Origin of the sequence: Paenibacillus sp. BR1-192, from assembly GCF_029542445.1 — a bacterium.
GTDB lineage: Bacteria > Bacillota > Bacilli > Paenibacillales > Paenibacillaceae > Paenibacillus_AQ > Paenibacillus_AQ lautus_A.
Map to the genome: position 1 here is coordinate 1230687 of NZ_CP120718.1, position 57671 is coordinate 1288357.

Below are 57671 nucleotides of genomic sequence, written 5' to 3' on the forward strand. Positions count from 1 at the left end.
CGGAGTGGATGCCATCTGTCTGATTGGACGGAGAAATGAGCAGCTGGAGCTGGGGAGAGCGATCGGCGCTTCCCATTTCGTCAATAGCCGCATCATGGACGTGCACGCCGCTATTCAAGTATGGACAGAAGGACAAGGCGCTGACCTCATTGTCGAGACATCTGGCAGTGAAGAGGCGGTCAGGCTCAGTATGGAGCTGGCGCGCAGCGGAGGCCATATTGTGCTGACTGGCATCGCTGGAACAGGCAAGAAGCTGGTCGTGGAGAGCGATTATATGATGCTGAGAGATTTGACTGTGCATGGCATATTCTCTTATACGACCAAGTCCTGGCATCAAGCGCTGAGACTGCTGGAAGCCCGCAAGCTGGAGCTGGAGGCGCTTATTACGCATCGCTTCTCTATCGACCAATACGAGGAGGCCTTTGAAGCGCTGCGGAACAAGACGAAGCCAACAGTCAAAATCGTCATGCTTCATGATGGAGAGGAGCTGTCACCATGATTCTGGGTACTGCAGACGAGGTGAGAGCTTACCTCTTGCATGCAGAGTGGCTGGCCGATGGCGAGCCGTGTGCCATTACCGAGCTGAGCGGAGGCGTAAGCTGCCAGGTATGGAAGATTGTAACGAGCAAAGGACGCTGGGTGTTAAAGCAAGCGCTTCCGCAGCTGAAGGTGAAGTCGGAATGGTTCTCCGATGTAGCTAGAATCGAGCGGGAGCAGGTGGCGATGCTTGCCCTATACCCGCTGCTGGATGCCGGACAAGTCCCAGCTATCGTCTATCAGGATGAGAATGCGTATTTATATATGATGGCCTGCGCGCCTGAAGGAGCGGTAACCTGGAAGTCACAGCTGCAGGAGGGACAATTCCACACCGCGACAGCGGAGGCTGTCGGAGGGATGCTGCGGAGACTGCATGTAGCCAGCCGAGCCCTTCCGGGCGAGAGTGTGGATTCACTCCGCGACCTGAAGTACTTCCAGGAGCTGCGCGTCGATCCGTTCCATAATGAATTGGCCAGGAAGTATCCTGAGCTGATTCTCCCTATTGAGGACTTGAAGCGAGAGGTGACGGAGGTCGGCCATTGCTTCGTGCACGGCGACTTCTCACCCAAAAACATTCTAGTTGCGGGCCATCATGAGGTCATTTTGCTGGATTATGAGGTCGGGCATTGGGGCAATTCGGTGTTCGATCTGGCCTTCTGCATCGGCCATCTCGTGCTGAAGGGAATAGCCTATGGACGCGAGGAGGCCGCGCAGCGCTGTATTGAAGCGTTCCTTAGAGGTTACGGCGCTGTCCCTCCAGGACTCATGAAGCATCTGGGCCTTATGCTGCTGGCTAGGATAGATGGCAAATCGCCAGTGGAATACATTACGGATGCCGCAATGAAGGAGCGTGTACGTCGGTTGGGCAAGCAATGGTTGTTAGGCGCGTGCAAGGAGCAGGCAAGAGAGGCAATTGCGGAAGGATTGGGAGTGAGGGGCGGCCATGGCCAAAATTAAACACGTAATTGGGAGAGAAATACTGGATTCACGGGGATACCCTACCGTAGAGGTGGATGTTGTCCTGGAGAGCGGACATCGCGGGCGTATGATGGTCCCGTCGGGCGCATCGACAGGCAAATTCGAAGCATGGGAGCTGCGGGACGGCGAGCCTACACGCTTCCAGGGCAAGGGTGTGCGGAAGGCCGTTGACCATATCAATCATGAGCTGTCTAAGGCTGTTGCAGGTGTCGAGGCGGGAGAACATCATACCCTGGATCAGCTTCTGATTGAGTTTGACGGCACGCCTAACAAGTCGAGAGTGGGGGCCAATGCGATTCTTGGCGTATCCTTTGCGGCGGCTGATGCCCAAGCGGCGGCGGAAGGCTTGCCCTTGTATCGCTATTTCGCCAATCGGTTTCTCGCTGAGGGAGATACGCCCGTTCTGCCGCTGCCTATGGTCAATATAATTAGCGGTGGTCTGCATGCCGGAGGCCATATAGATATTCAGGATTTCCTCATTATGCCGGTAGGCGCTGCCTCCTATCCGGAGGCGCTGGAGATGATTTCGTTGGTGTACTTCCGGACGCAGCGCTTATTGGCCGCCAAGGGCTATCAATCCCGTCTGCTCGCGGATGAGGGGGGCTTCGGTCCTGCTCTGGGCAGCCATGAAGAGGCGCTGGATATTTTGTGCGAGGCGATTGAGGCATGCGGCTACAAGCTTCGGGATGATATGGCGATCGCATTAGATGTCGCAGCCTCCCATTTCTACGATGAGGATAAGGGCATATATCGACTGGGCGCGGATCATCGGATGCTGCAGTCCGACGAAATGGCAGCCCTGCTGGAGACATGGGTAGACAGATACCCCATCGTCTCGATTGAGGATGGATTAGCCGAAGAGGACTGGAGCGGCTGGGTGAAGCTTACGGAACGTCTGGGTCATAAGGTCCAACTGGTGGGCGATGATCTGTTCACCACCAACCGGGAGCGCATTCAGAGAGGGCTTCTGGAGAAGGCGGGCAACGCTGTGCTTATCAAAATGAACCAAATCGGAACGTTAACGGAGACGGTAGAGGCGATCAGGCTGGCCAAGTCAGCGGGCATGTTGACCGTTATATCCGCCCGATCCGGCGAGACCGAGGATTATACGCTCGCGGATCTTGCAGTAGGCCTGAACGGCGGCCAGATTAAGATCGGCTCAGTAGCCGGCTCCTCTAGGCTCGCCAAATATAATCAACTGCTTCGTATACATGAGGATATCGGCAGTCATTATGCGGGAAGGGCCGCATTCCAAGGGAGGTTCGCACGATGAAGATAACGGATATAGAGCTGTTCCAGATTGAGCCCAGATGGCTGTTTGTGAAGATCAGCACGGATACAGGCTTTGAGGGCTGGGGGGAGCCTATTCTGGAGGGAAGGGCCTCCACCACCAAAGCGGCGGTGGAGGAGCTGAAGGATTATCTGATAGGGAAGGATCCGCTGAAGATCGAGGATCACTTCCAGGTGATGTACCGCGGCGGCTTCTACCGAGGCGGTCCCATCCTTATGAGCGCGATCTCCGGTATCGAGCAGGCTCTGTGGGATATCAAGGGCAAATACTACAACGCGCCGATCTACGATCTTCTTGGCGGCTCGGTACGCGACAAGATTAAGGTATACGCCTGGATTGGCGGAGACCGGCCAAGCGATGTGAGCAATCATGCCCTGATGCAGGTTGCTCTGGGCTTCAAGGCGCTGAAGATGAACGCCACGGAAGAGCTTCATTATATAGACGATTACCGGAAGATTGATCAGGCTGTAGAACGGATGCAAGCTGTGCGGTCTGCGGTCGGTCCGGATGTTGGCATTGCGGTTGACTTCCACGGCAGAGTGCATAAGACGATGGCCAAGATTCTTGTGAAAGAGCTGGAGCCGTTCAGACCGATGTTCATTGAGGAGCCTGTGCTGCCGGAGCATAACGAAGCGCTGAGAGACATTGCCAGAATGACGAATACGCCGATTGCGACGGGCGAGCGCATGTATACGCGCTGGGGCTTCAAGCAGCTGCTGCAGGAGGGTTATGTGGATATTATCCAGCCGGATCTCTCTCATGCCGGCGGTATTCTGGAGACAAAGAAGATCGCGGCTATGGCGGAAGCATACGATGTCAGTCTTGCGCCCCATTGCCCGCTTGGACCGATTGCTCTGGCCTCCTGCTTCCAGGTCGACAATTGCACGCCGAACTTCATTATTCAGGAGCAAGGGTTAGGCATTCATTATAATCAAGGCAGCGATGTGCTCGGCTACCTGAAGGATCCCGATGTATTCCAATATGAAGCGGGTTATGTGCGTATGTCCGGCAAGCCGGGTCTCGGCATTGAAATCAATGAAGCAGCTGTCAGAGAAGCGGCCAAGAAGGGGCATAATTGGCATTCCCCTATCTGGCGCAATGAAGATGGCTCCTACGCGGAATGGTAGACAACAAGGACTGGAGGGGGAAACTATGGGGGGAACAATGCGTGCATTAGTGTACGAAGGTCCTCGTCAGCTGGAGCTTCGTACCATGGAGATTCCCCGGCCCGGGGAACAGGAGGTGCTTGTGCGTGTTCACTGGGCGGGCATATGCGGCTCAGAGCTAAGCGGCTATCTGGGACATAACTCGCTCCGCAAGCCTCCGCTTGTGATGGGGCATGAGTTTGCGGGAGTGATCCACCAGGTTGGCAGCCGAGTGGAGGGGCTTCAGTCCGGTGATCGGGTGACAGCCAATCCTCTGATCTCCTGCGGGAGCTGTATGGAGTGCCGCAGCGGGCGGGCGAACCTATGTCCGCAGCGCAGCCTTGTAGGAGCAGGCAGGCCTGGGGCGTTCGCGGAATATGCCGTTGTACCTGCCGGGAATATCCACCTGCTACCTGAAGCCGTGTCATTAGACGCTGCCGCGCTTGCGGAGCCGCTTGCCTGTGCGGTTCGTATTGCCCGCCTGGCCGCGCTTGAGCCATCGGACAGTCTGTTCATTGCCGGCGCTGGTCCTATTGGCCTGCTTGTGCTCCGGGCTGCGCAGAGGTATGGGGTGAAGCATACCGTGGTTATGGATGTGAATGCGGAGAGGCTTGGCATAGTCAGGGCAATGGGAGGACTTGCTGTCTCCTGTGAGGAGGAGCTGGCCCGAGTGACACCGGCGCGAGGCTTCGACAAGTGTGTGGATGCTGTCGGCATCGATGCCACCAGGCAGCAATGTATGGGTATTGCCAGACCGGGCGGCAGAGTGGTGTTCTCCGGCCTTCATGCGGCAGACAGCGCTCTGCCCGTCAATACCGCTATTCGCAACGAGCTCACGATGCTGGGCTCCTTCGGCTACAATCCAATCGACTTTCAAATTGCGCTCAAGTGGATTGAAGAGAGCGGCACAGGGCTGGAGACATGGACCGTGCATGAGCCGCTGGAGAACGGGAAAGCATGCTTCGACAAGCTGCTGAGCGGTCCAGGCGCCGTAGCCAAAATATTGTTAGAGCTAGGCTAACGGAAGGTGGGTCAATAGATGAAACCTAATTTTGTTGTATTTGTTGTGGATCAGATGCAAGCTCGCACGATGTCTCTGCATGGCCATCAGGACGTGCGGACGCCGAATTTAGATCAGCTGGGTCTAGAAGGGGTGTCCTTCACCAGAGCCTACTGCAACAATCCCGTATGTATGCCTTCGCGCGCGACCCTGTTGACGGGACTTACTCCCCGCCAGCATGGCTGCTTGACTAATGGCAACGCTGTCCCTGAAGGGCTGCCTACACTGCCGAGGGTGCTCGCCGAGGCCGGATATCGGACACATGCCGTAGGCAAGCTTCATCATCAGCCAATCGGCTCTGTCAGCATGGGCGAGGAGATGGCTTTCTCATGGGAGAGCAGAGCGCGTTGGGAGGCTGGAGAGATTACAGCACTGCCAAGCGATTATTACGGCTACCAGACGACGGAGCATGTTGGCGGGCATGTCGATTGCTTTGGCGATTATTTGACATGGCTGGAGCAGGAGCTGCCGGGAGGAAGGGAGCGATTGCTGCGGGCGGGAGCCTATGAGAAAAATAGCCTGTACGAGCAGCATTGGAAGATCGATCTGCCTGAAGAGCTGCATTACAACCGGTGGATCGCTCGCCGCTCAGCGGCTTTCCTGGAAGGGCTTGGGCAAGAGGAACCCTTCTATCTCTGGTGCTCCTTCCCAGATCCGCATCATCCCTTCGCAGCCTGCCGTCCTTATAGCGAGATGTATGATCCGCAGTCGCTGACGCTGCCGGAGGGGTGGAATGATGAAGCGGATTCTATAGATTGGCTGAAGGGTCTAAGAGCCGTTCATCCCGGGCACTCGCAGTTTGATGAAGCCACTCTGCGTGACATATTAGCGCAAACCTATGGCATGATCACACATGTGGACAGCTGTATAGGGGACGTGGTGGACAAGCTGAAGGAATGTGGACTCTATGAGAACACCATTCTTGTCTTCATGGCGGATCATGGAGAATATTTGGGCTCCCATCGGCTGCTGACCAAGGCAGAGTGGCCTTGGGAGGAGCTCCTGAATGTTCCCTATATCTGGAGAGCTCCCCGCGCTGCCGCGCAGGGCGTCTATCGTGAGCGCGTCGTCAGCCTGCTGGACTTCGTGCCGACGATTCTGGACTTTGCCGGTATAGATCAGGCTGTCATGGATACGCGCGGCATCTACAGCGCGCCGCCGCTAGGCTTGCCGGGCCGCAGTCTGCGCGCTGCCGTTGAAGAGGGCAAGGAGCTGCCTCCCCGTCCGGCGCTTGTGGAATACGATGAGGATTGGTATGCGCCCGAGACGACTCGAATGCGCACGCTTGTCGCGGAGCAATATAAGTTAACGGTGTTTATCAATTCCGATGAGGGGCTGCTGTTTGATCTGGCCGCAGATCCTCGCGAGCATAACAATTTATGGAATGATCATGCATATGCTCAGGTTCGTTACAAGCTGACAGAGCAGCTTCTGCGGGAGCTGATTCGAACCGATCGCTTCGATACGCTTCGGATAACGGGAGCGTAAGGAGCTGTCTTGGGCTGTCTGGAAGAGTGGTGCCCCCACTTTTCTGGACAGCCTCTTTTTTGTTCCACTTTAAAAAAGGTATTGACGGGAATTGCTGGCAAACCTATAATAAAAACGAAACGAGTTTCGATTAACACTTATTAATTATTAATAATGAATGATTGTTTCAAAAACTCTATTTTCTTTATCGGTGTTGTAAACGTTTGCAAGAGAAGGGTGGGTATGGACTTATCGCAGGATAAATACAGAAAAAGGAGTGCTTGTTGTGGAAAATGTGAATGAAGTCCGGCAGCTGGACGTACCCGACATCAAGCGCGGGACGCCATTGAAGCAAAGGGCCTCAAGGCTGCTGAAGAGCTACCAGCTATATTTGTTTGTGCTTCCCGCTGTTTTGTATTACGTGCTCTTTCATTACGTGCCGTTATACGGCATTCAAATCGCCTTCAAGAACTTCCTGGCCTTCAAGGGCATTGCGGGCAGTCCATGGGTGGGTCTGGAGCATTTTGAACGTTTTTTCCGGTCCTTCGAATTTACCAAAATTATTCTGAACACGATCAAGCTTAGCGTCCTGCAGCTCGTTGTAGGCTTTCCGGCTCCGATCATACTCGCGCTGATGCTGAATCAGCTCATGCACAAGAGGTTCAAGAAGTTTGTGCAAACCGTCATTTATGCGCCTCACTTTATTTCAACGGTCGTAATTGCGGGCATGCTGTTTTTATTCCTGTCGCCGGATACGGGCATGGTCAATAAGCTCATCGGATTGTTTGGCGGCGAGCCGGTATTTTTTATGGGGGATCCCGACTGGTTCAGACCCGTATATGTGCTGTCGGAGATTTGGCAGAACACAGGTTGGGGCACCATCATATATTTGGCAGCGCTTACGACGATTAGTCCCGAGCTGCATGAATCGGCGGTTGTGGATGGCGCAAACAAATTTCAGCGGATTCTGCATATCGATATCCCCGGCATTATGCCAACGGCCGTTATTCTGCTTATTCTGAGCACGGGCAATATTATGAGTCTCGGCTTCGAGAAGGTCTACCTGCTGCAAACGCCGCTTAACCTGCCCTCATCGGAGATTATTTCCACCTATGTGTACAAGACGGGCTTGGTTGGCGCACAATACAGCTTCTCAACCGCTGTAGGATTGTTTAACTCTATTATCAATTTCATCATTCTCATCACAGTTAACCAAATTGCCAAAAAAGCTTCCAATACATCGTTATGGTAAGAAGCGGGGAGGTTCGATATGTTTAAACGCAGTCTAGCAGACATCTGGTTCGATCGCGTAAATATGCTGTTGATAGTGACCGGACTGGCCATCATTGTCTATCCCCTCTACTTCGTGGTGCTGGCCTCTGTGACAGACCCTGGGGCTGTTCAGACGACCCTGTTCTGGCCGGAGAAGTTCAGTCTGGAGGGTTACAAGAAGATACTGGACAGCGACAACCTGTGGGTGGGCTACAAAAACTCTTTTGTATACGCAATCTTAGGAACCATTATCAATTTATGTCTAACTCTTCCCGCAGCCTACGCCCTGTCGCGGAAGGATATGAAGGGCCGCAGTACGATTATGCTCTTTATTACGTTCACGATGTTCTTCAGCGGTGGACTTATACCTACTTACTTGACGGTCAAGGAGCTTGGCCTGCTTGACTCGGTCTGGGCGATGGTCATACCCAACGCGGTTGGCGCATGGAATCTCATCATTGCTCGAACGTTCTTCCAGTCCACGATTCCGGATGAGCTACTGGAGGCGGCGAAGATAGACGGCTGCTCTGATGCCAAGTTTTTTTGGAAAATGGTGCTTCCCCTGTCTCAGGCGCTTATTGCGATTATGGTATTGTTCTACGGCGTTGCGCATTGGAATTCCTATTTCAACGCTTTGATCTACCTGCGGGATCAGGAGCTGTTCCCCCTGCAGCTCGTGCTTCGATCCATTCTGATCGAGAATCAGATTAGCAACGACATGATGACGGACCTGTCCTCCATGGGGGACCAGCTCCGAGCGGCGGAGCTGATCAAATACGGCATGATTATTATTGCGGCGCTCCCGCTGCTCATTCTGTATCCTTTCTTGCAGAACTATTTTGTCAAAGGCGTCATGATCGGAAGCATCAAGGGGTAATGGATGCGGCCGTCATTACGGATGGGAGGTGCATGCCGGGTATCTTTGTTGGTTTGCTGCATCTCATGTAAGCGCATACGAATACAACAATAGGAGGTCATCGATTTGAACATTCGAAGAAAAAAAATGCTGGTATCCTTTCTTTCAGTCATGATGAGCGTTTCTGTTCTAAGTGCTTGTGCAGGAAACAACAATGATGGTGTGGAGCCCTCCAAGGAGCCGAATCAAACGGAAGCGTCGCAGACGCCCGAAGCAACGGGTGAAGGAGGGGAGCAAGGTGTATTCCCGATAGCGGAGAAGGTGACGCTCGAGATGGTAACCTGTAAGCACCCTAACAATGGGCCGTTCGAGGAAATGGATTTCTTCAAGCAATATGAAGAGAAAACCAATGTGCAGATTGAATGGACAGATATTGAATTTGCGCAATGCGAGGAGCAGCGCAACCTGATTCTGGCCAGCGGCGAGCTGCCGGATGCCTTCTATGGCACACTTGCGCTGACAGGCAATGACGTCATTAACTATGGCGGCCAAGGCATGCTGGTTCCCCTGGAGCAATACATCACGAAGGAAACGATGCCCAATCTGACGGCGTTGATTGAACAGAATCCGAAGTACAAGGCGATGCTGACAGCACCGGATGGCCATATCTATTCGCTGCCGAGCATCCGCGAGCTGATGCTGTGGCTCTCTCCCGACATGATGTACCTGAACAAGGAATGGCTGGACAAGCTGGAGCTTGCCGTGCCGACAACAACAGATGAGCTGCGCACCGTTCTGGAAGCTTTTAAGACGAAGGATCCTAACGGCAATGGCAAAAATGACGAAATTCCGTTCTCCTTCCTGTGGGACTTCGCGAACTATAACGTAATGGGCATCGGCTCATTGTTCGGCACCTTCGGAAGAGCGGATTCCGCCAACCATATTTTCGTTGAGGACGGCAAGGTGGTATTCTCCGCCAAGGAGCCGGAGTATAAGGAAGCGATTCAATATTACCACTCCTACTTCAAGGATGGGCTGTTCGATAAGGAAAGTCTGGCGCAGGACCGCAATCAGCTGGTAGGCAAGGGCAGCGGTACAGAGCAGCGTCTGGGCGGCTTCTTCTCCTGGAACGCCTTCTCGGTTGTTGGCGTAGACAATGATCCGAAGTATGTGGTGGTTCCAGCTCTGAAAGGACCAAACGGCGATCAAGTGTGGAGAAAGTCTTTGAATAATAATCAAGGCGTGAATCCTTTTGCATTCTCGATGACAGCCGCTAACAAGCATCCAGAGCTTACGATGCAGTGGATTGACTTGTCCTACGCAACGGATACGTCGATCGAAGCAGGCTGGGGACCAATTGGAACAACATTGGAAGACAAAGGCGGAACCTTGACGCTCAAGGAAGCGCCGGCTGGCATGACAACGGACGAATATGTATTCAAGACGGCGCCAGTTGAAGCTCCTTATGCTATTTTAGAAAATACGTATGGAACTCGTCTTGCGATGGCTGACAAGGATAAAGTGAAGACAGATGGCATTAAAGAGAATTATTTGCCTTATATGACATCGGAGACCTTTCCTGGCGTATTGTTCACGGCTGAGGAGTCTCAAAAAATTAAAGTGCTGGATACCGACATTAACAGCTACGTGAACCAAACAAGCGCCAAGTGGCTGCTTCAAGGTGGAGTAGACGGCGAATGGGACAAATATCTGGCCGATCTGGAAAAAATGAAGATTGACGAGTTGATCAACATTTATCAAACGGCGTACGACCGCTTTAAGAGTGCCCAACAATAATCGCAAACAACTGAGAGCTTTCCCTGGTATCCTTGGTCCCGGGGGAAGCTCTCCACTTTCACCACACGAATAGAAGGGATGGTGCATCAATTTTGAAAACGTATTCAAAAATTAAACAATGGTTGACCGTCTTTTTGAGTGCGGCCGTACTGACCGTATCTTGTCTCACAGGTGCAGGGGGGTTAGTTATGCAGATGAGGCAAGCGACGAGCTTCCTGTAAATATTCGAACGGACAAGGCAGATTTCGATACGATACCAGCCGTTGCCGAGCATTACAAAAATAAGTTCGGCAATAATGCGGTAGCGTATTTCAACAGCATTAACGGCGAGAGCCGCGTTCAGCGCATTAACTTTCTGCAATATCCTGATGGACAGTATTTGCAGGTTAATGGTGAAGTAACGCTTGATATTCCTGCTATGAACGCAAAAATATGGCGTCTGTTCGGCGATGTGCGTTTCGAGGGCTCCGTTGCGCAGACGATGAAGCTTTATGTCATTGATCCTGAAGGCGTCGAAACGGAATGGACCGTATTCCAGAACGGTGGCTGGAATGACCGTATAACCGGGCTGTATACGAACTATACGAAGATGGGCTTCCAGGAATCCAATCCTACGGAGGGGATCACCCATCCTTGGCTGATTAAGGATACGAACGGCGATATTATCTACGAAGGCTACAAGATGAAAATCGTCGGTAATGGCACGCTTCGCAGTGTTTATCACTGGGAAGAAGAAGGCGTTCCATTGGAGTTTGATACTTCCGCATGGAGCGTTCTTGGAGGAGACAAGGCTATACTGGACGTCTCCGTCGATATAGATGCGCTGACCAATCTAAGCATGGACGGCGTGAACAAGCTGCCCGAGGAAGTGTTCAAGCGTTATCATGTGAACAGCGGTCCCATCGGCTTAGAGCAAGCCGGGGGCGAATTTACGGTGCTGGACGAGGCGTATCACAGAACGACTCATGATTACGGCTTTACTCCCGGTCGCGGCGCTTTTCATTACACACTGATGACCAGTTGGGCGGGTCTCAAGGAGGATTCGACGCGCCCTGGATATGCCGACTTTACCGCGACGAACCAGGTTTATGCCAAGAGTCAGCCTGCCATAGATAAGTTCGAAGGTCTGTATCCCTCTATTGGCAAGGATTATATGCTGACGCTGGATGGCTGGCCGAGGTGGATGTGGGAGGACCCTGATTCCGGGCAATCGGAGCACTTTGGCACACCGTCCCGCGCCAACTTCGATGCGGCGGCTGATGCGTCAGCCAAGCTGATCAAGAGCATCGATACCAGATTTGACGGGCTGGGTCCCAAATATGTGGAGGTTAAAAACGAGTCAACGATTCCGCAGGAATGGTGGTTCTTCCAATCGGAGCCGGAGCAAGCGTGGAATTACTTGTCGGAGTTCCACAACAAGGTGGCTGAAGAGGTAAAGGCTTTGAATCCGGATGTGCTGGTCGGCGGACCGTCAAGCGCGTTCATGTATCTGGAGAAAAATGATTTCAATGAAGCGCGAGCGCAGCTGAAATTTATGGATGACACAAAGGATTCACTGGATTGGTATTCGCATCACTTCTATGAAAATGCCAATCTGTTCATTCATGACAGAGAAAACAATTCGGATGGCTTCCTGAGTGGACGAATGGAAGCCGTGCTTGACCTGCTCAATGCACATATGGTGAATACAGATAATGTGAAGCCGATCTATATTACAGAAGAAGGCACTTATAATACGGCGGGAAGCGACGCGGACTACTTCCAGAAGCTGGTCGCATATAACGGCTATATGCTCCGTTTTATGAATTACGCCGATACGATTGGTATGCTGGTACCTTATTTGTACCCTATTATTAACTGGCGTCCCAACTCCAATGATACGTTCTACAAATATAATGAGGCACAGAATGGATTATTGGAAGAAATGACGCCAATGGAAGCTTATCTGGATATGTGGAAGGATTACCGCGGCGCGTTCCTTCCGGCTGAAGCGGATCAAGAGCGTGTCTTCACAAATGCGGTTCGCTACAATGACAAGGTATATGTCGCTGTTCACAATCTGAACTCGCAGCGTGTTAACCTGGATCTGAATGTGTTCGCGGGCGACGCCGATATTGCAGGCGTAACGCGCAAACATTTTTTCCTGGAGAAGGGCAAGCTGACCTATGAGGAAGAGAATGTCACGGATCTGGACAATGTGTACATGCGCGTTCAGGAAATGAGCGTATTCGAGATTACGCTGGATTCCAATCCGGCGTTCACCAAAACGTGGGAGAGAGAATTTGCATATGCGCCTCAGGAGCTTGTGCCGACGAGCGTAAACGCGCCGGCCTCATTTACGGTTCAAGCAAGGCCTGCGAATCTCGCGAAAGCGACTCTCCGTATTGGCTTCGGCAAGACGGGAAGCGGGTTTGCAGAGGATATGCAAGTGGTTGTCAATTCGGGTGATACGGCCAATATGCAGAGCTTCAGCAAGGATCTGGCCTACACGAACAAGCCTGGCAATCTGCTGACCTTTGCGGAATTTGAGCTGGATGCCAGCAAGCTTCTGGCGAGCAATACCATTGAAATATTGCTCCCGGATGAAGATGGATATATCACAAGCGTACAAATCATCGAGTACCACGAGCAGTCGGCTCCGACAGGCGTCGCTACAAGTGCGCTTGCTGGTCCTATTGCGGACGCTAAGTCGAAGCTTGCGTCGACTATCATTTCGTCCACAGGCAATGAGGTTGAGCCAGGCAAGAGCTGGGTGAAAAAGCAGTACCTAGACACGCTCAATATTGAAGTAACCAAAGCGGAGATTGTTGCACAGGATGCCTTGGCGACAAATGCTGAAGTGACAGAAGCTTTGGCAGACCTAGCCAAGGCGGCTGGTATATTTGATCAATATACAAAAACAAAATCGTCGCCTACCGGCAGTCGAGGGGCCCAATTCTCCTTCGAGGACGGAGAAGCGGCAGCCTATACCCACAATGTAGACGCTGTGACGGTATCGACAGGCGCGCAAGGCGCAACGGACGGCAGCAAGGCGCTTCAAGCGGAGTTTACGACCTTCACTTCTTACGCGTGGGATACGACGGGAACCTACTCAGGCAGCCTTGATTTTACGGCGCCGGAGGAGGGCTGGAGCCTGGGAGCTGCTCCATTCACCTTCGATGTCACGAATCTAAGGGGCTACACGACACAGCTGCGAGTAGAAATTACGGATACCTCTGATGTGAGAGGCACCTATTATTTTACGCTTGGGGCAGATGCTTCCCGCAGCATCAGCATTGCCGATTTTGGCGTTGCCGGAGGCACCTGGCTCGGCGACGGCAATTTCCCGAGAAGCGCAGCAATTGACACGGAGAATATTAAAAATATTCGATTGTATGTCTTTTCTCCAACGGCTGCATCGGTTACGAATGCAGCGCTGGCCTTTGACAAGATAGTCATTGGCAGTGCACCGGATCCCGGGCCAGACCCTGTTAATCCGAATGGTCTATTCGTATCCTTCGAGGACCAGGAAGAGATTCCTTATTCGTACAATAATCAGGCCATTACCGCTTCCAGATCGGAGCAGGGAGCGACACATGGCAGCAAGGCGCTCCAAGCGGAGTTTACTACCTTCACAGCATTCGATTGGGATACGAGCGGCAAATATTCCGGCAGCATAGACTTCACTGCGCCGGAGGAGGGCTGGAGCCTGGGCAGCAAGCCGCTTCAATTGGATGTTGCGAATCTCGTGAGCACAGGAGCCCAGCTTCGCGTGGAGGTTGCCGATGTTCAGGGGAATAGAGGCATTTATTATTTTGCCATAGCGCCCAATCAAGCACGAACGCTTACGATATCCCAATTTGGCGTCTCTGCGGCCAGCTGGCTGGCAGACGGCTATTTCGCAAGAACGGCGGCAATTGACACCACTAAGCTGAAATCTATTCGCTTGTATGTATTTGAGCCTACAGCTGTAACCGTGGGACATGCGAAGCTTGCTATCGATAATATGATGATAGGCAGCGGGCCGGTCCAGCCAACAGATGAGCAGCTGGCAGCTGATGCGGCCGATACGTTGTCGGCAGCCTCGTTAACATTCGCGGAGGGAGACACAGCGCAAGCCGTAACAGGAGCTATTGTATTGCCGTCTGCTGGCCTGCATGGAGCAACCGTGGCATGGGCTTCCAGCCATCCTGCGACAGTGGCGGCTAACGGGACGGTGGTTCGACCTCAGCATGGAAGCGGGAATCAGGTTGTGACGCTGACTGCTACTGTTACTATTGGAGCGGCAAGCGCAACCAAGGCCATTACAGTAACTGTGCTGGAGCAGGCTGCGACTCCGTCTCCGCCTCCGCCAATCATTCATGTGCCAGGTCCAACAGCTCCGCCTGCAGCGAGCACTGAGGTTCTCGTGAATGGCAAGAAGCTGGACAAAATAGCAAGCGAGGTTACCGCGACCGAGGCGGGGCGCAAGGTGACAACGATTACGGTCGACCAGCAGCTGCTTAAGAATAGTCTGAGCACTATAACGAATAACGCTGTTCTTACCATTCCTGACGAGAGCGGCTCCCCTGTTGTGAATGGCAAGCTTAATGGGGCAATCGTTAAGGATCTGCAGCAGAAAAATGTGGTGCTTGAGCTTCGAACAGCCGCTAACTCCTATAAGCTTCCTCTTGAGGAGCTTCAAATGGATCATATGATCAAGGAGCTTGGCTCTGATGTGTCGCTGGAGGACCTGATTATCAATGTAAGAATCAGTCAAGCCGATGAAGAAACCCGGAAGGCGCTGGAGCAGTCGGCTGAGCAAGATGGATTTACGGTAGTGGCCGCTCCTGTAGAGTTCCATATTACCTACACTTACAAGGATCAGACAAAAGAAATTAGCACATTCAACTCCTTCGTGGAAAGAACGATTCTTATTCCGGAAGGCGTGGATCCCAATGAGATCACCACGGGGGTAGTAGTGGAAGAGGATGGAAGCGTTAGAGGGATACCAACTAAAGTGGTGGGACAGAATGGCAGCTATTATGCTGTGTTGAATAGCTTGACGAACAGCACCTACGCGGTGATCTGGAATCCTGTGGCTTTCCAGGATGTATCCGGTCATTGGGCGGAGCAGGCTGTAAATGACTTAGGCTCCAGATTAATCATAGCTGGGGTTGACGGCAACCGCTTTGAGCCGGATCGCTCCATCACCCGCGCCGAGTTTACCGCGATTCTGGTAAGAGCTCTGGGACTTCAGGCAGAGGCAGGAGAGTCTGCGTATTCCGATGTTGCCCAAGGCAGCTGGTATGAAGCCTATCTCAATACGGCGACAGATTATGGCTTGATTAACGGCTATGACAATGGTGAATTCAGGCCTCATGCTCTCATCACGCGTGAACAGGTTATGAGCATCATGGAACGAGCTATGGCGCTCACGGGACTTGATTCTGCAGCCGAGATGATAGAAGCGGATGAGCTGTTGTCCAGCTTCATGGATGGCTCAGAGGCGGCAGCCTACGCCAAGAGCGGTATCGCAGCCAGCATCAAGGCAGGTCTCGTGCTGGGCAGAAGCGAGCAAGTGCTTGCTCCGAAAGCAGCTATCACAAGAGCGGAAGTCGCGGAGGTTGTTAGTAGACTTCTGGAGCAATCTAACTTAATCTAATCAATAGAGGTTGTTTAAAAAGTCCAATTTTGATCACGAAGTATACAGGGAAGTCTATTCGACATCGAATATGGAACGCAAGCGAAACTTCCGGTGCTCACGTAGCTCCACTACGTTCCGCTCCTCAGTTTCTACTTTCGTTCCATCTTCTCGGTGCTGAAAACCGAACTTTTTGAACTTAGATTACTATTTGAACTTAGATTATTAGTGAGTTATTTTTTGGAGAGACCTCTTTATGGAGGTCTCTTGCATGTTAGGAAGAGATTAGGAAGAGAGGGAGAGGAAGTATGAATCCATTTGAGGTTATTTGTAAAGTCCAGGATGGGTATTCGCTTGTCGAGCTGCGGGATACAGAGCGTGGAGATTGTGCGCAGCTTGTGCCGGAGATTGGCGGGAATCTGATTCGGTTTCATTCATCTGGGCGAGAGCTGTTAGCTGCGCCGGGCTCTATTCATGATTTGAGAGGGAATGAATTCATGTACGGCACCCCCTGTTATTCCCGCCAAATCGCGTGCAAGGCGGAAGCTTTACCTTCAAGGGAAGACCTTACCAGCTGCCTATCAATGAGCAGCCGGACCGCCATCTGCATGGCGAGCTGGCGCGAAGAAGCTGGGAGGCCGTGGAATGGGGAGGAACGGAAGAACAAGGGGCTTATGTTGTGCTTCGGTTTCGGTATTCCGATCATGAGGATATGCTGGCGTACTTCCCGCATCCTCTCATATTCAACGTGACGATCTCCTTGCTAGGTGGACGTCTTCGACTGGACGGCGTCATCGTCAATGAGGGAGAGGACGAGGCCCCGTTCGCCTTCGGCCTTCATCCTTACTTCAATCTGCCGGGCGGACAAGCTCTGTTGCAAGCTCCGGCAGTCAAGGAATGGCCAATCTCAACCTTTACCTTCATTGAAGGTGTCCCAGCTAATACCGAACGCGCGGGTGAGCTGCGCGAGGGGCTTTCGCTGGATCGTATAGCTCCTCTTGGCTCAGCTATGGTGCAACTTCAGGAGTGTGAGGAGCGTGTCTGTCGGCTGCGGATGATAGAAGAAGGCTATACGATCGCCTATTCCATTGGGAACACCTTCCCCTATCTGCTTATCTTCCGTCCCAATTGGTCAGAGTCGATCTGCCTGGAGCCATACTCCTGTCTGACTGACGCCTTCAATCTGTCTTATCCCCCGGAGATGACGGGAGCAAGAGGCATTGCTCCTGGCGAGCGTGTGACGTTCGAGACTTGTATGTGGGTGGAGGAGTCATCTTAAACTCTTGGCTTGAAGCTCTCGCGTTCCACTAGCCAATGCTGCAGGATAATGTCTTCATCAATGATCAAATCAGGATGGACAATTAACTCGTGAATATATTCAACCGATTTCCTGCCAAGCTCGTCCATAGGCTGCTGCATGGAGGTTATGGACGGACGAACAATCTCAGCAACCGCACTGCCGTCGAAGCCGATAATGGAGATGTCATCAGGAACGCGTAGACCGTGATCTAGAGCGCCATTAAGCACCCCAACCGCCATATCATCCGTAGCGGCAAAGATAACAGTCGGCTATACTAGCGGGTACAAGCCAGGCTTGTTCGGCATTCCGAATATTCGTGAAATCAAGAATGATATAAATCCTAAAGTAACCAGCTTTTTCACGACTAATACCAAAGGACGATTCGGCATTTCGGCAATGGATTTTATTACGAGCGACCATGCTTCTAAATTATAGCAACCAATTTTTAGCGCTTGATGCTTAGATTTATGAGTGGCCTCTACATGGAGGCCTCTTTCACATTTATTTCTGATGACAAAAAACTCCGTTGTCCAATAGTAGTAGTTATCCTGCTATTACTAGTCGAAAATGTTAATTATGGATCCCTGTTGATTCCTTTACAATGAATGACATGAACTAAGAAATGGGGTGATACCATTCGAGTAAGCGCTTTCTAATAATGAGATGAATGGAGTGATGACAATGGCAAAGGTTTTAAAGGGCAAGATCGTCTTCTTGCTTTTTATTATGGTAATAATCACTGCTCCTGTCAGCTACGGCGTTCAATCCTCTCAGGCGGCGGTATCGTGGCCGGCTTCCGATCCCAGCAATACGGGAGGCTGGAGTGTAAACGAGACGTTTAGCGATGAATTTAACGGTTCGTCACTAAATACTTCGAAATGGTTAAATAAGCATACGTATTGGAGTGGACGCAATCCTTCTCAGTTCGATCCTTCGAACGTCTGGGTAAGTAATGGTACAGCAAAGCTTCGAACGAAAAATGAAAACCTAATAAAAAATGGAAGCTTTGAAAAAGGCAATCTGTCCAATTGGTCTGCTTGGGGTTCAGGTGCGAAATCAGCATCTGTCTCAGCCAAATACCGCGACCTATATGGGGTGGTCATTAATGGTCAAGGTGCTGTTCAGCAGATTATTACTGGACTGCAAGCCTAATACGACCTACAAGCTTTCGGCGTGGTTAAAAAAAGGATCGGGCAGCAAAGTGAATGTAGGCGTTAAAAATTATGGAAGCACAGAAAAGCTGAAGGAAGTAACCAGTTCAAGCTGGACGTTGGGTACTGTGGAGTTCACGACGGGCTCAACAAATACCAGTGCTGAGGTGTACGTATATAACGCCGGAGGCAGCGGTATTGTATATGGAGATGAAGTAGCAGTTGTCCGAAAGGTAAATGCAGCATCTGGGGAGACGATGCTCAACGATAATTATATTACATCGGCGGTTATCCAGTCCAAGACAAAAGCGCCTTACGGTTATTATGAGGTAAGGATGAAAGCGGCAGACGCTTCGCATACAAGCTCCTTCTGGCTGCAGGGTAATTATTCGGAGATTGATGTAGTTGAAGCGGTAGGGAATTCAACGAGGAACACTCATAAGGATACAATCATGCCCACTAACACTCATGATTTCCGCAATGGTTGGGCTAATGATATTGCAGATCCATTCGACTATCAAACGAACGTTAGGCTTGCAGCTAATTATCATATCTATGGTGTGGAGTGGAGCCAAACACAGATTAAATGGTATTTCGATGGTCAATTGATTCGTACAAAGCCTCATTCATTTATGCACGAGAATCAATATATTTTTTTGGATACTGAAATATTTGAATGGGACGGACTTCCGGGAGACAGCTTGAATTCCCTATTCGAGGTGGATTACATTCGTGCCTGGCACAAATAACTGTGGGAAGGAAAAATTTATATGAATAAAAGGGGCAATGCATCGGTTCATTCCCTTATCCTTGTTGTAGTCACTCTAAGCTTATTGGGAATGCCTGCTTCTCAGGCTGAAGCGGAGGAGACGAGCAGGGTGAATGCGTTTGAGAATGGGAGCTTTGAATCGGGCCAGCTGCCTGTCCGATATTCCAAATGGGGAAGTGGTTCGGCAACTGTTATGACGGAGTATGCCTATACCGGAACCTACGCGCTTGTGTATTCTGGTCAAGGCGCGATTGAATTTCCGGTGTCTGGTCTACAATCCAATACTGAATACAAGGTAGCTGTGTATGCCAAGCTGGGGACTAGCGCTGGAGCCACTCTTGGGGTTAAGGAGCACAACGGTGCTGAGGAGAGCTATATCCCTATTCAAGGGACAACATACGGCTTATACGAAGTGAGCTTCCAGACAGGCGCTGTAGAAACTTCCGCAAAGGTCTATCTGTATAACGAAAGCGGTTCCGGTACAGTCTACGCCGATGACTTTGAGCTGCTGGTTGAAGTACTGCCGCCTCCGGTCATTAACGAGAATATAGTTGATAATTCCATCTATCCGTTATCCGATTCGGACAATGTCCGAAGCTGGAAGTACAGCCTGGATTATTCCGATGAATTCGGGGGCGCAGCTCTAGACACGAATAAATGGAACGATCATCATACGTACTGGTTAGGCAGGCAGCCCTCGATCTTCTCGCCGCGCAACATCAGGCAAGAGAACGGTCAATTAATATTGACAGCCAAATATGAAACGATACCTGAGATGGCGGAAGCCAATGCGAAGCTTGGCCCCAATAGCCCGCAGTATGAGAAATACACGACTGCTGCTGTCCAGTCCAAAACAAAAACGGGCTATGGATACTATGAAATTAAAGCAAAAGCCGCACCTGTCTCGATTACGAGCTCCTTCTGGTTGCAGGGCAACGAGACGGAAATAGATGTGTATGAAACGGTAGGACGATCAACCGTCAATCCAGACAGCGGATATGAAATGCCTATGAATACACATTATTACGCTGGAGGGGACTGGACCAAGGATATCTCTAACCCTGGCGTCTACCATTCAAAGGATGATCTGACGGCAGATTTCCATGTGTACGGGCTAGATTGGAATGCCAAGTGGATCCGTTTCTATTATGATGGCGTATTGGTTCGTGAAATTCGGAATGATGTTTTCCACGAGAATCAATATATATTTATGGATATGGAAACGTTTACGTGGGCGGGACTCCCGTCGGAAGCGTCCATGGCGAGTCCAAACGGAGAATATGTCATCGAATATGTGAGGGTCTGGCGGTCTAACGAGCCCGTGTCGGATGAGCCGGAGATGGAGCTGCCGCCGGTTAAGGAAGCGGAAGCGCTTCGCGGCACACCTGCGCTGAACGCTTCAAGTCCAGATCCGTTGTGGAGCCAAGCGAAGGAAATCGGTTCTTTGCGTGTGAAAGGCGGGAGCACCTCGATCACAGCAATCGCGAAGACACTGTGGGATGATCGCTTTCTGTATATACGAACGGAAGTGAAGGACGCCGATCTTACGGGAACCGAACCCAACGAGACGTACAAGAACGATTCCGTTGAAGTGTATGTGGATGGCGGCAATGAGAAAGCCAAGCCCTATGACGGGAACGATATCAAGTGGAATGTGGATTACATGGGCCGCAGCTCCGGCATCAACGTACCTGAAGGCGCTCAACAATCTGTTCATCGGACCAATGATGGTTACGTTGTAGAGATGGCTGTCCCGTGGATGTCCATCGTTAGGCCAGCGGGCTCAACGATCGGTTTTGATATACAAGTGAATGATGCGAGACAGCCCTCCGGGGTGAGACAAGGATATTTGGGCTGGAACGATCCGCTTGATCAAGTATGGCAGAACATGGGGATGACGGGTGATTTGAAGCTAAGCTCAGTCGCGGCAAATGTGCCGCCGGTATATACCTATGTGCCGTCTCCCGTTCCAGATCTAGTCAAGTTGACCATGAACGGACAGTTGATCTCAGGTGGAACGGTTGTGAAATCCCTGATTGAAGGTCAATCGGCAGCAACAGTCTATCCCGACCGAAAGGGATTATTGAAGGTCTTGAATTCACTTGATGAAAAGGCGGTTGTATCAATCGAGGTCAACGAAAGCGCAGATATTGTGATTGGGCAATTTGATGGTTCATTGTTAACCGCTTTGGCCGACAAGCAAGCGATCCTTGCTTTCGAAACAAATATGGCAAGCTATAGGCTGCCTGTTCGGCAAGTCATCGCATCAGAGAGCTGGAAATCCATCCTTGAGCAGTCGGACTCGGGAGATATAGACCTGGCTGAGGTTCAGGTGCAGCTGCGGATTGGGAAGCCGACAGAGGAAGAGAAACGAAGGGTCGTAATTGCAACGGATGCTCAGTCTTTAAAGTCGATCGGTGAGCCCATCTCATTTGTCATTCAAGTGATGTATGGCACCCAAGTCATTGAGCTTACATCCTTCGACGCCTATGTAGAGCGAATCATGCCATTGCCGAGTGGGCTTGATCCGGCGCAAGTAGCTACTGCCGTCGTTGTGGAGCCGGATGGCAGCGTCCGTCATGTGCCCACGTGCATGGTATCCCTGGAAGGGAAGTGGCATGCTAGCATCAGAAGCTTGACCAACAGTATGTATACACTTGTCGGGCATGAAGTACGACTGCTCGATATCAAGCAATCCGGGGCTGAAGAAATCATTCGCAGGCTTGCCGCTCGAACGATTGTAAGAGGGCTGCCGGATGGAACGTTCCGACCGGAAGGGCAGATTACCCGCGCTGAATTTACCGCTATGCTGGTGCGGGCGCTTGGACTGAGACTGGAGTCGAACCAACAGCCGTTCAAGGATGTCAGTGCATCCAGCTGGTATGGCGCTTACGTCAGTACGGCTCATGAGCATCAATTGATTCGAGGCTATGGGGATCATACGTTCAGACCGATGCAAGTCTTGACCATAGAAGAAGGACTTGAAATGCTGGACAATGCCATCAAGCTGACGGGCGTGGCTGCCCCTAAGACCCAGCCGCCTCTCCAAGATGACGCTCCCGTCTACTTAACCCGAGAAGAGAGCGCGCTCTGGATCCATTGGCTTCTGTCTAAGTATGTGTTAGAAGTCGATATTTGAACATTGCAAGTCGAGATTGCATCTTCTCTCTACAGCGTTGAAGGACTATGCTGATTACAGAAGTAATGTCATAGTCCTTCAACCCATGCGAGCTTTAAAAAATCGTCTCGCAAAAGAGGACAGCATGAGGGGGAACACAGATGCTGATCGGAATTCCCGGATTATTACCGCCGGAATTGTTGAAATGGATGAGAGAGATGGGACATGGTGATGAGCTGGTGCTGGGGGATGCCAACTTTCCAGCTGCAAGCCATGCGCAACGACTTGTCCGATGCGATGGAATTGGCATTGTTGAATTGCTGGAAGCGATCGTCAAGGTGCTTCCACTGGACGATTATGTGGAGAAACCTGCAGCGGTTATGGCCGTTGTTCCGGGCGATCCTGTAGAGACAACGATTTGGGACTCCTATGAAGCGATTCTGAATAGAAAGACAGGATTGTCATCCTCATTGGAATCGCTGGAGAGATTCAGCTTTTATGAGCGTAGCAGTTCAGCGTATGTTATTGTTGCAACTGGTGAACGGGCACAATACGGCAACCTGATTCTGAAGAAGGGGGTCGTTCGTGAACATGATTGACCAGAGGCCCAATATTGTATTCCTGTTCGCAGACGATCAAAGATTTGATACCCTGCGTGCTTTGGGCAATACCGACATTCAAACGCCGCATCTGGATAACCTGCTGGAGCACGGTACCGTCTTCCGGCAGGCTCATATTCCAGGCGGCACGGTAGGTGCAGTCTGTATGCCCAGCCGCGCGATGCTGCATACAGGAAGAACATTGTTCCATATTCATGACGACGGAAGAAGCATTCCTGAGGAGCATGTATTAATGGGGGAAACGTTCCGGCAAGCGGGTTACGCCACCTTCGGCATTGGCAAATGGCATAACGGCGCCGCCTCCTTTAACCGGAGCTTCAGCGACGGAGAGAATATCTTTTTTGGAGGGATGGAGGATCATTGGAATGTCCCCGCTTACCATTATCACGCGGATGGAAACTACTCGGGTTCAATTCCTGTAATTAGAGACCGTATGTTGTCAAATGAAGTAGAATATCGACCTGCAGACAAGGTCCAGGCTGGTGTTCATTCCACGGACCTGTTCTCGGATACCGCCGTAAACTGGATTCGTCAGCATAAGGAGGAGGAGCCGTTTTTCCTCTATGTGTCCTACATGGCTCCCCATGATCCTCGAAGCATGCCGAAGAAGTATATGGACCTGTATGATCCAGAGCAATTGAAGCTGCCTGACAATGCCGCCAGCGAGCATGCTTTCGATTATGGCATACGCGGTATAAGAGATGAGCAACTGGCAGCATATCCGCGCACTGAGGAAGAAATTCGAAGGCATCTGGCAGAATATTATGCCATGATTACACATCTGGACGATCGAATCGGCGATATTATCCATGCGTTGAAGGAAACGGACCTGTTCGATCATACGATTATCATATTCACAGGAGACAACGGACTGGCGGTAGGCCAGCATGGACTAATGGGCAAGCAAAGCTGCTATGAGCATAGCGTAAGGGTTCCGCTCATTTTCTCTGGGCCGGGGATACCGAAAGGCCAGCAAAGAGATGAATTTGTATATTTATCCGACATCTACCCTACCTTATGCGAATTAACGCAAGTTCCGATTCCATCGTCAGTCGAAGGAGCATGTCTAGCCCCTTTGTTCTCTCGCGTCGGAGCAATCCCGGATCGGGATAGGCTGTATTTCGCCTATGCCGACCTTGTCCGAGCCGTGAAGAGCAGAGAGTACAAGCTCATCGTCTATCACCATAACTCCCAATTGTTCCGTTTAAGCGAGGACCCCCTGGAGCGATACAATCTAATTGGAGATCCGGCTTTCTCCCATATGGAGCAAGTATTAATGAAAGAATTGTTAGAGCACAGCTATCGTTCAGGAGACCGCGAGCATCCGGCAGGACAACAGTTCTGGTCGCATATCGACAGACACACGCAAGGAGCAGATGAACAATTATGATAAATATAGATCAAATAAATGAAGTGATTAGGAATGGACCGTTTCAGGATAACTGGCAATCGTTAAGCAGCTATACCGTGCCGAATTGGTACAAGAAGGCCAAGTTCGGCATCTTCATTCATTGGGGAGTCTACTCGGTCCCTGCTTATGGGAATGAGTGGTATCCTCGTGAAATGTACTTGAAGGATAGCGCCAGACGGGATCGGCAGGATGTCAGCATGTTTGATTACCATATTCAAACCTATGGTCCGCAGCATGAGTTCGGATATAAGGATTTTATTCCGATGTTCAAGGCAGAAAAGTTTGATCCTGCGGCTTGGGCAAGCTTATTCAGAAGAGCGGGTGCAAGGTATGTGATGCCCGTCGCTGAGCATCATGATGGCTTCCAAATGTACGACAGCCAATTGTCGCAATGGAATGCCGCGAAGATGGGGCCGCAGCGCGATATCATCGGAGCGCTGAAGGAAGCTGTGCAGGAGAAGGGAATGAAATTCGCGGTGTCTTCACATCGAGCGGAGAACTGGTGGTTCTACGACGGTGGAATGACCTTTCATTCGGATGTCCAGGACGACAGCTTCCGCGGCTTATATGGTCCGGCTCAGCCAAGGGATCCGGAATGGACGATTCACGGGGAAGGACCGGACGAAGTGTTCTTGACCGATTGGCTGCTTAGAACTTGCGAGCTTGTTGACCTATACCAGCCATCGATCGTCTGGTTCGACTGGTGGATCATGAATATCCGCTTCAAGCCATATCTCAAGAAATTCGCAGCCTATTATTATAATCGGGCAGCGGAGTGGGGGACGGAGGTTGCGATCAATTACAAGCTGGACGCTTATATGCATGGCACAGCAGTGTTCGATATTGAACGCGGTCAATTGAATGGCATTCGTCCCGAGCTGTGGCAGACCGACACTTCTGTTGCTCGCAACTCTTGGTCTCACAGTGTCAATAATCAATATAAGGACCCGGCGGACTTGATTTGTGATCTGATCGATATAGTGAGCAAGAACGGTTGTCTGTTGTTGAACATTGGACCGAAGGCGGACGGAACGATTCCGCAGGAAGACGAGTCAATCCTTCTTGCGATAGGTGATTGGCTTGCCGTGAACGGGGAAGGCATCTACGATACGACACATTGGAAGATATATGGTGAAGGACCGACCCAATCGGGAGAAGAGATGCACACGGAAGGCAAGCGGGGTGCCTATACAGAAGAAGATATCCGATTCACCTTCAAGGACGGGACGTTATATGCTTTCGTTATGAAGCTGCCCCCTAGCGGAACCGTTATGATCCGATCCCTGTCCACGAATTCACGTCATTTCCGCAGTGTCGTTTCAAGTGTAAACACTCTTGATGGCAACCTGCCGCTTGAATGGACAGTTTCTGATGAGGGGTTGGAGATCGATATTTCTTCACTGGCTGTAACTCCGTATCCTACAGGCTTCAAAATTGGAATGGAGTAGTTGCTGCCAAACAAGAAAAATAGGAGCGATCATAATGCATAAAAGTAGCACGAAGCCCAATATTGTATTTATTCTAGCTGATGATATGGGAGCCTGGGCGTTAGGCTGTGCTGGCAATTCGGAAATAAAAACCCCGCATTTGGATAAGCTGGCGGAGGGGGAGCGCGGTTTGATCAGTTTTATTGTGTATCACCCGTATGCTCCCCAGCAAGGGCTTCCATTCTAACGGGTACGATCCCCTCAAGGCATGGCGTACATGATTGGATTCGTTCAGGGAATGTGAACAAATCAGAGCTTCCAAACTCGATGAGCAGCATGTCAGTCTTCAACGAGGAGCATCAGGCAGAGTCTTATTTGGAAGGTCAACTCACTTATACCGACTTACTTTGTCAAGCTGGGTATCGTTGCGCGTTAAGCGGCAAATGGCATTTGGGCAACAGCTCTAAACCCCAGCATGGATTTCATCATTGGTATACCATTGTGCGAGGCGGCTGCTCCTACATGAAGCCAGACGTTGTGGAGCAAGATGAATTCCGTATGGAGGATGGCTACGTGACTGATCTCATCACAGATCATGCCATTCATTTTATTGAGGAATTGACGACCACGGCTGATCCATTTTATCTAAGCGTACATTATACGGCACCACATTCCCCATGGGAGCATTCGGAGCATCCTGAACGGTACTTGCAAATGTATGACGATTGTGAGTTCAACTCTGTTCCAGAGCTTCCAGCGCACCCCAATCAAATTCCAACCTGTCCACGAGGAGAAGGGGACAGACGACGGGAGCTGCTGCAGGGCTATTATGCAGCTATAACGGCCATGGACCATGGTATCGGACAAATCGTTGCGAAGCTGGATGAGAAGGGGATTAGAGATAATACTCTGATTGTCTTTATGAGCGATAACGGAATGAATATGGGACACCATGGTATATGGGGCAAAGGAAACGGAACGTTTCCACTTAATATGTTCGATACTTCAGTGAAGATTCCAGCTATATTCCATCATCGGGGCATGATTCCAGCGGGACAAGTGCTTCGGGAGCTTGTAAGCCAATATGATGTGTTTCCGACATTGCTGGAGTATGCAGGCATTGAGCTTCATCATCACGAGATAGGCCCAGGCCGAAGCTTTGCGAAGCTAATGCTAGGGACAGAGGGAAATCATAATGAACATATCGTTGTATATGATGAATATGGTCCCGTTCGTATGATTCGAACGAAGGAATGGAAGTATGTGCACAGATATCCGTATGGACCGCATGAGCTGTACCAGCTTAGCAGAGATCCGGAAGAGAATGTTAATCGCATTCAAGATACGAGCTGCGCGCTAACCATTGAGGACATGCAATTACGTCTGGGCAACTGGTTTAGCCAATACGTCTTGCCGGAATCGGACGGTGTATATGCGCCGGTTACAGGCCTCGGTCAGATGAAATCTATTCGTCGGGGCCGAATAGAGGCAGGCACATTCAAGTCGTGAAGATTCATTCGCTTAGGAGGAGACATATGAGAGGTTTTGGTGTGGAATCAGCAGAAGCTTCACTATTCAGCCACAGACTCGAACCAATAGGACGTATCCTGGAGGACCGTCATTATCATGTTTGGTGTTGTTCACCCATCTACGACGAGGAAGGTAAGGTGCATGTGTTCTTCTCCAGATGGCCGCTAGATGCAGGACATGAAGGATGGTTGAAGGTAAGTGAAATTGCTCATGCTGTAGCCGACGAGCCTGGAGGCCCATATAAGGTGTTGGGTACAGTGATGACTGGTAGGAAGGGGAAAGCCTGGGACGCAGCGACCATTCATAATCCAACGGTGCAAAAAATCGGTTCAAAGTATGCGATGTTCTACCTGGGCAATTCCGATGGAACTGTGCATACCCAACGTATTGGGCTGGCTATAGCAGATTCATTGTATGGTCCCTGGAGCCGAGTAGGCAATGAACCCATATTAGATGTAAGTGAAGACAAAGGGATGTGGGACAGCTACATTACAGTAAATCCGGCTTTGCTGCAGCATCAAGACGGACAATTCTGGCTTTATTACAAAGCATGGGATCGGTACAACGACAATATGCGTAAAATGGGGGTGGCCATTGCGAAGCATATTGAAGGCCCTTATATCAAGCATCCCGCTAATCCGCTGGTTGACTTCTCCTGCATCCCGGCTGAAGCAGAGGACGCCTATGTCTTTGAAGAAAATGGGAAATACCATATGCTTATGCGAGATATGGGGGTGTTCAGCGAACGAGGTGGAATCTATCTGGAGTCGGAAGACGGCTTGCAATGGTCCCAGCCAACGATTGGTTATTACCCAAGTCATTATTATTTTGATGAACCAGAGTAACGCTTTGAGAGGCCGCAAGTGCTCATGAGGAACGGAAAACCCGATTATCTGTTCTTGGCGCTTATGGGCTGGAATGGTCAACGATCAAGTGGAGCAGTATTAAAAATCCGGAAATAAGAAGCAAGGGGGCGCTTCCAGAGTGAAGAAAGATTATGATACAATAAAATGATAACGCTTTCAATTAAACTGTACATGGAACGAGCCAAGGGGGAGAACATGTCCAATCGTCGCGGGAGACCGGTGTTCAAATTTCTTATACCTTATTTGAGCATGCTGCTGCTTGCCAGTCTGGTATCTGTCATCATGTATCAACAGACGAGCCGGGTGGTGAAGGAGGAGGTGTCCAGCCGCAACCAGGCCGTCCTGCAGCTGGCCAAGCAGCATTTGGATCGGCAGATTATAGAGACCAATCAGCTTGCCCTCAGCCTGAGTCAGAATCCGAAGGTGCTTGCTATGCAGCAAATCGAGAATCCGTATGAGCGAAGCAGCATTACACGTCTGCTGGAGTTGCAAAAGCAGCTGGGAAGCTATTCGGCCATTACATCATCCATTGATACTTACTATATCCATTATATAAAAAGCCGGTTTATCATATCTCCTGACAAGCATAGCTTATTATCCCGAGCTTCCAGCGCGGAAGTGCAGTCGGATTCCGTCCATACATTTATTGAGGGTCTTGAGGATCGGTACTATTATCAGGAGATGATGCCGGAGCTGAATTTCCGCAGCGCTAAAGGTGAACGTCCGCTGATTCCTTACATTCATACCATTGGTTATCCAAGCTATTATTTGTCACATATTGTGATGTTCATCGACAGCACGTCAATAAGGAATGCGTTGCGTTCGATTGACCTGTCGGAGGGCGGTTATGCCTATCTGGCCAACCAGGAGGGTGACATTATTGCCGGTGTCACCGGCAGCGGCGAATTCCTTCCTCGAACCAGCCATAGTGGACAGGAGCAGCTTTCCGGTCAATTCGTCACCTCCATTGGGCTCGACAACGGCAGGCTGGAGGCTCGTTGCGGTACAGCCTGAGCATATCGTGCTGCGAAAGGTATACTATGTCAAAAAAATATCTGCGGTTATTATCTTCGGCATGCTGGCTATTGGAGGCGTGGCTTCCGTTCTGTTCGCTTATCGCAACAGCAGACCTTTGAAAGCGCTCATTCAGACGGTGTTCCAATTAGAGTCGCATAATGTGCGGCTGCTTCGAAGCATGGAAGAGCAAAAGCCGATGCTGCAGGCGGCATTCCTGCAGCGCCTGCTGGATGGCGCTTATTCCGGCCAGAAAGAAATGGAGTCGGTGATGCATTACTTGGACATTCCGTTGAACGGCGAGCGATATTCCGTCATCATCATTCAATTGCCATATATCCTGGAGTCGATCGATAAGGGAGCACTGGAGAAGCTGGATCTGGAAAAAGCGGGCTTAAGGGAATGTATCGCGGAGCTGGAGGGAAATCATGCTTGTATGCTGGATATTGGCGAGAACAAGCTGGCGATTATTTATGCCTCTGATACGGTCAGTGAGAATGCATGGAAGGAAGAGCTGACTGCGAAGCTGGCTGCCATTCAGAAGCTGTTTCTTGAACGCTTCCAGCATGCCGTGCTATACGGAATAGGAAGACCCTATTCTTCGTTAATGGATGTGTCGGCATCCTTCGAAGAGGCCTCCATTGCCTTGTCCTTCGGTATGCCATCCTCTAGTCCCATGCCCTATTACGATGATTTGCCCAGACATCCGCAATCGTATTATTATCCGGTCGATGTGGAGCAGAAGCTGCTTAACTATTTGCGCAGCGGGAACATGGAGGAGCTTGACAATACCTTTGACAGCTTGTATGTCGAAAACTTTGTTGAGCGCTCGTTAATCGAACCTGTCTTACGGCTCTTGTTGTCCGAATTGGTCAGTACGGCACTCAAATTTATGGATCAGTCGGGCAGGCAGATGTTTGAGGATGAAAGTATAGATATGATGTCTTTTCTGCAATTGCCTCAAGGAGCAGGTGAAGCGGAAGCCTGCTTTCATCGAATCACAAAGTTGTACCAGCACATTGCGAGCAAGATCAGCGACCAGAAGCGTATTCGTAATGAAGAGCTGATGTGCGATATTGTCGGTTATCTGAACCTCCACTATTCAGATCCTTCCTTATGTCTGCCCATGCTGTCGGATCAATTCCAAATATCAGAGACTTATCTTTCGTTGCTGGTGAAAGAACATACAGGCTGCTCATTCACGGAATACGTGAACAGAAAGCGGATGAATGCAGCCAAGGAGCTATTATCGGAGTCCCGGCTCAATATTGAACAAATCGCTGATCATGTTGGTTATTCGTCGCTGAATTCATTCAGCAGAGCGTTCAAGCGTATGCATGGTGTGACGCCTACGCATTATCGGACATTTTCCGGGCAATAATTGGATTGGTCGAATTTCCTTCCTTGTATGCCGCTTACAGCGGCTGTTTTTTTTGTTTATTTTGAAAATGCATAATGAAAAATCAAATGGATGAAAGCGTTTTTAATCATTTGTATAAAGAAAGGGCAAATGCAGATAGCGTAAATATGCTTTCCTAGCTAAGATCAAATTGTCGACGAGGCTCAACAATAGAAAAGGGGGACAACAAACAATGAGAACGGTTTCATCCATACAAACCAATCCAAAAGTCAGAATGCGCCTGCCGGCAGAACATCTGAAGCAGGCAAAACGCAGCTGGCAGCTGCTTGTTTTGTTTTCATTGCCGCTTGCATATTTAATCATTTTTCAATATTGGCCAATGTATGGAGCTCAAATCGCATTTAAAGATTTTATTCCCGTGAAAGGCGTTATGGGAAGCGAATGGGTCGGCATGAAGCACATGACGAGGTTTTTTGGTTCCTACGATTTCTGGAGAGTGCTGAAAAATACGATTGGCCTGGCCTTCTATCATTTAATCGTCGGATTTCCGGTGCCGATTATCCTGGCGCTAGGACTGAACTATGTCAGGCAGGCCAGATTCAAGAAATCTGTGCAAATGATTACGTATGCGCCGCACTTTATATCCACTGTTGTTATGGTCGGTATGCTGCTTCAGTTTCTGGATCCGCGAACAGGCATTGTAAACCAGTTTCTAAAGCTAATAGGTGCAGCCCCCGTTCACTTTATGGCGAAGCCTGAGCTGTTTCAAACCATCTACGTTCTGTCTGATATTTGGCAGAATGCTGGATGGGGGTGCATCATTTATTTGGCTGCGCTGGCAGGCGTAAGCCCGACGCTGCATGAGGCTGCAGTCGTTGACGGCGCAAGCAAGTGGCGTCGCATCTGGCATATTGACCTTCCGGGCATTATGCCGGTCATGATCATTCTGTTGATCTTGTCGATGGGCAATCTAATGCAAACGGGGTTTGAGAAGGTTTACCTCATGCAGAATCCCGTCAATATTACAACCTCTGAAGTTATTGATACTTATGTCTACAAGGTCGGGCTGATCTCGGATGGATTAAATTTCTCCTATGCTTCGGCTATCGGTTTGTTCAAGTCTATCGTAAATTTAATATTGCTCGTAACCGTCAATCAGATTGCGCGTGTGGTTGGCAAAGAAAGTCTTTGGTAGGAGGGTCGCATATGAGCCACATGGGAAGTCCAAGGCAGAGAATCAAAGAATCAAAAGGGGATGCGGCGTTCACCTGGATCAATTATAGTATCCTGCTTACGATGGTTATTATTACACTGTATCCTCTCATCTATATTGTAAGCGCATCCTTTAGCGACAGTCAGGCTGTCGTCTCCGGGAAGGTATGGCTGTGGCCGGTTCAACCGACACTGGATGGCTACGAAGCGATATTCAAGCACAAGCTGATTGTATCCTCTGTCATGAATTCCTTCTATTACATGATTGTAGGCACTCTATTTAATGTTGTTCTTACGCTGCTGGCCGCTTATCCGTTGTCGCGAAGAGACTTTTATGGAGCAAGGTTGTTTATGGTATTGCTCGTATTTACGATGATGTTCGACGGTGGACTTATTCCGCGATATTTGCTCGTCAAAGATCTTGGCATGCTGGATACGCGATGGGCTCTTATTATTCCCGCTGCGCTTAGCGTGTGGAATGTCATTATTACACGAACCTACTTCCGCGTAACCATTTCCAGCGAGCTGTTGGAGGCGGCACAGATGGACGGCTGCAACGATTTCCGGTTCCTGTGGAGGATTGTGCTCCCGCTGTCCGCCCCGATTATCGCTGTCATTAGTTTGTTTTATGCCGTCGGCCATTGGAATCAATATTTCAACGCGCTTATTTATTTGAAGGATCAATCGCTTTACCCCCTGCAAATTGTATTGAAGGATATTCTGGTACAAAACAAGGTGGATATGAGCATGGTGGCCGATGCCGTTGAAATGGCGGAGAAGGATGCCCTGCGACAGCTGCTCAAATATTCCTTGATTGTAGTCGCCGCAGGACCGGTATTGGTCTTGTATCCGTTCGTTCAGAAGCATTTCGTGAAGGGCGTCATGATCGGATCGTTAAAGGAGTAGCGCATCTTCAAGAAAAGACAGCTTATGGAGAGGGGTGATGCGTATTTGCTAATATTCCTGGCACCAGGTGTCAGAGGCCCTGCATAGCAGTCATCCATTTGAATCGGGTTAACTTAAAAAAGGGAGGAAAACAGAGTGAAACAAAAATGGACTCTTGCGTTTGTAATGATGTGTTTACTGTTAGCCGCTTGCTCTAATGGAAGCGGGTCCAATGCGAAGCCGGACAATAAGGAGGGAGACAAAGCGGGGAATACGAGCGCTGTTTCTGCGCCGGGTACCTTTCCAATTGTAGAAGAGAAGGTTACTTTAAAGGTGCTTGCTGCAGTTCGTCCGGATGTAGAGGATTACCGGACCAACGAATTTACAAAATGGCTGGAAGAGAAAACAAATGTACATCTGGAATGGGAGACGGTTCCCGAATCCAATGTGAAAGAAAAATTGAATCTGACGCTGGCAAGCGGCGATTATCCTGACATCTTCATGAATATGGGCATTACGGATGCACAGCTTGAGATCTATGGCAATCAGGGGGTATTCCTGCCTCTTGAGGATCTGATTGAAGAGCATGCGGTGAATACGCAAAATATATTCGCAGAGCAGGAGCACTTAAAACCGGCGATTACCTCCAATGACGGTCATATCTACACCATGCCGGACATTAATGAATGCTACCATTGCTATTACTCCGGCAAGCTATGGATTTACAAGCCTTGGCTGGATAAGCTGGGACTGGAGATGCCAACAACAACGGCTGAATTCTATGAAGTACTGAAGGCATTCAAGACACAGGATCCGAACGGTAATGGCATCGCCGATGAAATTCCGCTGTCCGGATCACCCAAAGGGTGGAACAGCTCTGTCGAGGGCTTTTTGATGAATGCATTCGTCTATTACGATTTCATAAACGGTGATACAACACGGCGATTGTATATGAATAACGGAGCCATAGATGCGGCGTTTATGTCGGAGCAATACCGCGAAGGGCTGCGGTATATGAAGAAGCTGTTCGACGAAGGATTAATTAATGCAGAGGCTTTCGTACAGGATGGCGATCAGTTGAAGCAGCTGGGAGCTAATGGGGATGTTGTGATTCTGGGCGCTGCTCCAAATGGAAGTCCAATCCCGATATCCGACAATGAAAGATGGAAGGATTATGTTGTTGTTCCGCCGCTCAAAGGCCCATCCGGCACGCAATATGTGAATGCACAGAATAGAAGAGGCAATGTCAACGGCCGATTTGTAGTGAGTGCGACAAGCAAGCATCCCGAAGTCGCTATACGTCTGGCTGATGCTTTCTACGATCCAGAGGTGCAGATGTTTTCGTTATTCGGCATTGAAGGAGAGGACTGGAGAAAAGCTGAGGGTGGCGAACAAGGCCTCGAGGGCAATCCAGCGACGTTCGTACGCTTGAAGAAAACGAGTGAAGTCGCGAATCACAGCTGGAATCAGGCCAACCCGACGAATCGGACTGTTGCTTTCCGAATTGGCGAAGCTATCAATGATCCGGTGAACAATGTAGAGTACATTCTGCATGCCTCGACCAAAAGCTATGAGCCGTTCCGTAACGAGACGGTTATGGTTCCGCCGCTCATCTTCAACGAAGCGCAGTCGTCAGAGCTGCTGGGCTTGCAGAAGACCATCAATGATTACGTCGACAACATGCTTGTCCAGTTCGTCATGGGCGATGCCAATCTGGAAGCCGGCTGGGACGGTTACCTGAACGAGCTGAGTAATATGAATATTAAGCGCTACCTGGAAATTATGCAGGAGGCGTACGATATTCGCTACAAGAAGTAAGGAATGATGAACAACCCCGACAACCATCTAGAGATCTGCTGCCATGAACAAGGATGAGTGTGTCGGGGTTATTTGATTCCGTGCAGGCCGAGCAATCTACTTATATTGGAGAGGGGATTCGATAATGAAGTTGATGAAATATCTGATCATGTTGATGATGTGCTGCTTATTGGTCTTACCGCAAACAGGCGGCGTTGCAATGGCATACGAGCTGCCTGCCGATGTGCAACTGCAGAAGGATAACTATGATTCTATTGCGGGTCTGGCTGATACTTATCCAATTGAATATATCACACAAGTGAATAACGGTGAGAAACGGGTTAAGCTCATTACGATTGCAAGTCAGATCGGAATGATTGAGGGTGAGAAAGTTATCGAACTCCCTCCTGAAATTATGCGAGTCGCTGGTTTCTTTCGAGAGCTAAATATTAATGGGAGCCAGATTAAAAACCTGGAAGTGTACTGGGAAGGTCCGACAGGCAAGGAGAAGTTAAGCGAATATTTCCGCTCGGAGACGGTCATTATGGGACGCCCCTTTCATATAAAGGTTCAGCCGGGTCAATATGACGGTTTTAAGCTCAGATTGAAAGGAACGGGTACTGTAACGAATCTTGTCTTGCATGAGCCGAACGGTCTATCGGCCACTTATGATGTAAGAGCGTGGGGGTATTGGGAGAGGACAAACCGATATTACCTGTACAGGTCCATGTGGACGCAACCACGCGACGCAGCATTGATGGAATAACCCGCATGGAAGAAGAAAAGTTTCGCAGAGTGTATGCCAATCCGTTAGGAGAACCGGTCACCTATGAAATAGCACCTTATTTGTCCGAGAGAGGGTTCCTTCCGGGAAGGCAAATGTTCAAATTCCGGGACGCGCTGGAGATCGGTCATAAGCCTAGCGATCCTTTATTAACGGAGGACCCTCTTCGGGACGGATATGCCGATGAATCGTTTTTCGATCAACATTATGAGAAGGACTCACAATTAATTGAACAATATGACAAGCTGTATGCGCCGGACATGAAATATATCATCGCTTACGACAATTGGCCGACTTGGAATTGGCCTGCCAATACGCCCAATAATCCAAGGGGGACGCCGGCAGTTGACAAATTCAAAGCTGCAAGCCGAGCTTGCTTCCCTCTATACGGAAGCCTATAATCGCAAGCTGGATGGCAGAGGACCTGTCTATATAGAAGTGAAAAACGAATCAACCATTCGTTCGGAGTGGATCTACCATAATGATGCCACCTATGATTCCTGGGGGCTTCTCGCTGACTTTCACAATATAACAGCTGATAAAATCAAGGAACGCAGTCCCGAGGTTCTGGTAGGGGGACCGACTAGCGCGAATATGACGCTGGATACTAGCGCTTTCGCGAGCGCCAGGGAGCAAATGAGATTTATGGATTTAACGAAGGGGCATCTTGACTTTTATTCCCATCATTTCTACGAAGGCAAGGACTTGATTTTAAATGAAACTGACGCCAACTATGGCGGGTATTTGACAGGCCGCCTGGAGGCTGTGCTTGATTTGCTCCGAAATCATATGACGTTAACCAACAACATCAAGCCTATGGTGATCTCGGAAACTGGAACCTTGCATTCGGGAGCGACGGATATTGATTATTGGATTCAGTTGAAGAACTTTAATGCCTATATGATTCGATACATGAATCGGGCGAATGAATTTGACATGATCGTGCCGTTTTTGTTGCCGATCAAATGGTGGGATAAGGGCTCGCCGGATATGCTCTTCCGATATGAAGAAGACGGCAGTCTGGGAGTACCTACTCCGCTGAAACATTACTTGGATTTCTGGAAGGATTACCAGGGGGATCTGCTTCCGGTAGAGGCCAATGACGACAAGGTTTATGTGCATGCCACGCAAACGGATAATGTCATTTATGTTGCTGTCAACAACAAGAACCCGCAGCGTCTCAGCCTGGAATTGAATCTTGAACTCGGCGGCGCCAAAATTTATGATATTGAGCAGAGAAGGCTCTATCTGGAGCACGGCAAGCTGCATTATGAGACGAAGAAACAGGCTGATCTGGAGAGTTTGCCTATGGCAGTGGAGGAAACCTCCATCATTAAAATTACATTGGACAAATCACCTGTTGTGAAAGACATTTTACTGGAAAAAACGTATTACGCGGATGAGATGCTGAAGGCCACGGGTCAACCGGCTGCTTTCCAGATCGCTGCTCCTGTCGAGCAATTGCAATCGGCTTTCTTGCGGGTATCATTTGGCCGTGAGAATGGCTTTAACGTTCCGATGAGCGTCACTTTGAACGGCAAAAACTATCAACGTGATATCAGTTACACGAATAAACCGGGGCGTTTCTTCGGGTATGTCGATTTCGACATTCCTGCAGGGGAGATCAAGGAGATGAACCAGGTCGTCGTTTCGCTTCCTCAACAAGGGGGTACGGTCAGTACGGTAGCGTTCATTAACTATTATGCGATGGAGGGTTCAGCAGATTCGAGTCCGCCGGAAACCGTCGCGAATATTGAAGGAGCTCATGAGAATGGATGGTACCGATCGGACGTAACCGTACAATTGGAAGCTGTCGATCATTCAGGTGTTGCGGGCATTTATTATCGGTTGAATGACGGTGAATGGAACAGGTATGAGCACGAACTCGAGATTCAGGCCGAAGGCACCCACACGTTAGCCTTCTACAGCAAGGATAAATCTGGTAATGCCGAGCCTGTTCAAAGCAGGACGATTGCAGTGGATAAAACGGCTCCTGATGTGACCATCCAGCCAGATCGTATCGATTTGGGCGCGTCGAACAAGAAGCTGGTCGATATAAAGGTCAAGTTGCATGCATTGGACGAAACGTCCGGGATAAGGGATATTCAATTAACCTCCATAACTAGCAGCGAATTGGACAGCGGATTATTCGGTGGGGACAGCCCTGGTGATATTCAGGGCGCGGAGTTCGGTGCCCATGATTTGGAATTCAAGCTTCGGGCAGAGCTTTCTCCAAAGGCGAAAAAGCGGGTGTACACGGTTGTCTACACGGTAACGGATCATGCGGGGAACCACAAAACAGCAGAAGCGGATATCGTAGTTACAAAAGGGAAGTAGCCATAAATCATACAGTGAGCAATGAGAATCGCCATGCGCTAGTCCAAGGACCGTGCATGGCGATTAGTTCGTTCCAGGAACAAAGCGGTCTCTATAGGCTCCCGGCGTGATTCCTTCCTTGTTGCGGAAGGTGCGGATAAAATAGCTGCTATGTTCGTATCCCAGTTCGTATGCGATTTCCTGGACGCTGGTCATCGTATGGGCAAGCATTTGTTTGGCTCGTTCCAATCGAATATGGTGCTGATATTGCAAAGGGGTCATGCCGGTATGCTTCTTCAGGCATCTGCTCAAATAATCGATGTGGAAGTGAAACTCGTCTTCCAGCTTCTTCGAGCTATAGGGTTCCCGCATATGCGACTCCAGGTATCGCGCCATTCGGGTGCACAGCTCCAGTGATCGGGACATTGGTTTTGTCTGATGGATGACCTGCTGCAGCTCCAGCAATAGCTGAGAGGTCAGGCTATGAAGCTCCAGAGCATTCCGTATAAAGATATGATTGCGAATCTCTACCATCCGATCCAGAATCTGAAGTAGAGGGGGCAAGCCAACCTCAGCATGCTTGGGAAGGTACATCGTATGCGCTCGTGGATTGGCATCGTCATCCGTTGGCGGCTGCAGGGCTTGCGACCACTCGAAGCCGCCGCTGTTCAACTCGCGAGGAGGAACAGGATGGCTGAAGTGTACGTAATAGGTTTCCGTATTCTGTTCGCAGGGACGATGGCCAAAGTGGGTGCGACCCGATTCCAGCAGCAGCATGCTGCCGGCTGAAATCGTATAGGGCTGGTCGTCTTCCGTTATATACAGCGTGCCGTTGGTGACGATAATGAGATCGTAAATGTCCCAGTTGCGTCGGAAATGTGCTTTCCCTTGCTTCCACCAGGAATGACCGACAGTTATAAACTGGGGCAAAGGCGGGATGATGAACTCCAGCATCTTCATGGCGGTTCCTCCTGCATTAGCTTTCTATCTCTTAACGATAGGGTACGATTCACCATTCTGTCAATGAACATTTACTTATCTGCATTAGTCGGTATCGTATTATAATAAGTCGAGTATAACGCTTACAACTCGAATATCAAGTCGGTATGATAGGAGAAAATAAGGAGTTCAGGGGAGGACAAGAATGCGACAAGTATGGAGCTTAAACGCGGATTGGAAGTTTTATTACGGGGACCTTGTTAATACCAATTACGACGCTGTACACAAGGAAAGATATTCAAATCCGCATTGGATCAAGTCCGGCAATCATGGAATTGCCAAATGGGGGTATGACGATTCAGCTTGGAGTGACGTTCGGGTTCCACACGACTTCGTGCTGGAGAGCAACGATTATGACCCGCAGGTGCCTGCGTCACACGGCTCACTGAAGAAGGGTGTTGGCTGGTACCGAAGAGCATTTATGCTGACCGAGGATATCGCGTCGAAACGCTTAACTATTGAATTTGACGGGGTGTTCCGGAACTGCTCCATATGGGTGAACGGCCATTATGTAGGAGGTCATTTAAGCGGGTATACCAGCTTTGCTTATGATATTACAGAGGTGGTGCATGCCGAAGAGCCGAATGTAGTAGCGGTCCGGGTGGATGCAAGTGAATTCGAAGGCTGGTGGTATGAAGGCGGCGGCATATATCGCGATGTTAGACTGGTAATGACGGATTCGCTGAGAATATCGCATTGGGGAACGTTCGTAAAGGCTGAGCTCGATTCAATTGAGAACAAAGCGCTAGTTGTCATCGAGACGGAGGTAGACAGCCATTACGAGAAGGACGTAGCATTTAAGCTGCAATCTGTCATCATGGGGCCAGATGGAGAGCTGGCTGGCGAAGCCGTTACATCTGCTGATATCTCCGCGGATAATAGTTTAACGCTCAAGCAGTCCGTTACTCTGGAGGCTCCTTGTCTCTGGTCCACGGATTCACCCAATTTATATACGCTCAAGAGTATGTTATTCATTGGAGACGAAGTTGTTGATAGATACGAAACGGTCTTCGGAGTGCGGACGATTGCCATTGATGCCGAGCGAGGATTTCTGCTGAATGGTCAGCCGCTGAAGCTTAAGGGTGTATGCTGCCACGAGGATCATGCCGGCGTCGGCATGGCGGTGCCTGCAGCCGTTAATGAATTCCGTATTCAGCGATTAAAGGAGATGGGCTGCAATGCGTACCGAACGTCGCATAATCCGCCCGCTCCTTCCGTCCTTGAGGCTTGTGATCGGCTAGGCATGCTCGTCATTGATGAGGTGCGTCAAACGGATGCAACAAGTGAAGGGCTGAGCCAATTGAGAAGTCTCATCCGAAGGGACCGGAACCATCCATCCATTATCTTATGGTCGTTAGGCAATGAGGAAATGAATATTCAAGGGAAGGACGCAGGTGTGCGTATATTGCACGCCATGCAAAAACTTGCGCATAAACTTGATCCAACCCGCAAGTGCACGTACGGTATGAATGCCGACTGGCTGCCGCTTACGCAGTATCATGAAGAGAACGGCTTCCATATCGACGTTCATGGCTTTAACTATATGATGAGAAGGAATTGGGATGCGTACGATCAGTTTCACAAGGCATATCCGGACAAACCGTTTATCGGTACCGAGAATGCTTCGACGCTGTCCACCCGCGGTGTCTACAGGAAGTCATTCGCCGATCGCTCGTTAAACATCTCCGAGCATGGCAAAGCAACAGTCATCTGGTCGAATCCGGAGCGTAAAGGCCTTATTAGTGCTTATGGTGAAACGTATCCATTGTGGGGAGCTCAGCCGGAGGAAGCCTGGAAGGCGGCGGCGGAGCATGACTTTGTAGGGGGATTGTTTGTATGGACGGGGTTCGACTACCGAGGAGAAACATTCCCTTATGAATGGCCTAGCGTCATCTCTCGATACGGGATTATGGATTTGTGCGGCTTCCCGAAGGATATTTATTATTACTATCAAGCTAGATGGACGAGTCAGCCCGTGCTGCACCTACTCCCGCATTGGAATTGGCAGGGAAGCGAAGGGGAATTGATCGATGTATGGGCATTCTCGAACATGGATGAGGTGGAATTATTTTTGAACGGGAACAGTGCAGGGAGGCGACTTGTTCTTGAGCATGGCCATGCCGAATGGCAGGTTGTCTACGAAGCGGGTGAATTAATGGCGTGTGGGTACCGCAATGGCGAGCTAGTGCTGACGGAGGTTGTTGCGACAACAGGCGAGCCGGACCAGATCCTCCTGAGCTCCGAGAGGACCGCTCTTATAGCCGATAATGAAGATGTATGTATCGTGCAAGCAGCGATTGCCGATGCAGCCGGTCGAATCGTTCCGAATGCAGACGCGCTCTTGACGTTTTCTGTAGAAGGACCTGGTCAGTTAATTGGTACAGGCAATGGCAACCCGGAAAGCCATGAGGATGACAAGTCGCCCTGCCGAAGAGCTTTCAAAGGACTGTGCCAGGTGCTGGTACGGGCCAACGGAGCAGGCGGTGACATTCGTCTGATTGCTGAAGCGGAAGGCGTAAAGCGTGGAGAATTAACTATTCACATTGAGCCTTCGGATAAAACATCGCTTGCGTCCGCGTTGAGATCTGCCGAGCTGATTCCAACGGGCACGGGTCGGAGAGATGCAGCCGACGGCGGTGTCTGATCGGCAATGATAGGGAGCTGCACGATTCTCTTGTCTAGCATTCCAAAACGTACCGGAGGACAACAGATATGACACAATCTCATGATCGACCCAACCTATTATTTATTATGTCAGATGACCATGCAGCCAATGCCATTAGTGCTTATAGCTCCAGGCTGGCTGAGGTATGCGCGACTCCCCACATCGACAGGCTGGCCAAGGAAGGGGCGCTCTTCCGCAATTTCTTCTGCACAAACGCCATATGCACACCTAGTCGCGCGACGATTCTGACCGGTTTGTATTCCCACCATAATGGTGTGAAGACGTTAAGCGACAGCTTGAGCACGGAGCTGGAGACGTATCCTCGAAGGATGCGGGAAGCGGGCTACGAGACGGCCGTTATCGGCAAGTGGCATCTGCACAGCGAGCCGCAGGGATTTGACCATTACGATGTGCTGTCCGGGCAGGGCACGTATTGGAATCCCAGCTTTATAAGGTCAGGCTTTGACTGGTCATCCATATCCGATGTTCATGATGTGAGCACCGGGACGAGACTTGCTGGGTATGTGACGGACATTATTACGGACAAATGTCTGGAGTGGCTGGAAGCACGAGATCCATCCAAGCCCTTTATGCTCCATTGTCACCATAAGGCGCCGCATGACGATTTCGAATATCATCCCCGTTATGAGCACCTGTTCGACGGGATTGAAATTCCGGAGCCGGAAAGTTTGTGGGAGAATCGGGAGCATCGTTCGGAAGGCTCTCGAGACTACGGTACGTCCGTGTCGGAGCGTAATCCGAAGCGGAATGCCGTCCTGCGACAGAGCGATCCGTCTTACCCGACCGGTCCTCTTGAGCTTGCGGGTCTGGATGCGGAAGGGAGAACCAAAGCGGCGTATCAGAAATATTTGAAGGATTATCTTCGAGTTGTCAAGGGTATAGACGACAATGTAGGTCGATTGCTTGACTACCTGGAGCAAAGCGGTCAATTGGAGCATACGATTGTCATCTATACATCTGATCAAGGGATGTTTCTCGGTGAGCATGACTATATCGATAAGCGTTGGATTTATGAAGAAGCGCTGCAAATGCCGTTCCTCATTCGGTATCCAAAGGAGATCGAGCCGGGCACCGTGATGGAGTCGCTCGTGAGCAATATTGATATCGGACCGACATTGCTGGATTATGCCGATACCGACTATACTTGCCAAGTGGACGGGAGCAGCTTCAGAGGGCTGTTGAACGGGTCACAGATGGAATGGAAGGACGCCATCTATTATCGTTATTGGATGCATCTAACGCATCATGATAACCCGGCGCACTTCGGCTTGCGGACGAGAGAATACAAGCTGATCTTCTTCTATGGCTTGCCGCTGGACGCTTCAGGCGCGCTGGATGAAGTAACCCCCGCGTCATGGGAATTTTACGATTTGCGTCAGGATCCTTATGAGATGAACAATGTGTATGATCGTCCCGAATACAAGGAGCTTATTGAAGAAGCGAGACAAAAGCTGTTTGCGATAAAGCAGGGTGTGGGCGATGATGATTCAGCTTATCCAGAGCTCCTGGAGCGAATAGCGCTATCACAGCATAGCTAGTTTAAATTCATACAACTGCAGTTCAGCGAAGCGGAGGCCCCTATGGAGCCTCCGCTTTCTTGAAATTAAAAAAGCTTTCTTTCATAATGCCTCCTCCACATTAGGCCTCTTGCTTGGCTTAACAACCCATGTTCCTCCGACAAGGAATACCCCGCTAAGTATAAATACGGATAGAAGTCCTGCTGAGGAACCGATCAAGCCGAAGAAGAGAGGAGCCACGATCTGGGAGGCTCTGTTGACGGTTAATCTAAGACCAAGCACCTCTCCCGTGCGGGACTTCGGAGACGCATTATAAGTCGTCGTCATGGATAGAGGCTGACTGCAGCCGAGCCCGGTTCCCATACAAGCGCTCAGCATCGCGAGTACCAGAATATGATCCCAGATCGGCAGGAGCAGGAAGCAGATGCCGGCGACGAAGATAGAGGCCATAAACACATAATCACGTCCGAAGGCGTTCGTCAGTTTGGTTAGAAAGAAGCGCACGACTACCATCATCAACCCTTGAAGGGTTAATATCCAGCCAATAGATGAAGCCGAGATATCCATTCCTTGGGCATACAAGGGGAAATAAGCGACAAAGATATCGCGGCTGTATAGTGCTAGCACGCTCGAAATCATCGCCTTGCGCAGCTGCGGAATCTTCAGAAGTCCCAGGGAGGATATTAAAGTGGCTTCAGCCGGAGCTGTTGTTTTGCCAGAAGCTTGGAGACGCCAGGCCAATATGAACGCAATGATACACAATACTAGAGAAGCTGCAAAGACGGACGGATAGGAGATATGCTCCGCCATATAGCCGCCAGCTACAGGCCCAGCCACCGCTCCCACCGAAACGGCGGTTGAGAACATGCTGAATAGTAATCCCGCTTATGCGGGGGAGCAGCATTCCCCAGAAGATTTTGCAAGGAAATTACAATGAGAACATGAGAGATCCCCACAATAATCTGCGAAAGATAAAGCGCCCAAAGCGAATCAATCAGCGCGGGTATGGCCATACCTGTCCCAACTCCGATAAAGCCGCTTAATACCGGAAGCCGGTCCCCGACCTTGTCCGCAATTCTTCCTGCATAGATGGAGAGGAATAATGGAATCAATGCGTATGCTGCGGTTAAGTATCCAATTTCAAGAGTAGAAGCGCCGAGCTCGGCTCCGTACAAGGTCACGATGGGGCGGGTCATATTCAAGATCATCTGAAAGCAAAAAATAGCGATCATTATAATTCGAAAGCTCATCGCGGCGCGCAAGAATGATCCCCTCCTAATACGTACGGGATACATTATATCATGATTGCTTTTGACGAACTGTACATGGTTTTTCCATATAAAAAAGCTAAAATTTTCATATTGGATTGGAATGCCAATCCTTTACAATGAAAGCGCATCCAAGAATTGCGAGTAAAGGGGAGAGGAGGACAGCTTAACAATAACGGGCAAACCATATCACATGAATTTGGGAGGTAATAAAATTTGAAGCGACTATTTGCAGGCCTGCTTACCTTGGCTATGATTGCCGGGCTGGCGGGACAGCCTGGCACAGCCAACGCAGCAACCCCGTTCCCTACTTTGAACTTCGATAATGGCGTAATCCCCTCTTATGTAACAGGCTCGAACGCTACACTTCAGATTGTAACGAATACGACAGGGTCTAAGGCGCTCAAGGTCAACTACGCCGTTGCGGACTTCCCCTCCGTGAAGTTTGCGCCCGCTACGCCATGGAGTGTAGGCTCCGGCAATGCGATTGCCTTCGAGCTGACGAATGCAAGTAATAAGGATATTACATTCTACCTGCGTGTGGATGACAGCGCCCAAGCCGACGGCGTGAAGGACTCTATCGTTAGTCAGGCGGTAGCGAAGGCCGGGACGACTAACCAATATTTTCTGAGTCTCAACTCCGCGGTGCTGGATTTGGGCATGCGCTTCCTGCCGCCTAATCCTGCCGGCTTACAGATGGGATATGCATGGGGAGATAAGTCCATTGATCCCGCCAATGTTGTGTCCTTGCAATTTTTTCAGATGTATCCCAGCACTGCTACAGCCCTGGTGATTGACAATTTGAGAGTGATCCAGGACCCCAATTCCAATCTAAGCTACTTGAACGGCATTGTCGATAAGTATGGTCAGTGTTCAGGGGCAAGCTGGAGCGAGAAGATCAACAGTGACCAGGATCTCTTGAACGATAAAGCAGAGGAGGCGCTTGCGCTTAACGGTTCACAGCCCATTGCTACAAGCCAATACGGAGGGTGGAAGAACGGTCCCAAGCTGCAAGCGACAGGTCGATTCAGGGTTGCTCAATATGGGGGCAAGTGGACATTGGTTGATCCTGAAGGGTACTTATTCTTCTCGACTGGTGTGGACGTCGTCCGCTTAGATGATATGCACACCTGGATCTCGGGACGGGATGCGATGTTCAAGGACCTTCCGACCAAAAACAGCTCACTCGGCGAGCACTTCCGTTATACAACGACAGTAGGCAGCCCGCCGCTGGGACAAACCGAGGGCTGGCTGTTCAATCACTATTCCGCGAACCTGGAACGCAAATACGGAACCGATTATTTCAATAAGTGGAAGGATGTATCCGTGGCCCGCTTCAAAAATTGGGGCTTCAACTCGCTTGGCAATTGGTCGGAGCCAACGCTGTTCTTCGGCAAGGGCTCCCAGCACAAGCTGGCGTATGTGGCCAATGGCTGGACGAGCTGGGGAACCCACACTACCATTCCAAGCGGGGAGTGGGGAGGGGTTGCCGACCCGTACGATCCGCAGTTCACGGTCAGTGTCAACGATATGGTGCAGAATCAGATTGTTGCGTATGGCGTCGCGCAGGACCCGTGGCTCATCGGCATTTATGTAGATAATGAAATCCCTTGGGGCAGTCCTGCTACTACACAGAGCAAATATTTGCTTATCAGCAACCTATTAGCCATGAATGCTGCTGACAGCAAAAGCTATGCCAAACGTGCCATGATCGCTCATCTGAAGACCAAATACAGCAACAACATTGCAGCATTAAACGCCCAGTGGGGCACTTCATTCGCTTCCTTCTCAGCAATGGACGCGCCGTTCAAGCCGGCGCAAATCTCAAACGGCATGCTTCCCGACTATTCAGCGATGCTGAAGCTTCTGGCCAAAAAATATTTCAGCATCGTAGATGCCGCCTTGACACAAGCACTGCCCAATACTCTGTATCTGGGCTCCCGGTTTGCGGAATGGGGCATTAGCAAGGAGGTTCAAGAGGCCGCCGCTGAATACGTGGATGTGGTGAGCTACAACGTCTATAAGGAGTCTGTTAACGGCCATAGCTGGATGGATATCGCTGCGCTGAACAAGCCTGCTATTGTAGGAGAGTTTGCCTTCGGATCCAATGATAGAGGTATGTTCGGAACGGGTCCGAACTCGGAATCCGCCGCGTCAAGCCAGCAGGATCGAGCGTCCAAATTTACGAATTATATGAATGCCGCCTTGCAGAATCCTTATTTTGTCGGCGCGCATTGGTTCCAATATGTGGATGAACCGCTGCTTGGCCGTCATTGGGACGGCGAAAATTACAATCTGGGCTTTGTGGATGTGGCCGATGTTCCGTATGCTCCTCTTGTCCAAGCCGCTAAAACGGTTCACGCTCAAGCCTATGCCACAAGATTCGGCAGCACAGGGAATACGAAGATATCCTTCGAAGCCTCGGAGAATCTATCCCTGATCAGCGCTTATAATCAAGCGACTATTCAATATGTGTCACAGGGCGCAACCGATGGCGTTCGCGCCATGAAGGTCAATGTAGGCACTCTCGATACGGTGTATGCCGGAGTAGAGTTCAAACCTGCTTCGCCATGGAATCTGGGAGCTGCGCCATCCATCACGGCAGATGTGACCAACCCAACCGCATTGCCGATACAGCTCCGATGCAACGTGCTGGATAACAATGGACAGCTGAGAACGTTTTATTTTACCGTAAATGCCAATGCTTCTCGCACCATTACGCTCGGCAGCTTCGGCGCCTCGCCTGCCCAAACGTCTGGGGCTGACGGCTATTGGGGAGCGACAAACGGATTGTCGACGGCCCAAATCAAGTCCATCAGCTTCAACTTGTGGGAGGATGCTCCACAAAGCGGGAATTCGTTTATAATGGATCATTTGCTAATATCAAAGTAATCTTGGGAATCCCGTGAAGAATGACCAAACCTACCTTTATGGTCTATTCGATGTGTGTCGTCACTTTTGTTATTGAGAGTGGCTACATTAATTATGCTGTATTCAATCGATAACATGAAAGGGATATTTCTTCGTCACCTGACTCAAGACCAAGAACAACGCTTGCGTGGAGCCGATTGAATTACAAGTAGAAGAAGGTCACGATTCATATAATAATATTTATGAACGGTCATCAGCTAGTCAAGCATCGCAAGTACGATGACTGAAAAAAGCTTTTCACCTTTAAAATTTGTGCGGTTTCCCCTTAAGTCGTTGAGTATGTTAGACTCAACGACTTAAGTAGCTTAAAGAATAGACCAGAACACCGTCTTATATCGTATGCATCTCGGTGAAGAGTACAGACTTATAATATATTCAAGATGCTGCTTTTCTTGTATACCTGGTGCCATTTGCATTCAGTGCTTTAGCGTAGACTGTCTGCGATATTCTCCTGGTGACAGACTGGTTGCCTTCTTGAATCATCGATTAAATGATGTTGCACAATAGTAGTCGATTTTCTCATCGATAACACCTATAGGTAGTGACGAATCCCTCAGCATCTCCTTGGCCTTCCGAATTCGCACCTCCATAATATGCTCACTGAAGGTTACACCGGTCTTTTGTTTGATATAGTTGGACAATTAACCCGAAGATAAGTTGATTTTGCTCGCAACAGAGTCCAGCGATAAATCTTCATTGTAATGATGCTCCACATAATGAAGCAAAAATCAATGATATCGTTTTTTGCCAGCTTTCGCTCCTCGATTTTGACGCAAATATCATAAATGACACCTCTGAGATAAGCGGATAGCTCCTCGGCAGAGAGACATCCATTAATTTCGTCTCGATCCATGAGGCGGTCTGATTGATACTGACCTTGGATAAGGAACGCCAACTCGTCACGTTTAATAACGATTCGTTCCGCCAGCTGTCTATATTGTAAGGCAGGAGCTTTCTTCCTCCTTAGCTGTTCAATCAGCGGTCTGTCAGCTCAATGACGGCGGAGGCATTCCCTTGCTCAAGATGATTGAACAGAATCTCTAGATCGCTTTCCCGATATAACGGAAAGTCGATATGAGTGGCAAGCTCCGAGATGATTTGTGTCTCTTGAATCATCATTCGTTGCCGCAGCAGTTGCTGCACCTGCCGGTACGCCTCTTCAAATTGCTGTGTGCGCTGGTATTCTCCGCTTATGCACGCGGTGATCAGATAATGGTCGACATCCTGATCATATATCTGCTTCATTCGTGCAGCTGCTTCGGTCAGGAGCTGTCGCTCCTCTACATCGAAGACAACCGTCAGCACCTCATTGACATCCATTTGGAAGGTACGAGACTTGGAGAATCGATCAGACATGAACAGGTCGATAAATTCTCTTTATGAAATAAACCAGTACAGTAGCCGCAGGTACCTTGCTTACTCTGGGCTTAAGTGGCTCACTTGACGAAGCTGAGGCTAAAGTAAAGAGTAGTCGCAACATCATTGATATTAAACCATCGCAAAGGGAATCTTTGCATATTTATTTCCCGATAAATAAGCAAGAAAGGGAAGCACTTATTAAACCACTCATCGGAGTGGTTTTTTAGTTGACTATATTTATTCTTGGTGCAAATGTCGATCATTATTTTGAAACGTCCTTGCGTTTGCCTGGACTATTCTTTTTAAGGTTGTTCAGATCCCCAACCCTGGCTAGAAATCCAGCTACGTTAATCAATACAGCTCCGGTACGGTCAGCATTTGATTCCGTCCAGAGATGTTATCACGATAAGCAGAGCAATTCAGCCCTAAAAAATTAACAATAAATGGTTAATCTACGCGGAGCTATCAAAATTTGAAATCTATCTTTGAATGGAAGTGCCCGATTTGAACCTCAAGATGAAATGGTTATTAGAAGGCCTTAATTCTGCTGGCCATATTGCTACCTTAAGTCATGTTGAGGGGATGGTATCTTGAAAGCAGATTTGTTGAGGTATAGTATGCAAATTGCAATGCTAGCGCAGCTACTGAGATTATCCTTAATAAGTGTACAAGAATTCAATTTGATTAAAAAAAGAACCATGAGTGACTACGGAATCTGTTCAGACCTTACTTCCGGATAAGCCATGCACTGCACAAGAAGATTAACTTGATGTTGCCCTGTAGTGGGCTTTAAAACCAAATTCGCACATTTGTTGAATTCACCTGAATCCATTACGCTAAAAACGTAGATAAAACTCAGGGGAGGAATAGGCGATGTCATTTTCTATAGAAATTATTAAAGCAAATCGAAAGTTGTCTGATCGTACTGGAGGGAAACAAGAAGCCTTGAGGGTTGCCCCGTATGCGCGGGTAAGCACAGATACAGAAGAGCAATTAAATAGCTACAAATCCCAAGTCTCCTACTACAAAGAGATGATTGGCCAGCGTAGCGATTGGGTGCTTGCTGATATTTATGCGGATGAAGCCATTACTGGGACTCAGGTGAAAAAACGTGATGATTTTCAGAGACTAATTAACGATTGCCTGGATGGGAAGATCGATATGGTTATCACTAAGTCCATTTCAAGATTTGCCCGGAATACGGTAGACACTTTAAAATATGTTCGCATGCTCAAGGAAAAAAATGTGGCTGTGTTTTTTGAGAAAGAGAACATTAATACCTTAACTATGGACGGTGAATTGTTGCTAACCATTTTAAGCTCAGTAGCTCAGCAAGAAGTTGAGAATATCTCATCTATTGTAAAAATGGGCTTGAAGATGAAAATGCAACGTGGTGAGCTTGTTGGTTTCCAAAGCTGTCTTGGCTACGACTATGATCTCAAAACTAAACGAATTTCAGTAAATGAAGAGGAAGCTGAGGTTGTTCGATATATCTTTGAACGTTACATTTCTGGGATAGGAGCCTCAGTGATCGCCAAGGAGTTAACCAAACTCCCACATAAAACGAAGCGTGGGAATTTGGAGTGGGGAGATACTGCGGTACTCGGTATTATTAAGAACGAGAAATATAAGGGGGACCTTCTTCAAGGGAAAACCTTTACTCTAGATCCTATATCTAAGCGCAGATTAGATAATCGTGGCGAAGAGGATCAATATTACATAAAGAATCATCATGAGCCAATCATAAGTAATGAAATTTTTGAGAAAGCTCAGGATATTTTGTACAGACGGGGAAAGCCGCGGGGGAAACTTGAAAACGGAGGTAAACGAGAGAAATACAGTCGGAAGTTCACGTTCAGTTGTAAGCTTGAGTGCGGATTCTGTGGGAAAAGCTACTCTCGGAGAAGCTGGAATAGCAGAACCACCTACGCAAAAGTCATATGGCAATGTGTCTCTTTCTCGAAAAAAGGAAAGAAATATTGTCCTCATAGCAAAGGGGTTGAGGAAAAAATAATTGAGGGCGCATTTGTCGAAACGTACAATCGGGTCTGCGGCAATCATAAGGATGTGCTGGATGAGCTTCTGTTAAGGATGGAGTCAGTGCTTGGTGAGCAGCAGCATCACAAGCAGTTAAGCAAAGTTAAGCACGAAATCCAGGCACTTGAACAAAAGCGTTCAAATCTGATTGATCTCCATCTGGATGAAAAAGTTGATCGCTCCACTTACGAACGCAAATATGATGAACTGGAGTCCACGTTAACAAAATTAATTGAAGTGAGAGAACAACTGGAGGCATCGGCTCAAGAAGAAATCGACGTTGAAAAAAGATTGCAGCAATTTCGTAACGTGCTTCAAAGCAATACAGTTCTTTCTGAATTCGATCGAAGTGTTTTCGAAAGTGTCATTGAAAAGGTTGTAATGGGTGAAGAACAGGATGACGGTAGCGTAGAGCCGTATCAATTAACCTTTGTATTTAAAACCGGCGTTAAAAGCAGTATTAAAGGCAAGGGCGGAATACAAAGCCAAAAAAAGCTGGCAGTAGCAGAGAGGAATGATGCATGTCCCCATTCACCAGACAACACATGTGGAGAGTGTGGCGGTGATGGTTAGGGATGTGTAGAAAACTAATAAACCCCTGCTATTCATAATAAACCTGTGCTAAAAATCGAATAAAGACGTGATAAAATCGGGGAGAGGAAGAATGGAGAAGGGGAAAAACCCAGATCCATCAAGCCTTTCCCCTGTTTTTCTATCATGACTTTATTCAGATTTTAATAAAGTTGTGATATAAAATGTGGAGATAAAAATTGGGGGATTTATCGATTTGTAGCATGAGTTTATTTATCTGAACAACGGTGGAATACGGGTTTGAGGGCTGTTTTTTAGCAAGGGTTTATTTGTTCTGAACAAAGTTATGTAGAACGCAAACAAAGTCATCTCAGAGCCTAAATAGTCGTACTAAAGCCTAAAAAGTTGTGTTACGAGCCGAGCGAGAAGCGGGGATCCACTCCTGTTTTTCCTCGGCTCTTATCTCTTTTTCAAAGGGGGCGGTAAATGCAGGAGAACCCTTGTGGGGCAAGGGCTGAGGAAGTTTTCCTCCTGTTTTTCTCGATCATTTTATCCGATAATCTTTGCTCCTATCCCCAGATTTTCCCTGTCCTTTACCCTGTTCTTAGTTCGACTTTAATTGCTTTGTTGACCCCGATTTTCTCGGTCGTAGTCCCTGTTTTTTCCCTATTTGTAGTGCGACTTTAATTGCTCGAAGGGATTGGAATGAGGGAGTAGAAAAGACTGAGAAGCCTTGTGGTTGTGAGGCGGAGAGAGAGAAATGAAACGTGACATGCGTGATATGACTTTTTAGGACTTTGACATAGTAGGGAGTGAAAAGTGATTCAGAACAATTACAAGTCCGCTTTCAGTGGTTGGAGGGGGAGGAGTGGTTAGAATGTTAACACCAAAAACACCGTTCTCTGAGATCATTCCCGATATTTCCTCCAACCATTAACGTAAAATATATTATATGGAGAGACATGTTAAAAGATGATACATATTCCGATATATAAATATATTCTTTTCAAAAAAGTGAGAGTGAAAATTACTGAATATTGCATGCAATGGACCAATATAATCGATGCGTTGTCCAGAGCCATGTAATTACACACATCATCCGATGGGGTGTTGGTTCTCGAATCACAGTTGGTATATACCTGTTAGGAAAGCCAGTTTTCTATTCTTACTTTAATAAGTCTTCAGAGCTTGGAATTTCCACTCGTCAAATTCAAGTGTGTTGCTACCAGCCGTCTTGACTTTCGTCTTGTTACGATTTGATGTACCACAGAGAATATAAATCATAAGGAGTAATGCATGTATGACAAATAGCTACACACCAACAATAAATAATATTGGTCTTATAGAGTTCCTCAATTCAGAAAAAGAATGGAAAACCGCTAATGCAGTGTTGAAGGATTATGTTCTCTTTTTTGTGAATGAATATGAAGAAACTCAGGATTATTTCATTTTTGGCTCACATATAATGAAAACCAATATAGGTTTAATTAAATACAAAAATAATAAAGTAGATAATGATAATTTTGAAGAGAATTTGGATTACACAATAGAGGATACAGAACTATTGAACTCCAAATGGAGTGAAATTTTAACGAAAATAAAAGAGGAGAAAGTCACTGTACATGCATGGCTTCAAGATGGGCAACCACTTGTGGCATCTGATAATGTTGTTTTAGTTGGTTTCAAAAATAAAATACACAAAGAAACTTCAGAAAAACCCCAAAATATGTCCGTTATTGAAAATGTGATTTCTGAGACTTATAAAAAGAAATATAAGGTGCGAACAGTATTACTTCGGGAATACAATGAGATAATATTAAAACCTAAAATGTGTTTTGCCAATGAATCTAATGAAGAGGTAATAAATAACTTAGAAGAATTTGAGTTGGAAATCCTGAATAGTGATGTGCCAATATTACGTTGCAAGGTAACTTCACTTCAATTTGACAGGATATCAAAACACATAACTGATGTTTTAAATAATAAAGAAACGTATATTAATAAAGTTTGGAGAGAAGATATTCCCAATCAATTTGAGAACGATGTAAACGAAATTGTTGAGGAATTACTAACAGATAAAAATATATTTGACCTTGCATTACAATTTGTTAAAAAAACATGTATTAATATATTTAATACTTCTTCCTCAATAAAACAATTCGAGTACCTGCTTTATGAATTGGTATCGACAGCAGGAGTTAAGCTACTTGCAGTGGGAACTTCTGATAATCTACAACATTTAACGTATGAGGAAAAATTCCAGGTAACAAGAAAGGGGAAATTTAATGGTTCAAAACTAATTGAGAGTTTTTATAATAACTATTTTTTAAAATTTGTGTACCTTATCGGAACAAAGCACATATATATCGATGTCATGCAAGATGACGAAGAATTGGATTATGAAGCCAAAGGCATGCTTGAATATTATCATAGAGATCAGTATGCAGTTTGGGTTATCATCAGAAGAGCTTTAATCATACTTTTTGCAGAGAAGGCTCAGAAAACTTCGGGGTTGTCGGAAGCGAAATTAATTGAATCAACTACAGAAGAGATTATTCAAAGTTATTTTGAGGATGCTACCATTGATCTATCTCAAGAAGAATACCGATTACAACTATTATTTTTATTAATGCTATATAAAAAAATAGATGTTAAGGAAACTATGATCTTTGAAAGTTTAAAGAGATTAATAGAACTACTTCAAAAAATGCAGAAGAAAAAAAGTATGGATGATTTTGAATTAATGCTTATGAGAAATGAGTTGTTCGATAGGATTACAATCGATGATGTGGATTTGATGTCGGGACGACAATTCGAGGAATTTCTATGTAATATATTTGCTGGAATGGGATATAAATGTACATTAACAAAGTTATCAGGAGATCAAGGCATAGACATAATCCTCGAAAAAAACGGGTATAAAATTGGTGTGCAATCCAAGTGTTACTCAACAGCAGTCGGAAATAAAGCAATTCAAGAAGTAACGGCCGGATTAAATCATTATGGACTTGATAAAGGAATTGTAGTTACTAATAATTACTTCACGACTTCTGCGATTGAATTAGCTAACTCCAATAAAGTCTCCTTATGGGATCGTAAAGTATTGGCTGATAAGATCAATCAATTTTGTTAATAGCATTTCATAAACTTAGCAACATAATTAGCCTCCAACTATCCCACACACTCACCCAAAATAAGTTTGCTACTAAGCCTTTTGACAAAAAAGGATAAATAAAATGAAGATGATGTCCAGGACCCTTCCGTTAGTAATCGGAGGGGGTTTCATTATTTATAGAGAAAACATGCCTTTTCTGAATAAATAATGATATGATATTTCCTATAAATACCGTTTTTAAGGAGGAGCAATGACTGCGGAAATAGCCATTCTTAATAGGACTGCGGTGGCACTGGCGGCAGATAGTGCTGTTACAATTGGCGATAAGGTCTACAACTCTGCTATTAAAATACTACCATTGTCGCACAAGCATCCGATTGGAATAATGATATACAATAACTCGACCTTTATGGGAATACCATGGGAAACAATTATTAAAACCTACAGAAAACAGCTTGATGATACAAGTTATGATTATGTACAAGATTATTGCGATGATTTTATTGGCTACCTTCGTAGTGGTATTGTTCCAATATCCCTCCAAAAAAATCGTTTGAGCTTTACCGTGCTTAATCTTTTTCAAGATCTCCTAATTAACTATGAAAACAGCGAGCCTCAATTGAATAATGAGATGTTATTTTCAGACTATATTAATACATTAAGTCAACTGGAAAATTGGACACTTTCCCCCAACTGCTCGACGGATGAATTGCATTTTTTTTGTATAGAAAATGAGGATCTCCTGAACGAAGCTATTAATATCATATTTAACGGTTATCAATTAACGGAAGGTGACCGATTTAATCTAAAAAGAATTGTTTCTACCTATATCTACACTGACAGTTTCTCTTATGAGGATCACACTGGATTAGTAATCACAGGTTTTGGGGACGAAGAGATATTTCCTGCATTGTACTCGTATACTGTTGGATTAGTTTTCGGAGATCGTTTAAAAATACAAAACAATAAATCAGTAAATATCGATGGAATTACTACAAATTCGTCTGTAGTTCCATTTGCTCAACAGGATGTTGTATACAGGTACCTACTGGGCTTCGACCCAGATTTACAGCAGTTTTCACGTAATCACTTGGCGGATCTATTTGATCATTATAATCAGTTAATTAGTGAGCGTTATAACATTGAGAGTGAAGAAAGTTTTCTTGCTGATTTAAAAAATAGTGCGGTTGATGCTTTTTACGCAGGAATATCGGAGTATCAAAGAGAAAGTTACATTACACCAATGCATGATATTATAACGAATTTACCTCATAATGAACTTGGGAGTTTTGCCGAAACCCTGGTAAATCTCTCCTCATTCAAGAAAAAAGTCTCTAATGAACAAGAGACTGTTGGTGGTCCCATAGATGTTGCTGTAATTACTAAAGGTGATGGTCTTATCTGGCTCAAGAGAAAGCATTATTTTCAGGAAAGTATAAATCATAATTTCTTTAAGAGATGATGGAGAATGATCATAAAAAAGCTGATGGAAACAAAAAGAGGAAGGGTAGCAGTTGAACAATACTGGAGAACCCTTAATGGTTGGCCGATACTTTGTAAAGAGTAGATTTTTTAGTGTAATAGGTCAAGAAGATATGTTAGCAACAAATATCCTGAAAACGTGTCTTTTCGGAATATTTGTAGCGAGGGTTATCCTTAGTTGAAAAGAAGGACCTGGACTGTCAACAGTAAATCAGACAACTTTTTTAAGGGCCTCTGCTTTGTACTGAACTGGCGTCATGTAGCCTAATGTGCCATGAACGCGATGCTTATTAAACCAGTTCACATAATCATATAATTCTAGTTTTAGATGATGAAGACTCTGGAAATTCATCTGGTTGATGAATTCTGTTTTCATCACTTTGTAAGTAGCTTCAGCAACGGCGTTGTCATAGGGGCAGCCTTTCATACTCAGGGAGCGACCAATCTTGAACGTCTCTAATAGATCGTCCATGGTTTGATTCCTAAACTCGCTTCCGCGATCCGTATGAAACCACTGAATGTCGCTTAAATCGCCTTCTACTGTGGCAAAGGCACGGGAAATCAGAGCAGCGTCCTTGTGTGGACCTGCACTGTGACCAATGATTTCTCGGTTAAATAAATCAATCAGCACGCAAATGTAATGCCACTTATGCTGGACTTTGACATAAGTGAGATCGCTGACTACAAATCGTTTAGATTCAGTTTGATCAAACTCACGTTTTAATTCATTCGCTGTTGTAGCTTCGTTACAAGCAGTCTTGTGCGGCTTATATTGCGCTATGGTGTACGTCGACACCAAACCCTGCTCTTTCATAATCCGTCCGATTCGGCGTCTTGAAACCGTGTAGCCTTGTTCCTGAAGTTTGACCTTCAATTTGCGCGTTCCATACGCTTTTCGGTTGGCATGAAAGATCTCTACGATAGCCGTCGTTATTTCGTCATCGTTGTCTTTTGCTCTCGTTTCATAGTAGAAGGTACTTCTGGAGATTTGCAGGACTTCGCACAATGCTGATACCGAGTATTTATCACTGTTTTGCTTAATGATCTTTACTTTCGTCCCATGATCAGCGCGGCCTGCTTTAAAATGTCATTCTCCATTTCAAGCCGCTGAACTCGCTTACGAAGAGCGATGAGTTCATTCTCTTCAGCAGTTCGGTTATCTTTTTCAGAAAACGAGCCTGACGTTTGCGCTTGCTTAATCCAGCGATCGAGGGCAGACGGACTAAGTTCATACTCTCTGGCAATCGCTGCCCTTGGCTTTCCATTTTCATATAATTGGACCATTTGTCTTTTAAAATCTGCTGTAAATGTACGTCTTTGTTTTGGCATAGTAGATCCGCTCCTAGTATTATTCTCTTCATTCTACTAGCCCTTATTTTTATTGTCCAACCCAGTGTAGCCGATCCAACCTAATAAAATAAGTGTCGAATAATTTAGATACACTCCGTTCTTGTATTTGGATTTATATTAGATGATGTAGATAATATGAAGAAAAACCGTCTTTTCTTTAGAGGACGGTTTTTCGTGGTTTTAATTTATTGTTCCTCTTTAATAAGTTTTTTGATAAGAACTGTAAGATCCCAAAGCATAAGGTTAATTTTCATTGCTTGAAAACACTTATCGGCAAATTCAATTAAATACATTCTTCTTGGAGGCTGACTATTACGGTTTGAACGGAAAGTGATTAATTGTGTATTTGGATCATACGAATAACTATTATGACCAATGGGATTTCTTAAATCATTGCTAAGTGGACCAGCAAAAACATGGGAAATGACATTGTCGTTATCTGATAAGTAATTTAGCTTTTGACCCTTGGTTAAAGATATATAATCTTGTAAATTTCCTGCCGAATTCCTTCCCCGAATTATAGAAGGGTTCATACTATTGATTGCCCCTCTTACTATTAAGTTATCCAACATGATGGAAATTGTGGAATTGCCTAATAAGGTTTCGTACATATTTTGATATAACCGATCTAAGCGGTCAAAGGATACAGTGTTTAAACCTTCGTGATTTTCTAATTCTGAAAGTTGCCTTCCCATTCCTTCCAAATACACTACAGGGGATAAATATCGATAGTGGTTAGCGAATTCATTAAAAACTGAAAACAATTCTTTTTGTATATATAACAAATCTTCTACAGAAAAAAATTGAATAAGTTCTTCATATGAATTCAAA

The 57671-nt window shown here is 47.9% G+C and carries 39 protein-coding genes and 1 pseudogene (2 of these 40 cut by a window edge); 34 read left to right on the top strand and 6 right to left on the bottom strand.

Translation table 11 applies throughout. The features are described from left to right. From P0X86_RS05285 to P0X86_RS05335, 11 genes are all read left to right on the top strand, one after another. Positions 1 to 499 carry the 3' portion of a zinc-dependent alcohol dehydrogenase gene (locus P0X86_RS05285; protein WP_153783625.1) on the top strand. It extends 554 nt beyond the left edge of the window, so the window shows 499 of its 1053 coding nt (coding positions 555-1053); the start codon falls outside the window, past its left edge; it ends in the stop codon at positions 497 to 499. Next, on the top strand, positions 496 to 1494 hold the full coding sequence (locus tag P0X86_RS05290) for an aminoglycoside phosphotransferase family protein (protein WP_153783624.1): 999 nt from the start codon (positions 496 to 498) through the stop codon (positions 1492 to 1494). The genes P0X86_RS05285 and P0X86_RS05290 overlap by 4 nt, the downstream gene beginning before the upstream one ends. Next, positions 1481 to 2788 carry a phosphopyruvate hydratase gene (gene eno / locus P0X86_RS05295; RefSeq protein WP_277747977.1) on the top strand — a complete coding sequence of 436 codons (1308 nt, stop codon included), beginning with the start codon at positions 1481 to 1483 and terminating at the stop codon, positions 2786 to 2788. The genes P0X86_RS05290 and eno overlap by 14 nt, the downstream gene beginning before the upstream one ends. Continuing rightward, a complete protein-coding gene (gene dgoD / locus P0X86_RS05300) occupies positions 2785 to 3933 on the top strand; it encodes a galactonate dehydratase (RefSeq protein ID WP_277747978.1) in 1149 nt (382 codons plus the stop codon). The genes eno and dgoD overlap by 4 nt, the downstream gene beginning before the upstream one ends. A gap of 25 nt (positions 3934 to 3958) precedes the next feature. After that, positions 3959 to 4972 (top strand): zinc-dependent alcohol dehydrogenase, encoded by a 1014-nt coding sequence (locus P0X86_RS05305; RefSeq protein WP_277747979.1) that lies wholly within the window; start codon positions 3959 to 3961, stop codon positions 4970 to 4972. 18 nt (positions 4973 to 4990) lie between these two features. Beyond that, entirely contained in the window at positions 4991 to 6499 is a 1509-nt protein-coding gene (locus tag P0X86_RS05310) for a sulfatase family protein (RefSeq protein ID WP_153783621.1), read from the top strand. A 292-nt stretch (positions 6500 to 6791) separates the two neighbouring features. Next, positions 6792 to 7730, top strand: a complete 939-nt coding sequence (locus tag P0X86_RS05315) for an ABC transporter permease (protein WP_306812850.1) — start codon at positions 6792 to 6794, stop codon at positions 7728 to 7730. Between the two features lie 18 nt (positions 7731 to 7748). Further along, on the top strand, positions 7749 to 8627 hold the full coding sequence (locus P0X86_RS05320; protein WP_277747980.1) for a carbohydrate ABC transporter permease: 879 nt from the start codon (positions 7749 to 7751) through the stop codon (positions 8625 to 8627). Positions 8628 to 8732: 105 nt separating this feature from the next. Beyond that, positions 8733 to 10403 (top strand): extracellular solute-binding protein, encoded by a 1671-nt coding sequence (locus tag P0X86_RS05325; protein ID WP_277747981.1) that lies wholly within the window; start codon positions 8733 to 8735, stop codon positions 10401 to 10403. A gap of 118 nt (positions 10404 to 10521) precedes the next feature. Then, a complete protein-coding gene (locus P0X86_RS05330; protein WP_277747982.1) occupies positions 10522 to 16026 on the top strand; it encodes an S-layer homology domain-containing protein in 5505 nt (1834 codons plus the stop codon). A 511-nt stretch (positions 16027 to 16537) separates the two neighbouring features. Beyond that, positions 16538 to 17284, top strand: a complete 747-nt coding sequence (locus P0X86_RS05335) for an aldose epimerase family protein (RefSeq protein WP_481858276.1) — start codon at positions 16538 to 16540, stop codon at positions 17282 to 17284. On the opposite strand, the gene P0X86_RS05340 is transcribed toward P0X86_RS05335, so the two are convergent. After that, positions 17281 to 17544 (bottom strand): substrate-binding domain-containing protein, encoded by a 264-nt coding sequence (locus tag P0X86_RS05340; protein ID WP_475447865.1) that lies wholly within the window; start codon positions 17542 to 17544, stop codon positions 17281 to 17283. The two genes, P0X86_RS05335 and P0X86_RS05340, sit on opposite strands and share 4 nt — an antisense overlap. A gap of 442 nt (positions 17545 to 17986) precedes the next feature. On the opposite strand from P0X86_RS05340, the gene P0X86_RS05345 reads away from it, so the two are divergent. From P0X86_RS05345 to P0X86_RS05420, 17 genes are all read left to right on the top strand, one after another. Beyond that, a complete protein-coding gene (locus P0X86_RS05345) occupies positions 17987 to 18457 on the top strand; it encodes a carbohydrate binding domain-containing protein (RefSeq protein WP_277747983.1) in 471 nt (156 codons plus the stop codon). Further along, complete coding sequence (locus P0X86_RS05350; protein WP_277747984.1) at positions 18411 to 19205, top strand: family 16 glycosylhydrolase; 795 nt, start codon at positions 18411 to 18413, stop codon at positions 19203 to 19205. The genes P0X86_RS05345 and P0X86_RS05350 overlap by 47 nt, the downstream gene beginning before the upstream one ends. A 129-nt stretch (positions 19206 to 19334) precedes the next feature. Beyond that, positions 19335 to 22364, top strand: coding sequence for a sugar-binding protein (locus P0X86_RS05355; protein WP_277747985.1), 3030 nt, complete (start codon positions 19335 to 19337; stop codon positions 22362 to 22364). A 140-nt stretch (positions 22365 to 22504) separates the two neighbouring features. Then, positions 22505 to 22942: an RbsD/FucU family protein gene (locus P0X86_RS05360; RefSeq protein WP_153783605.1), complete on the top strand. Its 438-nt coding sequence runs from the start codon at positions 22505 to 22507 to the stop codon at positions 22940 to 22942. Further along, a complete protein-coding gene (locus P0X86_RS05365) occupies positions 22935 to 24353 on the top strand; it encodes a sulfatase family protein (protein WP_228551864.1) in 1419 nt (472 codons plus the stop codon). The genes P0X86_RS05360 and P0X86_RS05365 overlap by 8 nt, the downstream gene beginning before the upstream one ends. Further along, positions 24350 to 25822: an alpha-L-fucosidase gene (locus P0X86_RS05370; protein ID WP_277747986.1), complete on the top strand. Its 1473-nt coding sequence runs from the start codon at positions 24350 to 24352 to the stop codon at positions 25820 to 25822. The genes P0X86_RS05365 and P0X86_RS05370 overlap by 4 nt, the downstream gene beginning before the upstream one ends. A 34-nt stretch (positions 25823 to 25856) precedes the next feature. Next, positions 25857 to 26048 carry a sulfatase-like hydrolase/transferase gene (locus P0X86_RS33120; RefSeq protein ID WP_347177533.1) on the top strand — a complete coding sequence of 64 codons (192 nt, stop codon included), beginning with the start codon at positions 25857 to 25859 and terminating at the stop codon, positions 26046 to 26048. After that, a complete protein-coding gene (locus P0X86_RS05375) occupies positions 26042 to 27310 on the top strand; it encodes a sulfatase-like hydrolase/transferase (protein ID WP_347177551.1) in 1269 nt (422 codons plus the stop codon). Before P0X86_RS33120 ends, P0X86_RS05375 begins: the two co-directional genes overlap by 7 nt. A 26-nt stretch (positions 27311 to 27336) precedes the next feature. Further along, a complete protein-coding gene (locus P0X86_RS05380; RefSeq protein WP_277747987.1) occupies positions 27337 to 28176 on the top strand; it encodes a glycoside hydrolase family protein in 840 nt (279 codons plus the stop codon). Between the two features lie 216 nt (positions 28177 to 28392). Beyond that, positions 28393 to 29211, top strand: a complete 819-nt coding sequence (locus P0X86_RS05385; protein WP_277747988.1) for a hypothetical protein — start codon at positions 28393 to 28395, stop codon at positions 29209 to 29211. Positions 29212 to 29470: 259 nt separating this feature from the next. Further along, on the top strand, positions 29471 to 30592 hold the full coding sequence (locus P0X86_RS05390; RefSeq protein WP_277749001.1) for a helix-turn-helix domain-containing protein: 1122 nt from the start codon (positions 29471 to 29473) through the stop codon (positions 30590 to 30592). A 211-nt stretch (positions 30593 to 30803) separates the two neighbouring features. Further along, positions 30804 to 31766, top strand: a complete 963-nt coding sequence (locus P0X86_RS05395) for an ABC transporter permease (protein WP_277747989.1) — start codon at positions 30804 to 30806, stop codon at positions 31764 to 31766. A gap of 11 nt (positions 31767 to 31777) precedes the next feature. Continuing rightward, positions 31778 to 32689 carry a carbohydrate ABC transporter permease gene (locus P0X86_RS05400; RefSeq protein WP_475447882.1) on the top strand — a complete coding sequence of 304 codons (912 nt, stop codon included), beginning with the start codon at positions 31778 to 31780 and terminating at the stop codon, positions 32687 to 32689. A 135-nt stretch (positions 32690 to 32824) separates the two neighbouring features. Further along, positions 32825 to 34486: an ABC transporter substrate-binding protein gene (locus tag P0X86_RS05405; RefSeq protein WP_277747990.1), complete on the top strand. Its 1662-nt coding sequence runs from the start codon at positions 32825 to 32827 to the stop codon at positions 34484 to 34486. 124 nt (positions 34487 to 34610) lie between these two features. Further along, positions 34611 to 35231 (top strand): hypothetical protein, encoded by a 621-nt coding sequence (locus P0X86_RS05410; protein ID WP_153783598.1) that lies wholly within the window; start codon positions 34611 to 34613, stop codon positions 35229 to 35231. A 5-nt stretch (positions 35232 to 35236) separates the two neighbouring features. Beyond that, positions 35237 to 35650, top strand: coding sequence for a hypothetical protein (locus tag P0X86_RS05415; protein WP_277747991.1), 414 nt, complete (start codon positions 35237 to 35239; stop codon positions 35648 to 35650). After that, positions 35595 to 37586: an OmpL47-type beta-barrel domain-containing protein gene (locus tag P0X86_RS05420; protein WP_277747992.1), complete on the top strand. Its 1992-nt coding sequence runs from the start codon at positions 35595 to 35597 to the stop codon at positions 37584 to 37586. The genes P0X86_RS05415 and P0X86_RS05420 overlap by 56 nt, the downstream gene beginning before the upstream one ends. A 63-nt stretch (positions 37587 to 37649) precedes the next feature. Here the strand turns inward: P0X86_RS05420 and P0X86_RS05425 are convergent, their stop codons facing one another. Next, positions 37650 to 38525 (bottom strand): helix-turn-helix transcriptional regulator, encoded by an 876-nt coding sequence (locus P0X86_RS05425; protein ID WP_153783596.1) that lies wholly within the window; start codon positions 38523 to 38525, stop codon positions 37650 to 37652. Between the two features lie 184 nt (positions 38526 to 38709). Between P0X86_RS05425 and galA the strand changes: the two genes are divergently transcribed. Beyond that, the gene (gene galA / locus P0X86_RS05430) at positions 38710 to 41208 is read left to right on the top strand and encodes a beta-galactosidase GalA (RefSeq protein ID WP_277747993.1); all 2499 of its coding nucleotides are present in this window, start codon (positions 38710 to 38712) and stop codon (positions 41206 to 41208) included. A gap of 68 nt (positions 41209 to 41276) precedes the next feature. After that, the gene (locus P0X86_RS05435; RefSeq protein WP_153783594.1) at positions 41277 to 42788 is read left to right on the top strand and encodes a sulfatase family protein; all 1512 of its coding nucleotides are present in this window, start codon (positions 41277 to 41279) and stop codon (positions 42786 to 42788) included. Between the two features lie 84 nt (positions 42789 to 42872). Here P0X86_RS05435 and P0X86_RS33265 read toward each other — a convergent pair. After that, positions 42873 to 44056, bottom strand: a pseudogene (locus P0X86_RS33265) (MFS transporter); the annotation flags it as partial. A 195-nt stretch (positions 44057 to 44251) separates the two neighbouring features. Here P0X86_RS33265 and P0X86_RS05450 point away from each other — a divergent pair. Next, complete coding sequence (locus P0X86_RS05450) at positions 44252 to 46927, top strand: hypothetical protein (RefSeq protein ID WP_277747995.1); 2676 nt, start codon at positions 44252 to 44254, stop codon at positions 46925 to 46927. 1014 nt (positions 46928 to 47941) lie between these two features. On the opposite strand, the gene P0X86_RS05455 is transcribed toward P0X86_RS05450, so the two are convergent. Continuing rightward, the gene (locus tag P0X86_RS05455) at positions 47942 to 48271 is read right to left on the bottom strand and encodes a hypothetical protein (protein WP_153783590.1); all 330 of its coding nucleotides are present in this window, start codon (positions 48269 to 48271) and stop codon (positions 47942 to 47944) included. Between the two features lie 927 nt (positions 48272 to 49198). Here P0X86_RS05455 and P0X86_RS05460 point away from each other — a divergent pair. The 3 genes from P0X86_RS05460 to P0X86_RS05470 all read left to right on the top strand — a co-directional run bounded on the left by P0X86_RS05460 (position 49199) and on the right by P0X86_RS05470 (position 55470). Further along, positions 49199 to 50935, top strand: a complete 1737-nt coding sequence (locus P0X86_RS05460) for a recombinase family protein (protein WP_277747996.1) — start codon at positions 49199 to 49201, stop codon at positions 50933 to 50935. 1258 nt (positions 50936 to 52193) lie between these two features. Next, entirely contained in the window at positions 52194 to 54026 is a 1833-nt protein-coding gene (locus tag P0X86_RS05465) for a restriction endonuclease (RefSeq protein WP_277747997.1), read from the top strand. A gap of 232 nt (positions 54027 to 54258) precedes the next feature. Further along, entirely contained in the window at positions 54259 to 55470 is a 1212-nt protein-coding gene (locus P0X86_RS05470; RefSeq protein WP_277747998.1) for a hypothetical protein, read from the top strand. Between the two features lie 231 nt (positions 55471 to 55701). Here P0X86_RS05470 and P0X86_RS05475 read toward each other — a convergent pair. Then, positions 55702 to 56819 (bottom strand): IS3 family transposase gene (locus P0X86_RS05475; protein WP_277745861.1). Its coding sequence is split into 2 segments (ribosomal slippage): positions 55702 to 56573 and positions 56573 to 56819, totalling 1119 coding nucleotides; the frame shifts between segments, so codons are not numbered across the junction. Between the two features lie 206 nt (positions 56820 to 57025). After that, positions 57026 to 57671, bottom strand: the 3' portion of a protein-coding gene (locus P0X86_RS05480; protein WP_277747999.1) for a hypothetical protein. Its footprint extends 623 nt past the window's final position; the window shows 646 of its 1269 coding nt (coding positions 624-1269); its start codon lies off the right edge, out of view; the stop codon is at positions 57026 to 57028.

Bases quoted from the DNA above. Each gene is read 5' to 3' on its own strand.
- P0X86_RS05290 (WP_153783624.1), top strand. From the start codon at position 496: ATGATTCTGGGTACTGCAGACGAGGTGAGAGCTTACCTCTTGCATGCA.
- eno (WP_277747977.1), top strand. From the start codon at position 1,481: ATGGCCAAAATTAAACACGTAATTGGGAGAGAAATACTGGATTCACGG.
- dgoD (WP_277747978.1), top strand. From the start codon at position 2,785: ATGAAGATAACGGATATAGAGCTGTTCCAGATTGAGCCCAGATGGCTG.
- P0X86_RS05305 (WP_277747979.1), top strand. From the start codon at position 3,959: ATGGGGGGAACAATGCGTGCATTAGTGTACGAAGGTCCTCGTCAGCTG.
- P0X86_RS05310 (WP_153783621.1), top strand. From the start codon at position 4,991: ATGAAACCTAATTTTGTTGTATTTGTTGTGGATCAGATGCAAGCTCGC.
- P0X86_RS05320 (WP_277747980.1), top strand. From the start codon at position 7,749: ATGTTTAAACGCAGTCTAGCAGACATCTGGTTCGATCGCGTAAATATG.
- P0X86_RS05330 (WP_277747982.1), top strand. From the start codon at position 10,522: ATGGTTGACCGTCTTTTTGAGTGCGGCCGTACTGACCGTATCTTGTCT.
- P0X86_RS05340 (WP_475447865.1), bottom strand. From the start codon at position 17,544: ATGGCGGTTGGGGTGCTTAATGGCGCTCTAGATCACGGTCTACGCGTT.
- P0X86_RS05345 (WP_277747983.1), top strand. From the start codon at position 17,987: ATGGCAAAGGTTTTAAAGGGCAAGATCGTCTTCTTGCTTTTTATTATG.
- P0X86_RS05350 (WP_277747984.1), top strand. From the start codon at position 18,411: ATGGTCAAGGTGCTGTTCAGCAGATTATTACTGGACTGCAAGCCTAAT.
- P0X86_RS05360 (WP_153783605.1), top strand. From the start codon at position 22,505: ATGCTGATCGGAATTCCCGGATTATTACCGCCGGAATTGTTGAAATGG.
- P0X86_RS05365 (WP_228551864.1), top strand. From the start codon at position 22,935: ATGATTGACCAGAGGCCCAATATTGTATTCCTGTTCGCAGACGATCAA.
- P0X86_RS05370 (WP_277747986.1), top strand. From the start codon at position 24,350: ATGATAAATATAGATCAAATAAATGAAGTGATTAGGAATGGACCGTTT.
- P0X86_RS33120 (WP_347177533.1), top strand. From the start codon at position 25,857: ATGCATAAAAGTAGCACGAAGCCCAATATTGTATTTATTCTAGCTGAT.
- P0X86_RS05380 (WP_277747987.1), top strand. From the start codon at position 27,337: ATGAGAGGTTTTGGTGTGGAATCAGCAGAAGCTTCACTATTCAGCCAC.
- P0X86_RS05385 (WP_277747988.1), top strand. From the start codon at position 28,393: ATGTCCAATCGTCGCGGGAGACCGGTGTTCAAATTTCTTATACCTTAT.
- P0X86_RS05390 (WP_277749001.1), top strand. From the start codon at position 29,471: ATGGAGTCGGTGATGCATTACTTGGACATTCCGTTGAACGGCGAGCGA.
- P0X86_RS05395 (WP_277747989.1), top strand. From the start codon at position 30,804: ATGAGAACGGTTTCATCCATACAAACCAATCCAAAAGTCAGAATGCGC.
- P0X86_RS05400 (WP_475447882.1), top strand. From the start codon at position 31,778: ATGAGCCACATGGGAAGTCCAAGGCAGAGAATCAAAGAATCAAAAGGG.
- P0X86_RS05410 (WP_153783598.1), top strand. From the start codon at position 34,611: ATGAAGTTGATGAAATATCTGATCATGTTGATGATGTGCTGCTTATTG.
- P0X86_RS05415 (WP_277747991.1), top strand. From the start codon at position 35,237: ATGGAAGAAGAAAAGTTTCGCAGAGTGTATGCCAATCCGTTAGGAGAA.
- P0X86_RS05425 (WP_153783596.1), bottom strand. From the start codon at position 38,525: ATGAAGATGCTGGAGTTCATCATCCCGCCTTTGCCCCAGTTTATAACT.
- galA (WP_277747993.1), top strand. From the start codon at position 38,710: ATGCGACAAGTATGGAGCTTAAACGCGGATTGGAAGTTTTATTACGGG.
- P0X86_RS05435 (WP_153783594.1), top strand. From the start codon at position 41,277: ATGACACAATCTCATGATCGACCCAACCTATTATTTATTATGTCAGAT.
- P0X86_RS05460 (WP_277747996.1), top strand. From the start codon at position 49,199: ATGTCATTTTCTATAGAAATTATTAAAGCAAATCGAAAGTTGTCTGAT.
- P0X86_RS05465 (WP_277747997.1), top strand. From the start codon at position 52,194: ATGACAAATAGCTACACACCAACAATAAATAATATTGGTCTTATAGAG.
- P0X86_RS05470 (WP_277747998.1), top strand. From the start codon at position 54,259: ATGACTGCGGAAATAGCCATTCTTAATAGGACTGCGGTGGCACTGGCG.